The 56,678-nt window shown below is 56.4% G+C and carries 57 protein-coding genes and 2 pseudogenes (1 of these 59 only partly in view); 40 read left to right on the top strand and 19 right to left on the bottom strand.

Translation table 11 applies throughout. The features are described from left to right. From KCR01S_RS03905 to KCR01S_RS03865, 9 genes are all read left to right on the top strand, one after another. Positions 1-98 carry the 3' end of a phosphate propanoyltransferase gene (locus tag KCR01S_RS03905; protein WP_061279915.1) on the top strand. Its footprint begins 523 nt before the window's first position, so only the last 98 of its 621 coding nucleotides appear in the window; its start codon lies off the left edge, out of view; its stop codon occupies positions 96-98. A gap of 10 nt (positions 99-108) precedes the next feature. Beyond that, positions 109-792, top strand: a complete 684-nt coding sequence (locus tag KCR01S_RS03900; RefSeq protein ID WP_061279913.1) for a hypothetical protein — start codon at positions 109-111, stop codon at positions 790-792. A gap of 20 nt (positions 793-812) precedes the next feature. Beyond that, a complete protein-coding gene (locus KCR01S_RS03895) occupies positions 813-1,223 on the top strand; it encodes a DMT family transporter (protein ID WP_061279910.1) in 411 nt (136 codons plus the stop codon). 17 nt (positions 1,224-1,240) lie between these two features. After that, positions 1,241-1,570 carry a DMT family transporter gene (locus tag KCR01S_RS03890; RefSeq protein ID WP_061279908.1) on the top strand — a complete coding sequence of 110 codons (330 nt, stop codon included), beginning with the start codon at positions 1,241-1,243 and terminating at the stop codon, positions 1,568-1,570. A gap of 689 nt (positions 1,571-2,259) precedes the next feature. After that, positions 2,260-3,783 (top strand): sensor domain-containing diguanylate cyclase, encoded by a 1,524-nt coding sequence (locus KCR01S_RS03885; protein ID WP_061279906.1) that lies wholly within the window; start codon positions 2,260-2,262, stop codon positions 3,781-3,783. Between the two features lie 465 nt (positions 3,784-4,248). Beyond that, positions 4,249-5,226, top strand: a complete 978-nt coding sequence (locus tag KCR01S_RS03880; protein WP_061279904.1) for a TRAP transporter substrate-binding protein — start codon at positions 4,249-4,251, stop codon at positions 5,224-5,226. A 62-nt stretch (positions 5,227-5,288) separates the two neighbouring features. Continuing rightward, positions 5,289-5,798: a TRAP transporter small permease gene (locus tag KCR01S_RS03875; protein ID WP_061279900.1), complete on the top strand. Its 510-nt coding sequence runs from the start codon at positions 5,289-5,291 to the stop codon at positions 5,796-5,798. Between the two features lie 28 nt (positions 5,799-5,826). Then, complete coding sequence (locus tag KCR01S_RS03870; RefSeq protein WP_061279898.1) at positions 5,827-7,113, top strand: TRAP transporter large permease; 1,287 nt, start codon at positions 5,827-5,829, stop codon at positions 7,111-7,113. Between the two features lie 168 nt (positions 7,114-7,281). Beyond that, positions 7,282-9,369 (top strand): heparinase II/III domain-containing protein, encoded by a 2,088-nt coding sequence (locus tag KCR01S_RS03865; RefSeq protein ID WP_061279895.1) that lies wholly within the window; start codon positions 7,282-7,284, stop codon positions 9,367-9,369. Here the strand turns inward: KCR01S_RS03865 and KCR01S_RS03860 are convergent, their stop codons facing one another. After that, on the bottom strand, positions 9,370-10,065 hold the full coding sequence (locus KCR01S_RS03860; RefSeq protein WP_061279893.1) for a FadR/GntR family transcriptional regulator: 696 nt from the start codon (positions 10,063-10,065) through the stop codon (positions 9,370-9,372). A gap of 316 nt (positions 10,066-10,381) precedes the next feature. Here KCR01S_RS03860 and KCR01S_RS03855 point away from each other — a divergent pair, with 316 nt between their 5' ends. The 3 genes from KCR01S_RS03855 (at position 10,382) to KCR01S_RS03845 (ending at position 14,693) form a co-directional block, all read left to right on the top strand. After that, positions 10,382-12,166: a sodium:solute symporter family transporter gene (locus KCR01S_RS03855; protein ID WP_061279891.1), complete on the top strand. Its 1,785-nt coding sequence runs from the start codon at positions 10,382-10,384 to the stop codon at positions 12,164-12,166. Then, positions 12,144-12,920 carry an SDR family NAD(P)-dependent oxidoreductase gene (locus KCR01S_RS03850; RefSeq protein ID WP_061279889.1) on the top strand — a complete coding sequence of 259 codons (777 nt, stop codon included), beginning with the start codon at positions 12,144-12,146 and terminating at the stop codon, positions 12,918-12,920. Before KCR01S_RS03855 ends, KCR01S_RS03850 begins: the two co-directional genes overlap by 23 nt. Before the next feature lie 210 nt (positions 12,921-13,130). Then, positions 13,131-14,693, top strand: a complete 1,563-nt coding sequence (locus tag KCR01S_RS03845; protein ID WP_061279887.1) for an EAL domain-containing protein — start codon at positions 13,131-13,133, stop codon at positions 14,691-14,693. On the opposite strand, the gene KCR01S_RS03840 is transcribed toward KCR01S_RS03845, so the two are convergent. Next, positions 14,690-14,959, bottom strand: coding sequence for a hypothetical protein (locus KCR01S_RS03840; protein WP_233269637.1), 270 nt, complete (start codon positions 14,957-14,959; stop codon positions 14,690-14,692). The genes KCR01S_RS03845 and KCR01S_RS03840 overlap by 4 nt on opposite strands. Positions 14,960-15,640: 681 nt before the next feature. Between KCR01S_RS03840 and KCR01S_RS25055 the strand changes: the two genes are divergently transcribed. Next, positions 15,641-16,072, top strand: a complete 432-nt coding sequence (locus KCR01S_RS25055; RefSeq protein WP_156478738.1) for a hypothetical protein — start codon at positions 15,641-15,643, stop codon at positions 16,070-16,072. 38 nt (positions 16,073-16,110) lie between these two features. Here KCR01S_RS25055 and pgeF read toward each other — a convergent pair whose 3' ends face one another. The 5 genes from pgeF to KCR01S_RS03810 form a co-directional block, all read right to left on the bottom strand. After that, entirely contained in the window at positions 16,111-16,836 is a 726-nt protein-coding gene (gene pgeF, locus KCR01S_RS03830) for a peptidoglycan editing factor PgeF (protein ID WP_061279883.1), read from the bottom strand. 88 nt (positions 16,837-16,924) lie between these two features. Beyond that, on the bottom strand, positions 16,925-17,647 hold the full coding sequence (locus KCR01S_RS03825; RefSeq protein ID WP_061280019.1) for an amino acid ABC transporter ATP-binding protein: 723 nt from the start codon (positions 17,645-17,647) through the stop codon (positions 16,925-16,927). Next, positions 17,634-18,398 carry an amino acid ABC transporter permease gene (locus tag KCR01S_RS03820; RefSeq protein WP_061279881.1) on the bottom strand — a complete coding sequence of 255 codons (765 nt, stop codon included), beginning with the start codon at positions 18,396-18,398 and terminating at the stop codon, positions 17,634-17,636. The genes KCR01S_RS03825 and KCR01S_RS03820 overlap by 14 nt, the downstream gene beginning before the upstream one ends. A gap of 63 nt (positions 18,399-18,461) precedes the next feature. After that, positions 18,462-19,229, bottom strand: coding sequence for a basic amino acid ABC transporter substrate-binding protein (locus KCR01S_RS03815; RefSeq protein ID WP_061279879.1), 768 nt, complete (start codon positions 19,227-19,229; stop codon positions 18,462-18,464). A gap of 144 nt (positions 19,230-19,373) precedes the next feature. Next, positions 19,374-19,982: a class I SAM-dependent DNA methyltransferase gene (locus KCR01S_RS03810; RefSeq protein ID WP_061279877.1), complete on the bottom strand. Its 609-nt coding sequence runs from the start codon at positions 19,980-19,982 to the stop codon at positions 19,374-19,376. A gap of 194 nt (positions 19,983-20,176) precedes the next feature. On the opposite strand from KCR01S_RS03810, the gene KCR01S_RS03805 reads away from it, so the two are divergent. Next, a complete protein-coding gene (locus KCR01S_RS03805; protein ID WP_061279874.1) occupies positions 20,177-20,992 on the top strand; it encodes an SDR family NAD(P)-dependent oxidoreductase in 816 nt (271 codons plus the stop codon). Positions 20,993-21,010: 18 nt separating this feature from the next. On the opposite strand, the gene KCR01S_RS03800 is transcribed toward KCR01S_RS03805, so the two are convergent. The 4 genes from KCR01S_RS03800 to KCR01S_RS03785 form a co-directional block, all read right to left on the bottom strand. Beyond that, complete coding sequence (locus KCR01S_RS03800; RefSeq protein ID WP_061279872.1) at positions 21,011-21,910, bottom strand: helix-turn-helix domain-containing protein; 900 nt, start codon at positions 21,908-21,910, stop codon at positions 21,011-21,013. Between the two features lie 66 nt (positions 21,911-21,976). Next, entirely contained in the window at positions 21,977-22,291 is a 315-nt protein-coding gene (locus KCR01S_RS03795) for an NIPSNAP family protein (protein ID WP_061279870.1), read from the bottom strand. Beyond that, positions 22,288-23,406, bottom strand: a complete 1,119-nt coding sequence (locus tag KCR01S_RS03790; protein ID WP_061279868.1) for an NADH:flavin oxidoreductase/NADH oxidase — start codon at positions 23,404-23,406, stop codon at positions 22,288-22,290. The genes KCR01S_RS03795 and KCR01S_RS03790 overlap by 4 nt, the downstream gene beginning before the upstream one ends. Positions 23,407-23,420: 14 nt before the next feature. Next, positions 23,421-25,157: an FAD-dependent oxidoreductase gene (locus tag KCR01S_RS03785; RefSeq protein WP_061279866.1), complete on the bottom strand. Its 1,737-nt coding sequence runs from the start codon at positions 25,155-25,157 to the stop codon at positions 23,421-23,423. A 324-nt stretch (positions 25,158-25,481) separates the two neighbouring features. On the opposite strand from KCR01S_RS03785, the gene KCR01S_RS03780 reads away from it, so the two are divergent. Then, positions 25,482-26,399 carry a helix-turn-helix domain-containing protein gene (locus tag KCR01S_RS03780; RefSeq protein WP_061279864.1) on the top strand — a complete coding sequence of 306 codons (918 nt, stop codon included), beginning with the start codon at positions 25,482-25,484 and terminating at the stop codon, positions 26,397-26,399. Here KCR01S_RS03780 and KCR01S_RS25580 read toward each other — a convergent pair. The 3 genes and pseudogenes from KCR01S_RS25580 to KCR01S_RS03770 form a co-directional block, all read right to left on the bottom strand. After that, the gene (locus tag KCR01S_RS25580; RefSeq protein WP_244886187.1) at positions 26,396-28,084 is read right to left on the bottom strand and encodes a cytochrome P450; all 1,689 of its coding nucleotides are present in this window, start codon (positions 28,082-28,084) and stop codon (positions 26,396-26,398) included. The two genes, KCR01S_RS03780 and KCR01S_RS25580, sit on opposite strands and share 4 nt — an antisense overlap. Before the next feature lie 96 nt (positions 28,085-28,180). Beyond that, positions 28,181-29,188: pseudogene (gene benC, locus KCR01S_RS25575) on the bottom strand (benzoate 1,2-dioxygenase electron transfer component BenC); the annotation flags it as partial. Positions 29,189-29,323: 135 nt separating this feature from the next. Continuing rightward, positions 29,324-30,223, bottom strand: a complete 900-nt coding sequence (locus KCR01S_RS03770; protein ID WP_061279859.1) for a LysR family transcriptional regulator — start codon at positions 30,221-30,223, stop codon at positions 29,324-29,326. A gap of 152 nt (positions 30,224-30,375) precedes the next feature. Between KCR01S_RS03770 and KCR01S_RS03765 the strand changes: the two genes are divergently transcribed. The 24 genes from KCR01S_RS03765 (at position 30,376) to KCR01S_RS25770 (ending at position 50,518) form a co-directional block, all read left to right on the top strand. Beyond that, positions 30,376-31,182, top strand: coding sequence for an alpha/beta fold hydrolase (locus tag KCR01S_RS03765; protein ID WP_061279857.1), 807 nt, complete (start codon positions 30,376-30,378; stop codon positions 31,180-31,182). Next, positions 31,179-32,075 (top strand): DMT family transporter, encoded by an 897-nt coding sequence (locus KCR01S_RS03760; RefSeq protein WP_061279855.1) that lies wholly within the window; start codon positions 31,179-31,181, stop codon positions 32,073-32,075. The genes KCR01S_RS03765 and KCR01S_RS03760 overlap by 4 nt, the downstream gene beginning before the upstream one ends. Before the next feature lie 217 nt (positions 32,076-32,292). Then, positions 32,293-33,366, top strand: coding sequence for a FecCD family ABC transporter permease (locus KCR01S_RS03755; protein ID WP_061279853.1), 1,074 nt, complete (start codon positions 32,293-32,295; stop codon positions 33,364-33,366). Next, the gene (locus KCR01S_RS03750; RefSeq protein ID WP_061279851.1) at positions 33,366-34,136 is read left to right on the top strand and encodes an ABC transporter ATP-binding protein; all 771 of its coding nucleotides are present in this window, start codon (positions 33,366-33,368) and stop codon (positions 34,134-34,136) included. The genes KCR01S_RS03755 and KCR01S_RS03750 overlap by 1 nt, the downstream gene beginning before the upstream one ends. A 23-nt stretch (positions 34,137-34,159) precedes the next feature. Further along, entirely contained in the window at positions 34,160-35,287 is a 1,128-nt protein-coding gene (locus tag KCR01S_RS03745; RefSeq protein ID WP_061279850.1) for an ABC transporter substrate-binding protein, read from the top strand. 348 nt (positions 35,288-35,635) lie between these two features. Further along, a complete protein-coding gene (locus KCR01S_RS03740) occupies positions 35,636-36,361 on the top strand; it encodes a beta-ketoacyl synthase chain length factor (protein ID WP_061279847.1) in 726 nt (241 codons plus the stop codon). Continuing rightward, the gene (locus KCR01S_RS03735) at positions 36,358-37,173 is read left to right on the top strand and encodes a lysophospholipid acyltransferase family protein (RefSeq protein WP_061279844.1); all 816 of its coding nucleotides are present in this window, start codon (positions 36,358-36,360) and stop codon (positions 37,171-37,173) included. The genes KCR01S_RS03740 and KCR01S_RS03735 overlap by 4 nt, the downstream gene beginning before the upstream one ends. Continuing rightward, entirely contained in the window at positions 37,154-37,411 is a 258-nt protein-coding gene (locus KCR01S_RS03730; protein ID WP_061279841.1) for a phosphopantetheine-binding protein, read from the top strand. Before KCR01S_RS03735 ends, KCR01S_RS03730 begins: the two co-directional genes overlap by 20 nt. 11 nt (positions 37,412-37,422) lie before the next feature. Next, positions 37,423-37,674 carry an acyl carrier protein gene (locus tag KCR01S_RS03725; protein WP_061279839.1) on the top strand — a complete coding sequence of 84 codons (252 nt, stop codon included), beginning with the start codon at positions 37,423-37,425 and terminating at the stop codon, positions 37,672-37,674. Positions 37,675-37,680: 6 nt separating this feature from the next. Beyond that, positions 37,681-38,262: a COG4648 family protein gene (locus tag KCR01S_RS03720; RefSeq protein WP_061279838.1), complete on the top strand. Its 582-nt coding sequence runs from the start codon at positions 37,681-37,683 to the stop codon at positions 38,260-38,262. Next, the gene (locus KCR01S_RS03715; RefSeq protein ID WP_061279836.1) at positions 38,259-39,596 is read left to right on the top strand and encodes an AMP-binding protein; all 1,338 of its coding nucleotides are present in this window, start codon (positions 38,259-38,261) and stop codon (positions 39,594-39,596) included. The genes KCR01S_RS03720 and KCR01S_RS03715 overlap by 4 nt, the downstream gene beginning before the upstream one ends. Beyond that, positions 39,583-39,933 carry an ApeI family dehydratase gene (locus KCR01S_RS03710; protein ID WP_061279833.1) on the top strand — a complete coding sequence of 117 codons (351 nt, stop codon included), beginning with the start codon at positions 39,583-39,585 and terminating at the stop codon, positions 39,931-39,933. Before KCR01S_RS03715 ends, KCR01S_RS03710 begins: the two co-directional genes overlap by 14 nt. Then, the gene (locus tag KCR01S_RS03705; protein WP_061279831.1) at positions 39,924-41,615 is read left to right on the top strand and encodes a glycosyltransferase family 2 protein; all 1,692 of its coding nucleotides are present in this window, start codon (positions 39,924-39,926) and stop codon (positions 41,613-41,615) included. Before KCR01S_RS03710 ends, KCR01S_RS03705 begins: the two co-directional genes overlap by 10 nt. A gap of 3 nt (positions 41,616-41,618) precedes the next feature. Next, positions 41,619-42,041 carry an acyl-CoA thioesterase gene (locus tag KCR01S_RS03700; protein ID WP_061279829.1) on the top strand — a complete coding sequence of 141 codons (423 nt, stop codon included), beginning with the start codon at positions 41,619-41,621 and terminating at the stop codon, positions 42,039-42,041. Continuing rightward, positions 42,038-42,643 (top strand): outer membrane lipoprotein carrier protein LolA, encoded by a 606-nt coding sequence (locus tag KCR01S_RS03695; protein WP_061279827.1) that lies wholly within the window; start codon positions 42,038-42,040, stop codon positions 42,641-42,643. Before KCR01S_RS03700 ends, KCR01S_RS03695 begins: the two co-directional genes overlap by 4 nt. Further along, the gene (locus KCR01S_RS03690; RefSeq protein WP_061279825.1) at positions 42,612-44,936 is read left to right on the top strand and encodes an MMPL family transporter; all 2,325 of its coding nucleotides are present in this window, start codon (positions 42,612-42,614) and stop codon (positions 44,934-44,936) included. Before KCR01S_RS03695 ends, KCR01S_RS03690 begins: the two co-directional genes overlap by 32 nt. A 61-nt stretch (positions 44,937-44,997) precedes the next feature. After that, positions 44,998-45,552 (top strand): DUF3261 domain-containing protein, encoded by a 555-nt coding sequence (locus KCR01S_RS03685; RefSeq protein ID WP_156478739.1) that lies wholly within the window; start codon positions 44,998-45,000, stop codon positions 45,550-45,552. Between the two features lies 1 nt (position 45,553). Then, positions 45,554-46,720, top strand: a complete 1,167-nt coding sequence (locus KCR01S_RS03680) for a beta-ketoacyl-[acyl-carrier-protein] synthase family protein (RefSeq protein ID WP_061279821.1) — start codon at positions 45,554-45,556, stop codon at positions 46,718-46,720. After that, positions 46,720-47,196 (top strand): hotdog family protein, encoded by a 477-nt coding sequence (locus tag KCR01S_RS03675; RefSeq protein ID WP_061279818.1) that lies wholly within the window; start codon positions 46,720-46,722, stop codon positions 47,194-47,196. Before KCR01S_RS03680 ends, KCR01S_RS03675 begins: the two co-directional genes overlap by 1 nt. After that, positions 47,193-47,924, top strand: coding sequence for a 3-ketoacyl-ACP reductase FabG2 (locus tag KCR01S_RS03670; RefSeq protein ID WP_061279815.1), 732 nt, complete (start codon positions 47,193-47,195; stop codon positions 47,922-47,924). Before KCR01S_RS03675 ends, KCR01S_RS03670 begins: the two co-directional genes overlap by 4 nt. After that, positions 47,921-49,150, top strand: a complete 1,230-nt coding sequence (locus tag KCR01S_RS03665; RefSeq protein ID WP_061279811.1) for a beta-ketoacyl-ACP synthase — start codon at positions 47,921-47,923, stop codon at positions 49,148-49,150. The genes KCR01S_RS03670 and KCR01S_RS03665 overlap by 4 nt, the downstream gene beginning before the upstream one ends. A gap of 1 nt (position 49,151) precedes the next feature. Beyond that, on the top strand, positions 49,152-49,727 hold the full coding sequence (acpT, locus tag KCR01S_RS03660; protein ID WP_061279809.1) for a 4'-phosphopantetheinyl transferase AcpT: 576 nt from the start codon (positions 49,152-49,154) through the stop codon (positions 49,725-49,727). A gap of 378 nt (positions 49,728-50,105) precedes the next feature. After that, positions 50,106-50,345, top strand: coding sequence for a hypothetical protein (locus tag KCR01S_RS03655; RefSeq protein WP_061279806.1), 240 nt, complete (start codon positions 50,106-50,108; stop codon positions 50,343-50,345). Between the two features lie 44 nt (positions 50,346-50,389). Continuing rightward, positions 50,390-50,518, top strand: a complete 129-nt coding sequence (locus tag KCR01S_RS25770; protein WP_258527384.1) for a hypothetical protein — start codon at positions 50,390-50,392, stop codon at positions 50,516-50,518. Between the two features lie 111 nt (positions 50,519-50,629). Here the strand turns inward: KCR01S_RS25770 and dsbG are convergent, their stop codons facing one another. The 4 genes from dsbG to KCR01S_RS03635 are packed head-to-tail and all read right to left on the bottom strand — an operon-like array spanning position 50,630 to position 54,609. Then, entirely contained in the window at positions 50,630-51,388 is a 759-nt protein-coding gene (gene dsbG, locus KCR01S_RS03650) for a thiol:disulfide interchange protein DsbG (RefSeq protein WP_061279803.1), read from the bottom strand. Positions 51,389-51,433: 45 nt separating this feature from the next. Then, positions 51,434-52,156: a DsbA family protein gene (locus tag KCR01S_RS03645; RefSeq protein ID WP_061279801.1), complete on the bottom strand. Its 723-nt coding sequence runs from the start codon at positions 52,154-52,156 to the stop codon at positions 51,434-51,436. Positions 52,157-52,162: 6 nt separating this feature from the next. Continuing rightward, positions 52,163-54,199, bottom strand: a complete 2,037-nt coding sequence (locus KCR01S_RS03640) for a protein-disulfide reductase DsbD family protein (RefSeq protein ID WP_061279800.1) — start codon at positions 54,197-54,199, stop codon at positions 52,163-52,165. A 47-nt stretch (positions 54,200-54,246) separates the two neighbouring features. Next, a complete protein-coding gene (locus tag KCR01S_RS03635) occupies positions 54,247-54,609 on the bottom strand; it encodes a hypothetical protein (protein WP_061279798.1) in 363 nt (120 codons plus the stop codon). A gap of 191 nt (positions 54,610-54,800) precedes the next feature. On the opposite strand from KCR01S_RS03635, the pseudogene KCR01S_RS03630 reads away from it, so the two are divergent. Further along, positions 54,801-55,717 (top strand): annotated as a pseudogene (locus KCR01S_RS03630) (hypothetical protein). Positions 55,718-55,769: 52 nt separating this feature from the next. On the opposite strand, the gene surE reads toward KCR01S_RS03630, so the two are convergent. Beyond that, complete coding sequence (gene surE / locus KCR01S_RS03625) at positions 55,770-56,642, bottom strand: 5'/3'-nucleotidase SurE (RefSeq protein ID WP_061279795.1); 873 nt, start codon at positions 56,640-56,642, stop codon at positions 55,770-55,772. Positions 56,643-56,678 lie beyond the last annotated feature (36 nt).

Genomic DNA, 56,678 nt, shown 5'->3' with positions numbered 1-56,678 from the left:
GGGTACGCGATGATTTCGCGCTGGAATTCCACATCGATACCGAAGAAGCCAATGCCGCCGGATTGAAGAACGGCGTACAGGTAGCGCTGGTTCGCTAAGGAGGCCGTCATGACCGAGCAACAGATAGATCGTCTGGTCGCCCAAGTTCTCCAGCGCATTCAGCCGCCGGTGCTGGTGCTGGTGACTGCGGCCTGCGGCTATCGCGAGGAAATTCGTCAGCGGCTAGCGGGCTGCGGCGAACGGCTGCATCTGGCGCTGGACGGCGAGATGGATGACGCACAGCGCTGGCAGGAAATCGGTCAGTTCCTGCCCGCCGCCGCCTGGCAACAGGCGCGGCCCGGCGTGGCGTACAAAGCGCTATTGGTGCCGTTTCTCGACTACCCGCTGGCGGCAGATGTGGTCAGCGGACGGTTAGCGTCTCCGGCCGCGCGTCGGCTGCATGAGGCGCTGCTGACGGGGATTCCCGTGCTGGCCTTGAGCTATCACTGTAACCCTCACAGCGAGCTCAATCAGCTGCGTGGCTCGGCCGCCGACAGCGCCTATGCTGCGCACATTGAGGCAACCCTCAACCGGCTGGCGGCGTGCGGTGTGAACCTGTGTACGATGAACGAATTACTGGCAAAACTGGCTACCGGAGAAAGTACACCGGCCGCAAGCGCCACGGCGCGTCGTTATCTGACTGTCACAGATATCGTCAATAATCCTGCGTTGGCCGGGACGCCCAATGCCGTAATGACCGATGCCGCCGCTGATTTTATAAAAGCACAGAGAAAAAATACCTTACCTCGATAATAAACCCTGGAGTTTAGATTATGTCTTCGAAAACAAAATGCTGGCTATGGATGCTGCTGGTTATCGTGTCGGAAACCTCAGCTACCTCAACGCTTAAGATGTTTGATACCAGCGAGGGGACAACCAAAACCCTGCTGCTGGCGCTGATCGTCGTGCTGTACTGCGTGTGCTATTACTCGTTGTCGCGCGCGGTGAAAGATATTCCGGTTGGGCTGGCCTACGCCACGTGGTCCGGTACCGGTATTCTGGTGGTATCCACCCTCGGGATGGCGTTCTACGGCCAGCACCCGGATACGGCGGCCATCATCGGAATGGCGATTATCGCCAGCGGCATTGTGATCATGAACCTGTTCTCGAAGATGGGTCATGAAGAGGCGGAAGAGACGCCGCCGACGCCGGTTTCTACCCTCGATAAAAACGTTGCCAACTAATAGAAAAGGAATGACCTATGTTTAATCTCGGATTTTTATGGCTGGCACTGTCTATCGGTTCCGAAATCACCGGTACGTCGATGATCAAAAAGACCAACGGTTTTAGCAAACTGGCGCCATCGGTACTGGTGGTCTGCGCCTACGCGCTGTGCTACTTCGCGCTGACCCGTGCCATGAGTACCATTCCGGTGGGCGTCGCCTACTCGCTGTGGTGTGGCTTTGGTATCGTCGGGGTGACCATTTGCTCGATGATCCTCTATAAGCAAAAGCCTGACCTGCCCGCTATCTTCGCTATGCTACTGATTATCAGCGGCGGGATTATCATGAACGTCTTCTCCGGCATGTAAGTCTCTACGGACCTTCCGCTACGGCGGAGGGTCCACTTCCAGACAATATTCTGTTCCTTTCACTATTGCCGTCATAATTCGCTTTTCTTGATTGTATTCTTCCGCAAATTCGCAACCTTCTATAAATATATTTTATTCAATCGCATATCGATATTTCACGAGCTTATTACTGGAAGGTGTTATTCCCCATCCTGCGGAATATTCACTTCCGTTTTGACAAATACCTTCCGCCGTCACAAGGCGACTTTAAATACAATTCGAAAATACCATCAGTGATGAAAATTTTTTATTTATAACCGATTTTCGACAACTGATAGAAAGATGAATAAAGCAGCACAATCCAACTATTAAAGAACTGTTTTAAAAGGATTTAAGCGTCATCACCTCATTCAATAAAGATCGTTTTAACCAATCAATCATTGACTATCGATCGTTCTTACCTGGTTTATCATTAATATCATTTACGATCGGTTTGAACGATCGATATGAATCACTTCAATCGTCTTTGACAATGATATTTCCAGGTTGTAACATGCGCTCCCTTCAATAAACCGCAGTCTGGTTCACGCCAGAATAATGAGAATGGAAAAATCAGGAATTATTATTTCCTCTGTTACTCAATGCTGCCCGTACACGAAAAACTGTTCTTGCTCGAATGGATTTGTTGATTTTTGCTTCTGGAGAAAGCTGTGATTCGGAACCTTAACTTCCGCCGCCCGTTAAATATCTGTTTTCTGATCACGGCGATTGTCTTAACGCTTGCCTGTACCTCAATGCTGGCGATTCAGTGGCACGATGTTAAAAACGGCTACCAGCGGCAGAACCTTCGCTACGTGCAAAATCTGGCGGCCTATACCGCGAAATACCTCTCCGGGTACGAGAGCATGTTGGATGAAACGATTAGACAGGTCACCAGCAGCGGCATGGATAAAATCGAACAGGGTGATGAGTTACGTCACTGGCTATTCGAACGCTTTAATATCATGCCCGATGCCCGTTCGTTGATTTACGCTGACCGACAGGGCAACTTTATTCGTCTGCCTAACGCCATGCTCAACAACAGCACAAAAAGCGACACCGATCCGCGCAATAAAATTTGGTTCACCGAAGCCACCCGCGATGACTTTGACAGCGCGCACTACACCAGCAGTCGCGACATATTTGATAACGGCAGCAGCACGCTGACTATCTCAAAATCGCTGGCAAACAGCGTGGATGGAGAAAAAATTGGCGTGTTAGCAATACGCCTGAATGAAGAATCGACCTCCATGATCCTAAGCTCGGCTCGCCCGCCTCTTCCTGGTCAAAAATGGATTATGGACGGACATGGTCAGCAGGTGGCCAGTGAAAGAGGGAAAATCAGCCCGCTGGTGCTGTCTGAAGTGGCGTTAAGGCTCAGCAAACCAACACCGTATTTCTATTTGCCCGATAGCGACCGATGGTATTTCTTCAGCGCGATTGGCGATACCGACTGGTTGTTGGTACATGAAGTACGCAACGCTGATTTGACCGCGCTGGTGTATGACCGCTGTGCCCCCGTGCTCTACTGTCTGATATTCGCCCTGCTGGCGTTGTTTATCTGCTGGTGGATGGTACGCATTTCCTTAAACGCCCTATACATTCGCATCGCCAACGGCATCCGCAGCGGTTCAGTCGAGCAAAAAGCGGCAGAAGAACTGCTCTACGAGGAGATCCATAACACCTCCGTCCAGCAGGAAGTGAGCAAAAATGAGGCCCTCACCGACGGACTCACCGAACTCAAAAATCGCCGCGCCTTTGATAACGACATTGAATTCCATCAGCAGTCCAGCGATCTGTGCGTGGCTCTTATCGACATCGATAACTTCAAGTCGATTAATGACACCTACGGCCATGCCACCGGCGATATGGTGCTAAAGACCGTGTCAGATATTGGCCTGCGTCTGCGCGGTATGGAAAATATCACCCTCTATCGCTACGGCGGCGAAGAGATTGCCGTACTGTTCCAGGGGATAAATCTGGAAGAAGCGCAGGCCTTTCTCGATAGATGGCGTGAAACCTGCGCCCAGCGCCGGTTCCGTGAAGCGAAACTGCATGTTACGTTTAGCGGCGGCGTCAGTGCCAAAGGCAGTCTAAGCATGGAAGAGGCGCTGGGTCTGGCGGATAAACGACTTTATCAGGCCAAGCGAAGCGGTAAAAACCAGATCCTGAGCGGCCTTGCTGAGACGGCCTAACCCCATAATCCTACCGCTCAACGCGGGCGCGTAAGCCGCAATCATCAGGCGGCGGCGCGCCCTGCCACAAGGCGGCAGCTATCCGCCGCAGACGCCCCATTAACAGCAGAAATAAGAGGGCTATTATTCTGTTTTAAAACACGCCACTCTTATAAATAATAGATTAACCCTTTTATGTTTTATTTTTAATGAAACATAAATAGGTGACTACAATCACACAAGCCTTTCTTTAAACGCCCATTTTCTATCAATAACACGAACCCACCTGCAATTTTGAAACATCGTATCGATTTTTTCTCCATATAATGACTTTTTGTGAACGGCGTCGCCGCAATAAATTGTTACAGGTATTAATCTAGCCCCGTAACATCGTTAAAGTCATTATTCACCGTCTACTTAACCCAGACGGTCATCACTCTGTTTTTCCCCTATTAATGGATATTAATAAGTGTCTGGAGAAGGAAAATGAAGCTGACGAAAACCCTGTTAAATTTGTGCATTAGTTCAACGCTCTTATTCACCGCCAGTTCTGCTCTCGCCCAAACCCTACGCGCGGCAGACGTTCATCCAGCGGACTACCCCAACGTGGTCGCCGTCAAGCATATGGGGGAAAAACTCAGTGCGGCCACCGAGGGCCGTCTGGATATCAAAACCTTCCCCGGCGGCGTGCTGGGTGATGAAAAACAGATGATTGAGCAGGCACAGCTCGGCGCTATTGATATTATTCGCGTCTCTATGGCCCCGGTTGCCGCCATTTTACCGGAAATTAACGTCTTTACGCTGCCCTATATCTTCCGCGATGAAAACCACATGCACCAGGTGCTGGACGGGATGATTGGCAAAGAGATTGGCGACCGTCTCACCGCAAACAGCAAATCACGGCTGGTCTTTCTTGGCTGGATGGATGCCGGGACCCGTAACCTGATCACCAAAGAGCCGGTGGTCAAAGCAGATGACCTTAAGGGGATGAAGATTCGCGTACAAACCAGCCCAGTGGCGCTGGATACCCTGAAGGCGATGGGGGCAAATGCCGTGGCGATGGGCACCAGTGAAGTCTTCAGCGGCATGCAAACCGGCGTGATTGATGGCACTGAAAATAATCCGCCAACCTTTGTCGCCCACAACTATTTACCGGTGGCTAAAAACTACACCTGGAGTAAGCATTTTATTATTCCTGAACTGTTCTTATTTTCTAAATCAAAATGGGACAAGCTAAAAAAAGAAGACCAGCAGCTTATATTGCGACTCGCCAAAGAAGCTCAAACCGAGCAGCGCGAGCTATGGCAAGCCTATAATGAAAAATCGCTCGACACCATGAAAGCCAACGGTGTCCAGTTCCATAATATCGATACCGCATATTTTTATACTGCCACCCAGCCAGTGCGTGATAAATACGGTAAAGACCACCAGGAACTGATCCAGAAAATTCAGGACGTGAAGTAATACTTCGGGCGAGTGCTCTCCTTCACTCGCCCGAATCGGTGTATTAATTCGAGGTTACGCTTATGGATGAACGCTATTCATCAATCATGGATTTTATCTATCGTCTTTCCATGTGGGTTGCCGGGCTGGCGCTATTGCTTATGGTGGCTGTCATTCCTGTCGGTATTTTCGCTCGCTACGTCATGAACAGCGCGCTCTCCTGGCCTGAGCCGGTGGCGATTTTATGCATGGTGACCTTTACCTTTATCGGCGCAGCCGTCAGCTATCGCGCCGGTTCGCATATCGCGGTCAGTATGGTCACCGATCGCCTGAGTGAAGGCGCGCGTCGCGTCTGCCTGATTCTGGCGGATATCACCATGATGGCCATCAGTCTGTTTATTCTCTGGTATGGCAGCCTGCTGTGCTACGAGCTGTGGGAACAGCCGGTAGCGGAATTCCCGCTGCTTACCGCCGGTGAAAACTATCTGCCGCTGCCGATTGGATCCGCCATCACCCTGCTTTTCATCATCGAAAAACTCTGGCGCGGCCCGCAGTATCAACGCCCTATCGTCATCCAGGGTTCTAGCAGTTAATCCCCACTTGTTGAGAAAAGGAAAGCAGATGGATGCATTTATTCTCGTCTTTACGCTAGCTATCATGTTAGCCATTGGGGTGCCCGTAGCCTTCGCGGTGGGCATTAGCGCCATCGTTGGCGCGTGGTATATCGATATCCCGCTGGAAGCCGTGATGATTCAGTTGACCAATGGGGTCAATAAATTCTCACTACTGGCCATTCCGTTCTTCATTCTGGCCGGGGCGATTATGGCGGAGGGCGGCATTGCCCGCCGACTGGTTAACTTCGCCTATATCTTTGTTGGCTTTATTCGCGGTGGGCTGTCGCTGGTCAACATTGTGGCCTCAACTTTCTTCGGCGCGATTTCCGGCTCGTCGGTGGCGGATACCGCCTCCATTGGTTCCGTCATGATCCCGGAGATGGACAAAAAAGGCTACCCGCGCGATTTCGCCGCGGCGGTCACCGCCAGCGGTTCGGTGCAGGCGATCCTGACGCCGCCCAGCCATAACTCGGTCATCTATTCGCTAGCCACCGGCGGGACGGTTTCCATTGCCGCCCTGTTTATCGCCGGCATTCTGCCGGGCCTGCTGCTGAGCTTTACCCTGATGGTGATGTGCGTGGGCTTTGCCCATAAGCGCGGCTACCCGAAAGGCGAGCGCGTGCCGTTTCGCCAGGCGCTAAAGATTTTCGTCGATACCCTGTGGGGATTGATGACCGTAGTGATCATCATGGGCGGCATCCTCTCCGGCATTTTCACCGCCACCGAATCTGCGGCGATTGCCTGCCTGTGGTCGTTCTTTGTGACCATGTTTATCTACCGTGATTACAAATGGTCCGAACTGCCAAAACTGATGTACCGCACGGTAAAAACCGTCACTATCGTGATGATCCTTATCGGCTTTGCCGCTGCATTCGGTGCCATCATGACCTACATGCAGCTACCGATGCGCATCACCGAGGCCTTCACCAGCATCTCCGATAATAAGTACGTCATCCTGATGTGCATTAACATCATGCTGTTGCTTATCGGGACGCTGATGGATATGGCACCGCTGATTTTGATCCTTACCCCGGTACTGCTGCCGGTGACCAACGCCTTGGGTATCGACCCGGTACACTTCGGCATGATCATGCTGGTTAACCTGGGAATTGGCTTAATCACCCCGCCGGTCGGCTCGGTGCTGTTTGTCGCCAGCGCCGTCAGTAAGCAGAAGATTGAGCAGGTGGTGAAAGCAATGCTGCCCTTCTACGCCGTTCTGCTCCTGGTGCTGATGCTGGTGACCTATATCCCCGCTATCTCATTGTTCCTGCCTAAATTCTTCGGCGTACTGTAATTGCCAGGGGCTACTCACGGTAGCCCCTGTCGCTTCATATAGTATGACTAATAGTATTTATTTTGTGAACCAGCATGCAAGTAACGCCAAAAAAATGGCTGAAATCTAGACAGTCTGTTTATTATTTGATTTTAATAGTCATACTAATAAACATAGCGGAGATGTCTGATGACGCCCGATAGCTCGCTTTTCCTTTCGCACCAGGATATTGCCGACCTGCGTACCCACCTCAATCGTCGTACCCTGCCCGGCAATACGTTACACCGACAGCAACGCCAGCTAGAGGCGTGGTTGCAGCGGCCATTATGGATCCCAGGCCACGGCGAAGGAGGTGGCCCGGAGCATGCGCAGCATAAGCTGAATTATCAAATGATGGATTTAGCGGGCCTGCACTGGCTGCTAAACGGTGACGAGCGCTGCCGGGATGCCGTACTGGCGCTGCTCAGTGGCTATGCCGATATCTACCCCACCCTCGGCAACGCCACCAGCCGCGACAGCAACCCGCCGGGCAGACTGTTTCACCAGACGCTCAACGAAGATATGTTCTTACTCTATGCGGCCGCCGCCTGGCACTGTGTGAAAGGTTCGGCAAGCCCGGAAATGCGCGATCATATCGAATCCAATCTGCTCTGTTTGATGGTACAAGAGGCCTTAACCGTCCACAGCACCACCTTTGATATTGTCCATAACCACGGCATGTGGTCAGTCGCCGCCATTGCGATTTGCGGCTATGTAACCGGTCATCCGGAATGGGTGGAGGTGGCTTTGCATGGACGACTGCATGACGATATCAGCGGAGGATTCTACGCCCAGCTCGACCAGCTATTTTCCAGCGATGGCTACTATATTGAAGGGCTCTACTACCAGCGATTTGCGCTGCGCCCGCTGCTGCTGCTGGCCGCGGCTATCGACCGCTATCAGCCCGAGTTAAACATCTGGGACTATCGGGATCGCTTGATCCACAGAGCCTGCTTTACCCTGTTTGACATGGCCTTTCCCGATGGAACCTTGCCCGCGCTCAATGACGCCTCAAAAAGTATGAATTTGCGCGACGAGGGCGCGCTGATGGCAGTCAGCCTTTGCCGCCAGCACTACGGTGCTTCGCCGCAACTCTCGGTGCTGGCCCACTATCAGCAGCAATGCTGGCCGTGTCGGGGTGCGCTGGAATTGAGCAGCGATGAACATCACGCTGAGACAGCGCGCCGTTCGCAGCTCTTCCGCGATGGGGTTTTAGGCGAACGCGGCGCCGGCGGGATTCTGCGCACGCAGCCTGCCGGTCAACTCGAAAGTATGGCCATGATGTGGTGGGGAGGACACGGCAACATCGCCGGGATGCACAGCGCGCTCAACCACGGCCATTTTGACGGACTGCACTTAAGCTATTTCACCCGCGGTGTGGAAATCCTCCAGGACTACGGCTTTGCCCGCTGGGTCAACGTCGAACCGAAATTTGGTGGGCGCTATGTTCCTGAGAATAACAGCTATGCCAAACAGACGGTTGCCCACAATACGGTGGTTGTCGATGAAGGCTGTCAGAATCTGGGCGATAAAGAGCGAGCCGCGGCGCGCCATGGTAAAACGCAGATGTTTCGCGGCGATGGCCCGCATCAGGCCATGAGCGCCGTTATCGAGGACTACTGGCCCGGCGTGCATCAGCAGCGCACGGTGCTGCTGCTCGAACTGCCACAGTGCGAACAACCGCTGCTGGTCGATCTGTTCGCAGTCAACAGCGCTACCGCTCATCAGTATGACTATTGCCTGCATACGCTGGGGCAAATCATCCACAGTAGCCTACCGCTCGACACCCCATCCGCACGCGCGCCGCTGGGAGATTCTTCCGGTTATCAGCATCTGTGGCGCTGCGCGAGCGCACAGCTTCCAGCACAACAGAACATGCAGCTCAGTTGGCTGGCACACGACAGTTTTTATACCCTTACCAGCGTGCTGCCGCAGCAAGGCGAGCTGATTATCGCGCGAACCGGAGCCAGCGACCCGGCCTTCAATTTGCGTGAAGAGCCAGCATGGATTGTGCGTACTCGGGCACAAAGCACCCTTTTTGCCAGCATCCTTGAGTGTCACGGAGAATTTGATGAATCGCGGGAGATTTCGCGTCAGGCGCGAGGAAACGTGGACAAGATAGTGGTTGAGCAGCACTCGCCGGAACAGACCGTTCTGTGGATCCACTTCCATCAGGGCGAACCGTGCCGGGTGGCGGTCGATAACCGCCCCGGACACGGTGCCTTTCACGTTGCGTGATTAAAGGCGGTGCTTGCTGGCGTCCATCATACCGAGGGACGCCTGGTAGGCGCCTTCCGCATCGCCGGCCATAATGGCTTTGTAGATCCGTTCATGATCATCAAGACACATACCGCCCTCTTTCGAGGAGTGGCTGATAAACCATTTAAAGACCGTGGTCAGCACGTTACCAAACGGCTGATAGAAGCAGTTGCCGGACGACATAAAGATAATGCGATGAAAACGGGTGTCGGCATCGACCCATTTCTCCGCGTCAAAATCACGAGCGATACGGCACATCTCTTCCCAGGTCTGGGAAAGCGCAATACATTGCTCGCGAGTGGCGTTCATTGCCGCAAGCCTTGTGGCATGAGGCTCAATCACCCGCCGGAACTCAAGAAACTGCTGATACATCTCCAATGTACCTTCCATGCCGCTGAGCCATTCCAGCAGTTGGACATCGAGAATATTCCAGTCAGAACGCGCACGCACGCGGGTGCCTGTTTTCGGGCGGGATTCAAGCAGACCTTTAGATGAGACCAGCTTCAGGGCTTCTCGCAGCGCGGTGCGGCTGACCCCTAACTGTTCACACAGATCAACTTCCGCAGGCAGAACCGTACCCGGCGTTAACTGGCCGGAAAAGATCTTACGCGCGATGTCGCTGGCAATCAGGCCATCCAGGCCACGCTGTGTTGTCGTAATCGTTGTGAAGTTCATGCTTTTGTCATACCTGAACAAAAATTATGGGCCAGTGTACCATATCCCGGCGCGTCAATTGCCGCCTTCAGGGTAATTATATCGGATATTTCCGTACTTTTGCTCGCTACCAAGACCACAAATATCGCAATTAGTCATACTAATGGAGGCTATTTTTGCGACAAAATGTTCAAATTCTCAACGTGCATCACAAGTAATGGCACGCAACAGCTCAAAAATTGACACCGATCGCAAAACCTTATGCACGCATTTTATTAGTCATACTAAATGACAAATAATACATCGTCTCCTGATACTAATTGCGAGTGTGAACATAATGGATATCAACATTATTGTTATGGCGGTGTATTTCGTACTGATGATTGCCATCAGCTACGCCTTTAAGAAGATGGGTACCGGTTCGGCAAGCCACTACTTCCGCGGCGGCGGCAGGATGCTGTGGTGGATGGTTGGCGCCACCGCCTTTATGGCGCAGTTTAGCGCCTGGACCTTTACCGGCGCGGCGGGCCAGGCCTACCGCTACGGCTTTACCGCAATCGGCGTATTTGCCGGTAACGTCATTGGCTACATCGTCGGCTGGTGGTGGTTTGCAACCCGCTTTCGTCAGCTGCGCGTCGATACCCCAACGCAGGCGATTAGCCAGCGCTTTGGCCCTAAAAACGAACAGTTTTTTACCTGGATCCTGATCCCACTGAGCATTCTTAACGCCGGCGTGTGGCTTAACAGCCTCGCGGTATTTGCCAGCGCGGTCTTTAAGTATGACTTAACGCTGACGCTATGGATAACCGGGCTGGTGGTGCTGCTGATTTCTTTGCTCAGCGGCTCATGGGGCGTCGTCGCCAGCGACTTCGTGCAAACACTCATTGTGGCGATAATCTCGGTCGTGTGCGCGGTAGTCGCGCTGGTGAAAGTTGGCGGCCCGGTCAAAATGGTCAACGATTTCCCGTCAGGTTTCTTCACCGGGCCTGATACCGGGCCGCACTACATTCTGATCCTCTTGGTTTGCTTTGTGTTCTTCTTCGTCAAACAGGTACAGAGCTTTAATAACCTGCAGGACTCCTACCGCTATCTCAACGCGAAAGACAGTTTTAACGCCAAAAAGGCCGCGCTGTTTGCCCTGTTCCTGATGCTGTTTGGCACCCTGATTTGGTTTGTGCCGCCGTGGACGACGGCCATTCTGTATCCCGATATGGCGCTCTCACACCCGGAATTGGGTAAAAACGCCAGCGATGCGGCGTACCTGGTGTTTGCCGAACGGGCAATGCCGGAAGGCACCGTGGGGCTGTTGATGGCCGGGCTGTTTGCCGCCACCATGTCATCGATGGATACCGCGCTGAACCGAAATTCAGGGATCTTCGTGCGTAGCTTCTGGACGCCGGTGGTGAATCGCAATGAGGCGAAAAGCGAGCACTACTTACTGCGTGTGGGACAAACCGCCTGCATCGTCAATGGCGTACTGGTTATTCTGGTCGCTCAGTATATGCAGTCATTGCAGGAGCTGAGTTTGTTCGACTTGATGATTCAGGTCGGCACCCTGGCTTCAGCGCCAATCATCGTGCCGCTATTCTTTGGCATGTTTATTCGCAAAACACCGGACTGGTCTGGCTGGGGAACCGTAATATTCGGTCTGCTGGTCTCCTTTACCATTACCCACTGGGTGACGGTGAAAGATGTGGCGGATGCCATGGGGCTGACGCTGACCAACCGCGAACTTAAAGATCTCTCAGCCGTGTGGAATATCTTCTGTCATCTGGTGTTTACCGGCGGCTTCTTCTGCCTCTCTACGCTGTTCTGGCGTGAGCCCGGTCAGGCGCGCGAAACGGTGCTTAATACGTTCTTCACCAACATGGAGACTCCGGTCTACGCCGACCACGAGCAGGATAACTTCGACCGTATGCAGCGCAGCAAAATCGGCAAAATCTCGCTAGCAATGGGCCTGTGCATGCTGCTGATGATCCTTATTCCAAATCCATTGTGGGGACGTCTGCTGTTCCTGCTTAGCGCTGCCGCCATCATTTTATTTGGCTATGTCCTGTGGCGCAGCGCCTCTTCTACTACTTCAACACAAGGGAGCAACTATGTTTACCGACCTGAAAAATAAGCGCGTATTGATCACCGGTTCCACTGCCGGAATGGGATTGGCCGCCGCCCAAGCGTTCGCCAGGCAAGGGGCCAAAGTGGGAATTAATAGTCACGCGCCTTCGCCAGAGCTGGAAGAGACGTTAGCATTACTGCGGCAAAATGATGCCGAGGTCGAGTTTTTCGAGGCCGATATTACCCGTACCGATGAATGCCGTCGGCTGGTTGAAGACTTCGTCGCTCGCTTTGGCGGTTTGGATGTGCTGGTAAACAACGCAGGGGGGCTAGGTGGGCGCGCCAATCTGGAGGCCATTGATGACGCATTCTACGAACGCGTCATGGATCTTAACGCGCGGTCCGCGCTGATGATGACGAAATTTGCCATCCCGCATTTACGCGCCTCGGCGAAAGCACGTCAGGAGACCAGCTGCGTGATCAGCACGGGTTCCATCGCCGGGCGTGAAGGCGGCGGCGTCGGTGCCGGAATTTACGCAGCCTCTAAAGCGTGGCTGCATGACATTCACCGCAACTGGGTGAAAGAGTTTACGGCGGATGGAATACGCTTCAACATTGTATCGCCGGGCACTATCGACACCGCTTTCCATGATGGCAAAAGCGATGCGCTGCGGGAAAAGATTGCCGCCAGCATTCCAATGGGCCGCTTTGGCTACGCCGAAGAAGTCGCGCCGGCTTTCCTGTTCTTCGCCTCACATGCCTGCAGTGGTTATATCACAGGGCAAATTCTTGATGTTAACGGCGGCCAGATGGCACCGTAAACATCAGAATCGGCAGGGGGACAAAATGTCCCCCTCTCTTTAATTTGCCAACCAGGTTAATCCTTATGGAGTATTTTTAACCTGATTCCTATTTGAATAATCTGATAATAGGTACAATCTTTATATTGATATAGCCTCAATGGTTTCCCGGTTCTATAATCCACGCCCAATTCAGTCCCACACCTCTCGCTCGATCGTTAAGGATTATCGATGCCCACGCAGCGTCCGGTCAGACACATCACGAGCGTGCTGATCGTTTCTATTTTTTTACCTATTGCTATGAGCCTCTGGCTCGCGCATCGTCAGGCCCACGAACTGTTCAAGCAGGAAATGGACAGCTACAGCGAGAGCGTGCTGGAACGCACCCGTCTGGTGAAACAACAGGCGCGCACCGCACTCGCTGAAGCTAACGGTTTTCACGGCGTTCCCTGCAGCCCCGAGCATCTGCAGCAGATCCAAAAAGTGTCGTATATCCATCAGTACATTCAGAGCATTTTTTATCTGGAGAACACCGATCGCGACTGTACTATGCTCAGAAACAGCCTGTCAGAAAAAGTACCGGGATCGGAATACGTCACCCCTGCTGGCTATCACGTATGGCTGACCTCGCGCCACGACCTGAATACGGATGACAATATGGTCGCTATTAGCCGCGGAAAATACATGGCGATGATCGACCCCGATTCGCTTATCGATGTACTCCCGCATCCAAGATATCCAATCTATGCGGCGATCATCAGCACCCGCGGACAGCGAGTGATCGCCAGCAATCATCCGCTCGATCCGCATATCTGGCAAAACACCTTGCATACCTTCCAGCCGACGCTGGAAGTGAACGGCATGGTATATCGCCAACAGTTGCTACCGCCGGTCGGCGCCATTCTGCTGACCTGGGCCCCGACCGCGCCTATTGATGCCAACTTGATCCACCAGCTGCTGTTCTGGCTACCGGTTGGCCTGGTGCTTAGCGGCCTTGCGACCTTCATCGTGCTGCGCATTGTGCGACGCCTGCAATCCTCCCACTATCGTATTCTTGATGCGATTAAAGAGGGAGAATTCACCGTACATTATCAACCGATCGTCGAGCTAAAAAGCGGTCGGGTGATCGGTGCCGAGGCGCTGGCTCGCTGGCAGCAGCCGGAAGGCCGCTGGCTACCGCCGGATATTTTTATCGATCTTGCCGAACAAGCGGGCGTCATCCGGCCGTTGACCGAATACATCGTGCGCAGCGTCTTTAACGATATGGGCCGCTGGCTCGCCGAGCATCCGGATTTGTATATCTCAATAAATATCGCTGCGGCAGATTTGCATTCACCAACACTGCCCGCGCTGATTAATCAGCAGGTCAAACAGTGGCAGGTGTCGACTAAACAGATTGCTATTGAGTTAACAGAGCGAAATCTTGCCGACCCTGAAACGGCCATTCCCGTCCTTCAGGCCTACCGCGAACTTGGCCACACGGTGTATATCGACGATTTCGGCGTGGGGTATTCCAGCCTCAGCTACCTTCAGGATCTGGAGGTCGATACGCTAAAAATCGATAAATCCTTTATCGATACTCTCGAATCTAATCACGTGATTGGCCACATCATTGAGATGGCCAAATCACTCAATTTGTCGATGGTGGCTGAGGGTATTGAGTGCGCCCACCAGCGCGACTGGCTGGTTGCCCACGGGGTACGCTCTGGTCAGGGCTGGCTGTTTAGCAAACCGTTACCTAAAGACGCGTTTATTGATTGGGTCAACGATAACCTCAACCAGCCAATGGTTTAATGATGATAGGGTAAGGCCTTCGCCGTAAGTGGGCCTTCAGACAGCTTATGGCAGTGCTGAAGCGCCTTTTTCCCGGCATAGCGGAAGAGGAACTCACCGCTGCGAGGCTTATGAATAAACTGGTCACCGTTGGTAAATTTTACCAGATCGACTTCGTTATGCGTCCGGTGACCGGCTCCCACCTCGTAATGACCATTCCACAGCTCAGAAACGTGGCCATAGACGTGTAGCGTAATTTCGACCAGCCCGCGCGATGGGCAATTCAAACGTAAGATCGTAGACGTAAAATCCAAAGCCCAGACGGGGGCTGAAAGTAGAGCTAAAATTAACAACAGGTATTTCATCGTTTTAAGGTATGCCTCATGAGAGTGGCCGGCTACCATACAGGCTCAATGAATACGTAATTTGTTCTGGCGCAATAAAACTTGATAAATGAAATTTAGCTGCCAAAAACAAAACCTATCTCACATTATTTTCTGGACAGGCGGAAATACAACTTCCGCCTAATCATTACGCTGGGGATAATTATCCTTATGATTATTTTCAGGGGTATTTTTATTCATCAGCGAACAATAGTCTCTAAGAAACAGCTAACCGCTAACGATAAGCAGGTCAGAGGTTATAATCTGCACAGATTAAAAACCAACCTGAATTGCGTACAAAAATAAACAAAATGGCAGTTATTTAGAATATCACTTAATTTATTCTCACTATTCGCAACAGTGATAATCGAAGGCATCATCTTCCGCAACTCCATAGAGGGAAACAGCGGCGCATCCCTTGCCCTGTGGGCGTTATCCCCTCCCCCGCTGTATGGCAGTCATAGAAAAAACTTTTTTACAAAATAATGGCCGAAATAATAACTCCGGATGTAGACCTATTCTCTTTTTGATTAAAGCAAACCGGCTATTTAAGCTATACCCATTCTCTCAGCAATGGACTCTGTTATGAAAAGCTATACCGTTATCGCTCTCGCAATTGCAGGCAGCCTAACGATAGGTACTGCAACGGCAAATACGTTGGATAATATTCACCACAAGAACCAAAATGCGCGGCATTCTCGGCATCAGTCAGAAAGAAACCAAGTGCATGATATCAATAACCGGGTAAAAGACCGGCACAGCAACTTTCGTGATAATCAGGACCAGCGTCAGGATACGTTCCGTAAAAATCAGGATAATCGCCAGGACAGCTTTGGAGAAGGCCTTGATGCACATCGTGATGCTTTCAGGGAAAACCAGGATAACCGCCAGGATAGCTTCCGCGGCAATCAGGATAATCGGCAGGATAGTTTTGAGAATCTGCAGGATGACAGACAAAACTCTCGCAGCGATCGCGTGTCTGAAACCCGTGACCGCATCGATGACCGTCTGAATTGATCCCCTCTGGCGGGCATCCCTCCTCGGCCCGCTTTATCTCACCGTTGTTCTTTGATTATCCACGCTATCTGCTGCGATTTCGCGGCCGGAACGTGCGTTCTTCGTCGGTATGAGTCGAGAGCTTCCGCCGAGCAGTAGGTACACGTCTCCAGCACCTCGATATTTTTAGCCGGTACACCCGCACTCACCAGCTGCAATAAATTAAATCTCGGTAAATCAAACCACAGACCGTTTATTTCGCGCGCGGCCGCGCTATGAGCATTAGGCTTATGAGGAACGGAGGTAAACAATGATTGCCGGTTGGACTCAACGAGGCGTTTTGCCGGCGTCTGTAATAAAGCATCGTAAAACTCCGCCGACACTTCATAACAGCAGGCGCGGATATGCGGCCCGACGGCCACCACAAGCTCATCAGCCGCCACACCGAGCGATGCAAATTGCTCAACCGATTGCGCAATGATCCCCGCAGCCGTACCGCGCCACCCGGCATGTACGCTGGCAATATGCTGGCCATCGCGTGAGGCCATCAGCAGCGGCAGACAATCGGCGGTGACGACGCCGATGGGTACCCCCACGGTTGAGGTGACGACGCCATCAACTAAGGGCCGTTGCTCAGTGGGTTTGATAAAGTGAAGAATCTCTTTGCCGTGAACCTGTTTGATGTCGACAAGCCGTGACTTATCGAAAGCAGCGGACTCATGCGCATCGAGAAAGGCATGACGAACGCCGGGGATGTCCGCCAGTAAGTGAGAGAACCAGGCCATTTTTACCCATCACCGTTATCGTATCTTTGATAACGGTACTGCGGCGATGCCTGCCTGACAAGTCATGGGCATCGCCTACGATGATAAATTACAACACCTTGCTGAGAAATGCCGCCGTTCGTGGGTTTTGTGGCGCGCTGAAAATGATCTCCGGCGTACCCTGCTCCTGGATAATGCCCTGATCGATAAAAATAACCCGGTCGGCCACTTCCCGCGCAAAGCCCATTTCGTGGGTGACGATCACCATCGTCATCCCTTCCTGCGCCAGGTTTTTCATCACTTCCAGCACGTCGCCCACCAGCTCAGGATCGAGCGCCGACGTCGGTTCATCAAACAGCATAATGGACGGCTGCATCGCCAGCGCGCGGGCGATGGCCACGCGCTGCTGCTGCCCGCCGGAGAGGCTTGACGGCCAGGCGTCACGCTTATCGCTCAGCCCGACTTTTGCCAGCAGACTTTCGGCAAAGGCCACCGCATCGTGACGGCCCATGCCGCGCAGCGACATCGGCGCCATCAGTAAGTTTTCCAGCACGCTCATGTGTGGGAACAGATTGAAGCGCTGAAACACCATCCCAACGCTTTCGCGCATTTTATTGAGATCGGTTTTCTTATCGTGAACCGCGAAGCCATTGACCATGACCTCCCCTTCACTCACCGTCTCCAGCGCGTTCATGCAGCGCAGGAAGGTACTTTTACCCGAGCCGGACGGCCCAATCACGCACACCACTTCCTGCGGCTGGATGTCGCAGTCAATACCGCGCAGAACGTGGCTTTCACCAAAGTGTTTATGTAGATTTTTAATGTGAATCACTTTTGCCAAACCTCTTTTCCAGACGATTAACCAACTGCGCCAGCACGAACGTTATCACCCAATACACCAGCGAAATGGTCAGGTACGGCTCCCAATAGGTGGCATAGGCACCGGATACCGTGCGCGCGGCATAGGCCAAATCGGCAAGCCCAATGGCCGAGGCCAGCGAGGAATCTTTTACAATCGCAATCGCGTTATTGCCCAGCGGCGGCAGAATACGGCGAAACGCCTGCGGCAGGATGACCTTACGCATGGTTTTCCACCACGGTAAACCCAGCGCCCGCGCGGCTTCCATCTGCCCTTTATCGATAGACTGAATACCGGCACGGAAAATTTCGGAAACGTAGGCCCCGGCATTGAGCGTAATGGCGACAATACACGACAAAAATGCGCCGTAGTTTGACCGCAGTTCGCGGGCAAAATCGCTGCTCATCACTCCACTGGTGACCAGTAAACCATCACGCGGGTTAATGAATAACGGCACCAGCGCAAAGTGCACCACCATAATTTGCACAAACAGCGGCGTACCGCGAAAGGCGCTGACGTAAAAGCGGACCGGAAACTGCACCAGGTAACGCAAAACGTATTTCCACGGCCCATGTTCGGCCTTCGCCATCCGTCCCAGACCGAGCGTGAGCCCCCACAGCGTGCCGAGGATCACGCAGATAATGGTGCATTTGAGGGTCATTATCGCGCCGTCGACAAACAGCGGGCCGTACTCCTCGATAATTTCCCAACGGAATCCCGTCATAATTTATCCCTGAAAAAAACGGCGATCGGCCCTATAGGCGATCGCCGTAAAAAAGAAGAAGCGTTACTGCGCCGGTAATACAGGTACGTCGGCGTCAAACCAGGTCTGATAGATTTTGGCGTAGGTGCCGTCGGCAACGATTTTTTTCAGGCCCGCATTCAGCTTTTCCTGCAGTTCGGTATTGCCTTTGGCTACCGCAATACCAAAGTACTGGCGTTCAAATTTGGCATCCGGCACCAGCTTGAACTGTTTTTCCGGGTGCTGTTTGATGTAGTACTTCACCACGCCCACATCGCCCACCGCCGCGCTCACGCCGTCTTCAAACAGCTCATGCAGCATTAATGGGGTGTTGTCGAAACGCTTAATCGCCGTGCTGTTTTTACCCAGCACCTCAGAGACCACAATATCGCCGGTGCTGGAATTCACGACGCCAACTTTCTCATTTTTGAGCGCCGCGAGTGAATTCACATTGGAATCTTTGGCCACCACAATCGACTGTTCCGCAGGGAAATACGGCGCGGAGAAGTCCACCATTTGCTTACGCTTGTCGGTAATAGTGATACCGGAAATAATGATGTCACGATCGCCAGATCCCAGCGTCGCAAAAATGCCTTCCCACGGCGTATTAATCAGTTTGATATCAAAGTTTTCCGCCTTCGCAATCGCCTTAATAATATCGATATCAAAGCCTTCTAACTGCTTCTGATTGTTTTCGAATTCGAACGGACGATAGGTGCCACCGGCACCGACGACGTAGGTTTGGGCTGCCGCATATCCGCTGGCAACAAGTGCCGCCGTCAAACAGCAGGCTTTCATCCATTTGCTGATCATGAGATTACCTTTTTATGCAATTAATTTGCATAAAAATACATATCTTGGCCAGCAGATGCAATACGTCAAGAGCGTTATTGTCCCTAAAAGCAATAATTAAGCATTTTTATTGAATGAATAACGCCGATAACGGCCAGCGCGGTCTTAACCGGTCGCTTTTGCTAGCCAAATGGTGTGCCCGCCGCAGTCCGGGTCCTCCATCTTCATCTCCAGCACCGTAAAACCGATTTCCGCCAGCCTTTGTCGATACTCTTGTGGGGCAAGGCTGGCATGGAATAGCGGCTCGCCTTCAAACTGCCCCATCGCAATACCGTCGCCGGTGCCGCTGGTGAACATCAATACGCTACCGGGCTGACTGTGGCGCGCGAAGACGGAAAACATTTGCCGCTGATCGTCCTGGGTAAGATGGAAAAAGCTGTCCCAGGCCAGCAGACCGTCAAACGTTTCGCAAAGCGTCAGCGTGCGCATGTCATGCTGTAGCCAGCGCTGCGCGGGGAAACGGGCGCGAGCGCGGCTGAGCATCGCCTCGGCGCCATCGACGCCGGTCAACGCAACGCCCTGCTGAATAAAATAGTCGCCAATAGGCTGGCCGTTGCCGCAGCCGAGATCGAGCACTCGCCCCGGCCGCGCCATGGCGGCCAAAAACTTATCCAGCCACAATTGTTCAAATAACGACTGCGAACGCAGGCGAGCAAAGGCGGCAGCGTGGCGCTGGTAAAGCGGTACGATGTCGCGGGCGGCAGGATTATCCATAGGGCCTCGGTGTTAGGGGCTTTTGACGAAGAATGAATAGGTTAGAGTAAAAACCGCCCCACCGCTATTGCGCGCCACCGTAACGCCTAATCGCATGCAAAAGTCCCCGTCTGGTTATGGTTCGTGCATTCCTTTTGCCCTGTCAGCGTCTGACAATGCAATGGCTTCTGTACACAAATAATAAGGGGAAAACCATGACGCAATCACATCACCATGACGACTGGCTGGGGCTTACGGGAAAGGTGTTCGCCGTAACGGGTGCGGCAAGCGGCATTGGCGAAGCCATCGCCACATCGCTGGCGCAACAGGGTGCCGACGTGGCGCTGCTTGACCGCAATCCGCAGGGCTGTGAAGCGCTGCGCCTCAAGCTGGAGTGCTATCCCGGGCGGCGACTGGCGGTCGCCTGCGACGTCTCTCGTGAAGAACAGATTAAAGAAGCGGCGCACAGCGTCCGTTCGCAGCTGGGTGCCTGCTACGGGCTGGTCAACGCCGCCGGTATTTTGCGTCCAGCCGGGCTTGCTGAAATCAGCGTCGAACAGTGGCAAACTCAGCTTGACGTCAACCTTACCGGCTATCTGCTGTGCGCGCGCGAATTTGCCCGCGATATGCGCGACGCCAAACGCGGCAGCATCGTGCATATCGGCTCCATCTCCGGGCGCATTCCGCAGCCGTGGAGCGGTGCCTATAGCCCGGGTAAAGCGGCGGTGGGCCTGCTGTCGCAGCAAATGGCGGTAGAATGGGGTCAGGACGGTATTCGCAGTAACCTGGTGGCACCGGGAATGATTGAAACTGCGCTGACCGCCGAGTACTACGCCCAGCCGGGCGTACGCGAAAGCCGCGAAGCCTTCACCGCCAGCCAGCGCATCGGTAAGCCGGTTGATATTGCTAACGCGGTGCTGTTCCTGCTCAGCGATAAATCCGGCTATATCAACGGTGCGGAAATTGGCGTCGACGGCGGTCTGCCGACCATGCTGATGGGCAAACTGCCGCGACCGGGCTTCACGCGCTAAGAAGTTGAACCTGCCCAGCTACATCGCCTGGGCAGGTTGTCGATAGCTTTCACTGGTCTTCTCGCGGAAATCACGCGGCGAGAAACCGGTGGCTCGACGAAAGAAGCGGGAAAAATAGGTCGCGTCGCTAAAGCCAAGATAGTCAGAGATTTGGCTGACGGTCATGCTGGTGTACAGCAGGCTACGCTTGGCTTCCAGCAGCAATCGCTGATGCAGCACTCCGAGCGCGCTGCAGCCGTGAAACTCGCGGCACAGGGTGTTGAGGTGCACGCCGGACATGCCTATCTGGCTGGCGTAATGCGCCAGCGGAAAATGCTCGCGATAATGGTTTTCCACCAGCTGATTAAAACGACGCACCGCGGCGCGCTTACGCTCAACCTTATCGCTCACCTCAGCTTGCTGAGTCCCTTGCCGGTTTAGCCATACCATCAGGGCGGTGAGCTGGGAATGCAGCATCATCGCCCGCATCTCGCTATCCGCGGCATACTCTTGCTGTAGCGTTTGGAACAGTGCGTTGATTGCCCCCTGCGACTCGCCGACCGCAATGCGCGTCGGCTGATTCAGCACCTGCATTGCACGGCCAAACTGCTGTTCAAACTGGGCGATAAGCGGTGCGGCAAGCGACAGCGAAAAACCGTTGGTCCCCGTTGAAAAGCGAAATCCGTGCACGCACAGGGCGGGGATAATCTGTACGCAGGGCTGCGAGAACGGCAGGCTAACACCTTCAATTTCAATATCCCCCTCCCCCTGCTGGACGTAGAGAATTTGCACCAGATCGGTATGCTGATGGGCGCGAATGCTCCAGTCATACAGGCTGCTGCGGCTATGGATCGACTCGCAGTGCAGCAGGTCGGGCGTCGGCCAATGCCAGCTTTCGCCGTAGAGTTTGAATACCGGGATGCTCTTTGCCAGATTCATGGTGCCTCCGTTGAGAGAGTGCGCGTCCCCGGGTGCGCCTGCAGACACCCCGGGGAGGGCTTAAGGTCAGCGCATCGGGGCTGCGCGAATCAGTCGCGTCTCTTGAGCCACAATATACGGCTCCGATGCTTTTAGATAGGCGGCGAAATCCGGATGCGCGTCGCGCAGGCGACTGCGGCGTTCGTATTCATCGAGACTTTCGTATCCCCATAAATGCACAAACTGGTTCTGTGGCCCGACGAAGCTGGTATAAAAGCCCAGCGGATTGCCGAGCGTATCGATAAGCACCGGCATCGCCAGCTGTTCAAACACCGCGATAAACTCGTTCATTTTGCGCAGTCGAATGGTGTAAATCCGGTGATCAACAATCGGCAGCGTCATGATTTTACCTCCTGCGCACGGTGCGTCGGCCAGCCGAGCGGCCCAAAGCGGTCATACGGTTTCGGCCACGGAGCAGTTTCACCCAGCGCAATCGCCGCGTGAATCGGCCAGTTTGGATCGTCAAGCATCCCGCGGCCAATGGCCACCAGATCCGCCCGTTTTCCGGCAAGGATCGCTTCGGCCTGCGGTGCTTCATAAATCAGCCCCACGGTGATCACCACCGCCTCCGGCAGCGCCTGTTTTACCGCCTCAGCAAACGGCACCATATAGCCCGGCTGATCGGCAGGCGGCGTCTGGTCGTAAATGTTGTAGCCGCCGGAAACGTGCAGATAGTCATAGCCGATTGCATGCAGCTCGCGGGCAAACTGCACCGCTTCTTCCAGCGCCAGGCCGCCTTCGGCGAATTCGCCGCCGTTAAAACGCACGCCTAGCGCCCGCGAGGCCGGCCACACATTGCGCAGCGCGCGCGCCACCCGCAGCGGGAAGTGCATCCGGTTTTCCGGGCTACCGCCGTAGGCATCTTCGCGTTGATTACTCAGCGGCGAGAGGAACTGGTTCAGCAGGTAGCCATTCGCCGCGTGCAGCTCGATAAAATCGACGCCCGCATTCAGCGCCCGTTCGGCGGCGGCGACAAAACCGTCGATAATCCGCGTCATCCCGGCTTCGTCAAGTTCCTGCGGTACGCGCCAACCGGGCTTATAGGCCAGCGCTGACGGCGCTACCGTCGGCCACCCCCCTTCACTATCGGTCAGCGAGGCGCCCTGGTTGCGCCACGGCGCGTTGGTTCCCGCTTTGCGCCCGGCGTGGTTGAGCTGCACGCCGATGGGGGTATTGCTGTAGGTGCGAATATCGGCGATCAGCTTTTGCAACGCCTGCGCCTGCTCGCGATTCCACAAGCCAAGGCAGTGCGGCGTAATGCGGCCATCAGGCGTCACGCCGTTGGCCTCGCAAATCACCATCCCCGCCCCAGAGATAGCCAAACCGCCGATATGCTGGGCGTGCCACGGCGTGGCGATGCCGTCATCGGCGGCAGAATATTGCGACATCGGTGGCACAACAATACGGTTGGCCAGCGTCAGTGGCCCCATCGGTAACGGACTAAACAGTGTCGACATAACGTTCTCCTGATTCATGATGCGGCGCGCTGCGGCGCTGCGTCGGTTTCTCCACGCGCGGCCATACTGCGGGCGGCGATATAGCCAAAGGTGGCCGCCGGACCGATGGTGATACCGGCCCCGGGATAGCTCCCCCCCATAATGCTTGCCATTTCGTTGCCTGCCGCGTAGAGACCGGGGATCGGCAGCCCCTGATGGTCCAACACCCGCGCTTCACCGTCGGTTTTCAGGCCGTGAAAGGTGCCGAGGTCACCCATCAACAGTTTCACCGCATAGAACGGCCCCTGTTCAATAGGCGCAACGCACGGATTAGGCAGATGTGCAGCATCGCCGAGATAGCGGTTGTAGGCGGATTCCCCACGGCCAAACTGCGGATCGTTGCCCAGACGCGCATCGGTGTTGTATTCCTCGACGGTCCGTTCCAGCGCTTGCGCGGGAAGCCCCATTTTTTGCGCCAGTTCGGCCAGCGTTTTCCCTTTCACCAGGTAGCCGCTGTTGACGTACACCGACGCGGGAATGGGCGCAGGTTTGGCAAAGCCCATGCCATACTTACGCAGCGCGCGCTGATCGCAAATCTGCCAGGCGAAGGTCTCTGCGTCGTCGCGACAGGTTTCAATCATGGCGATGCCAACGTCGTGGTAGGAGTCGGCTTCGTTGCAAAAACGGCTGCCGTGGCGGTTGACCATGATGAACCCCGGTTTGTAGCGATCGACCAGATGCGGGAAAACGTACTGCTGGCGGCCAATCTGCACTTTTGAGGCGGGGATCCATGCCGCGCCGTGGGGATAGCTGTCATCAAAACGCGCACCGATGCGTTCCGCCATCGCAATGCCATCGCCGGTATCCGCACCCGGCGGCGTCGGCGATAGCTGAATGCCGCCGCGTCGCACGTGGGGATAGAGTTTTTTCAGGCGTTCGTCGTCACGGGCAAAGCCACCGGAGGCCAGCACCACGCCACGTCTGGCATACAGTTTGACCCGCTCACCGTTCACCTCAACAATCACGCCGCGTACCGCGCCCTGTTCGACAATCAGATCTTTTGCCGCCACGCGGGTATGAATGGGGATCCCCAGATCGAGCGCCGAGCAGGCCAATCTCGCCACAACCGCGTTACCGCCGTTGGCGGTGATACCCCGGCCATAGCGAGCAACCTCCAGCAGGTGGCGGCTCAGGCGCTTCACCACGTAGGCGAAAGATGTCAGCGACCGCGTCGCATTGAAGAAGTGCTTCAGATCGTTGTTGGAGGAGCTAAACATCATGCCCATAAAGGTGATGGTACGCAGCGGCTTACGCAGCCGTGACATGGCATCGCCCAGCGCACGGATATCAAAGGCTTGCGGCACCACCGAGCGACCACGCATCACTCCGCCGGGGGCATCCGGATGGTAATCGGGATACTGATACAAATTGCAGCGAAAGCGGGTGTTGTCCTCAAAAAAGCGCAGCATCGCCGGGCCGTTTTGCAAAAATGCATCCACAACGTCAGGCCGAAAACTTTCCCCGGCTTCACTTTGCAGATAGGTACGCGCGGCCTGCTGGCTATCCTCAATACCCTGCTGGCGCGCCAGATGGTTGTCGGGGATCCACAGCACGCCGCCGGAAAAAGCGGTGGTGCCGCCAAACACCGGCTCTTTTTCGATAACCTGGACATCTAGCCCATTGAGGCCGGCGGTGACCGCGGCGGATAAACCGCCGACGCCGCTGCCAATCACCAGCACATCGCACTCGCGGGCGGGAAGTTCTACAGCCATAGGGTACCTCGCAGATGAATGATCTTTATTGTTTTATTTTTGTTTTAAAATTGTTACACATGCATTTTTCACAGCTCACGAGGGAAAAAGAAGGCCACTTTCCAACCAAAACCTGCACTTTTCGACAATTGTGCCAAAGTGTGTGCTGACTCGACTTTTTCACTTCAGCGGCAATAGAGAAGCGTCATATCTGAAGCCCAACCCAGCTCACAAGATGAACAACTGTCGCTTGCCTGACATCGATTTTTATCGCCGAATTCAGGCTCCACTTCTTGCGGGAAATCACGACTATGCTGCGCCCATTAACAGGACAAAACCGGCATCATGCCAACTAATGGCCCGCCACGCAGGGCGCTGCCCAACTATGCGCTGTACGGTGCCGACGCCGGGCAGTCGGCGGTCGATATCGTGCATCATGAACGCATTCCGTCGCGCGCCAGCCGCTTTGGTTTTGACATCGAACCACACTTTCACGATGCGCTGATCCAACTGCTGCATATCACCCGCAGCGGCGGCGAAACCTCTATTGATGGCCAGGTCTGGCGCTTTAGCGCTCCATGCCTGTTGGTGATCCCCGCCCGGTCGGTGCATGGTTTTCGCTTTCGCGAGGACGTCGACGGCCACGTCATCACCACCGCACAATCGGCCCTTGAATCGGTGGCGATGACCGCCGCGCCCGATTTACTGGCTGTGGCGCGCACGCCTGCGGTGCTGCCCATTGATACCGCAACGTCTCCTGAGACCTCGCTGACCATGCTGTTTGACGCCATTGGCCGCGAGGCTGAGCACCCGGAGCGCTGGCAGTACACTGCCGGGCTGGCGTTGACCATCGCGTTACTGGTACAGGTGGCGCGACTCAGCGAACAGGTCCAGCGTGCGGATAGCCCCGCGCGCGCCGCCGTGGTCGCCCGTATTGAACGCTTTCGCACGCTGCTCGATGCCCGCTGCCGCACCCGCCAACCCGTCGCGAGCTACGCGGCGGCGATGGGTATCTCTGCCGGACAGCTCACCCGGATCTGTCGGCAAGCGTTCGGCATTTCGGCGATCGAAGCGATCGATCGCCGCGCCGTCCACGAGGCCAAGCGCCTATTGGGCTATTCGTCGTTCAGCATCAAGCAAATTGCCCGCGAACTGGGTTTTCGCGATGAAGCCTACTTTGGCCGTTTCTTCCGCAAACAAACCGGGATGCGCCCAACCGAATATCGTCAGCAGGAACAGGGCCGCCTGCGGCCCTCCCCTTAACCGCTCCGCCGGGTCATACGGACATACAGATGCTGCGGACCGGAGTTGGTGAGGTTGTTGCCACGAACGTACTCAATCGGTCGCGTCGGATCGAGGCTAATCTCGCCGACCTTTTGCGCCACGAGCTTCGCGGCAATCAGCGTTTCCAGCTTAGCCAGCGGTTGGCCCAGGCACTTATGCATACCGTTACCAAACCCCAGATGCCCGCTGGTATCGCGGTCGATGTCAAAGGTTTCGCCGTTGGTGAACCGGCGACTATCGCGATTCGCCGCCGACAGCAGCAGGCGTACCATCGCCCCTTTTGGAATGGTCACTCCGGAAACGGTGGTTGCTTCGGTTGTGATACGGCTGACGCGCTGAACGGTGCCGCGATAGCGCGCCACCTCTTCAACAAAGTTGTCGGCGTCGTCCAGATTGTGATGCAGACGCGCCACCAGCGCCGGCTGCTCAGCAAACATGCGAAACGCGTTAGCGACCAGAATGGTGGTGGTGTCGTGTCCGGCAATAAACACAAAGGCGCACAGCTCTTTGGCCTCTTTTTCCGACAGCAGCCCCTGCTTCCACATACGGGCAATATGGCCGCCGATGGACTGGCTGTTGCTCAGATAAAGCCGTTCCATCGCCTCTTTCAGGTACGCAAAGAAGGCCATCGCGCTTTGTTCATCGGTGCCGGTACCGGGGGCGTTACGCGCCAGGCGGCCGAAGTAGCTGAAGGTTTCATCCGACCAGAACTTCATCTTCTCTTCGTCTTCATCCGGCACGTCGATCATCGCCGAAATGGTGGCGATACTCAGCGGAATGGCGAAATCGTCGACCACATCGCCGCCGCCGTTGTCCAGCATCCGCTCCAGCAGCGCCTCGGCGCGCCGTTCGATTTGCGGAATAAACGGCTCCAGCGACAGCGGCATAAACGATGGCTGCGCCACCTTGCGCAGGCGGGTATGTCCCGGCGCATCAAACAGCGTCAGGAAGGTCAGCGGCGGCGGGCTAACCACCTCTGATGAAAACAGTTTCGGGTTGCGGATGGCCTGATATACATCGTCGTAACGCGAAAGGAACCAGACGTCGGTGGTCGCGGACTGGCAGCGCAGCACCGGCGCATGCTCGCGCATCCAGCGGTAGTGTTCGTATGGGTCGCCCTGTGAACCGTCATCAACCACTTTGAAAGGCTCAAGCTCCGGCGGCCAACTGAGTTCATGAGAATACGGTGGCAGCGCAGGCGGCATCATGGCGTGAAACGGGCAGCGAGAACGATCGTCCTCATCGTCCACGGCCATCGCACTAACGGTCGCCGCCGGCTCAACGACGACGGGCGTTGAAGCCTGTGCCAGCGCTCGGCTCATGGTGGTGCGCGAATGTTGGGCATGCTGAACCAGCACATCACGGGCGGTGTTCAGACAGCCATATTCAAACGCCGCCACCAGATCCCGATGCTGCTGGACGATATCACCAACGATTTCCACGCTGGCGGTCAGCGCGCGATGAATATACTCCTGCACCGCCAGCTTGCTGTAGAGCGCGATCATCTGGGCATTTTGGGTGGCTTCAATCAGGAACATATGGAAAGCGTGGTTAGCCTCGGCGTAACGCATCACATCCACAAAACGCCGCCCGGAGACAAATGCCGCTGTGGCCTCCGCCAGCCGGCGGAAAGTGGTCAACTGCTCGCCGGAAAGCCGCCCCATCGTCAGTTGGACCGCCCCAAGCTCCAAAGCCAGCCGCAGGTCGAATGCGTTGTCCACATCCAGCGGAGCCAGCGGCTTTTCGGCCGGCGAGGGAGGTGCAACGCTGCTGCCGGCAAATTTCTCATAGTAAAAATTGCGCGGCGTCAGCCCCTGCGCCTGAAGATAATCGCGCACCGCATCCACCATCGGCGGCGGGCCACAGAGATACACATCAACATCGCCGCCGTTAAGCTGGGCAGCATCAATATGCTGGGTCACGTAGCCCTTGTGCGGATAGACGCTCTGCGGGTCGGCTACGGTGCACAGATAGCGGAAATTCGGCAACCGGCGGGCGTAGTCGTCAAGCGTCTCTCGCGCCACGAGATCTTCATCGCGGGTCACGCCAAAGATAAGCTGGACCGGATGCGCGGGTCCCCCCGCTTCCGCGAGCGTATCCAGCATCGAGAGAAACGGTGCCAGACCGGTTCCACCGGCCAAAAACAGCGCCGGGCGTTCCAGCGGGCGCAGATAGAAGCTGCCCATTGGGCCACGCAAGCGAAGCGCATCCCCGACTTTGGCTTGCGTCGTTAAATAGCGAGACATCAGCCCCTGCGGCACATTGCGTACCACAAAGCTGACCCTGCGGGCCGATGGGCCGGAGCTAAACGAATAGGAGCGGGTTTCCTGCGTCCCCGGCACCTGCACGTTGACGTACTGACCAGGCAGAAAGGCCAGCGCATCCCGATCATCGAGCGCAATGGAGAACGTGAGGGTAGTCGGCGACAGCGCCCTGCTCTCGGTGAGCTGGCCATGATAGTCGCGGACGCTCGCGCCGGTTGACGCGGCGGCAATGTCCACCACGCAATCGCTGGATGGATGCATCTGGCAGGTCAGAACGCGCCCCGCCTCCGCCTCTTCGGGCGACAGCGCGTCATCCACATAGTCACCAAGCTGATAGTCTCCGGACCGACAGGTCGCTTTACAGGTGCCGCATACCCCGTCACGACAATCGAGCGGAATGGCAACTTTGGCCCGCAGCGCGGCACTGGCTACAGACTCACCGGCGCGGCAGTCTATCTGCTGCGTAACGCCGTCTTCAAAACGAAGGGTAATTTGATGGCTCATCTCTCACATCCTCCAGACAGTTGCACTCGGAAAATCCGAATGCCTCATATCAAGCTGGATGCGGCTGTGAATCAACGGACAGAGATGACATTAAACAGGACAAAACCGGCATCCCATCCTGTTTAGCGGGCGCGGTCACACTTGCGCAGACGGCGGAATCAGCGCAATAAACTTATCAACTAAAGGGTTATTACGCTGTAATGACCAGGCCGCTGCGGTGGTCACCACCTCAATGGGGTTATCAAGCGGGACGGTCACCACGTTGGCCGGCGAAAGGCGCTCTAGTGAGTCCGGCACCAGTGCAATGCCCTGGCCGCAGCCAACGAAAGCAATCTGCGACGCCACCGAGCGGGCGCTGTGAATAATGCGCGGCGAAAAGCCTTCGCTGCGGCAGGCGGCGGTAATGCTGTCGAAATAGACCGGGCTAAGGTGACGAGAAAACATCACCCACGCTTCGTGCATCAGCTCACGAATGGCAATACGTGAGGCACCGGCCAGCCGGTGATGCCGCGGCAACGCCACCACCAGCTCGGCGCTGGCAAGCGGCAGCAGCGCTATCCCCTCGCCCATCTCGCCGGTCAGGCGGGCAAAGGCGAGATCGATTTCGCCATTTTGCAGCGCCGGGATCGCCTCCGCGCTGTCGATCTCTTTAATCGATATCACAATCTCCGGGTACTGCGCCTTCATGCCATCGAGCAGCGGCGGCAAAACATCAAGCATTGCGGTGCTGATAGCCCCGATGGTCAGCATGCCGGTATGTCCGGCGACCGCTTCATTCACCGCCAGCTCCAGCCGCTCGACCTGTTCAGCAAAACGCTTAACGGCGGGCAAAATCGCCAGCCCCACCGGGGTGAGTTGAACATTACGCTTTGAACGATCAAAAAGCTGGACCTTGAGCGACTGCTCCAGCACCTGAATTTGCTGGGTCAGCGGCGGCTGAGTCATGCCAAGCTTTTTCGCCGCCCGGCCAAAGTGTTTCTCCTCCGCAACGGCGAGAAACAGCCACATGTGGCGAATAATACGGAAATTGATCATGGCCTTCGCGCCCTCTGAGTTAACCGATGCCGACGAGATCATAACGTCAATCGATATTAAAAATATATCAGACCGTTATCTTAATACGATTTTACATATCAAATAGGTCAGGCGAAGATCGCCGCTTCTGAGTCCATCGATTGAGTTTTTTTATGTCCTGCGAATTTCAGCGCCAGCACCTGGCCATTACGGTGCGGGGAACCGAGATTGAGGTTGCCGCCATTCATCGTACCGGTACGCGCGAGCCTATCGTTTTTCTCCACGGTTTCGGTTCCACCAAGGAGGACTACGCCGATATCGTGCGCCACGCTGCCTTCAATGACAGACCGTTCCTGGCCTACGATGCGCCGGGGTGCGGCGAAACCCGCTGTAATGATTTGAAGAAAATATCTATCCCGCTGCTGGTAGACACGGCGCTGGCGATGATCGATAAGCTCGGCTTCGCCCGTTTTCATCTGGTTGGCCATTCGATGGGCGGGCTCACCGCGCTGATGCTGGCGCACGCCCATCCCGAGCGGGTGCTGAGCTTTGTTGATATCGAAGGCAATATTGCGCCGGAAGACTGTTTTTTAAGCCGTCAGGCCATCAATTATCCCGATGGCGACGACGAACAGTTCTTTGCCGCGTTTATCGCCCGCACCCACCGTTCTCCGGCCTGGGCCAGCGCTCTGTACGCCGCCAGCCTGCGGCATAAAGTACGGGCAGCGGCGGTACGGCCGATTTTCACCTCGATGGTCGACTATTCCGATCGCGGCGAGCTGATGGCTAAATTCCTCAATCTGCCTTGCCCGACGATGTTTATGTACGGCGAGCAGAACAACACCCTGAGCTATCTGGCCGAGATTGAACGGCGCGGCGTGACATTGGCGGAGATCCCCCACTGCGGCCATTTCCCAATGTATTCAAACCCGCTGGCGATGTGGCAGAAAATCAACGAACTGCAGGCACGCGTGGCATGAGGCTCAAGCTCTCTTCGCAAATGGCGGGCTTTTCGCTGGCGGTGCTGGCTGCGTTTGGATTCTCGTTCAAAGCCATTTTCGTCAAGCTGGCCTATCAGGTGGCCCCGGTTGATCCGGTCACGCTGCTCATGCTGCGCATGTCGATGTCGCTACCGCTGATTGCGCTCACCGCGCTGCCGGTTTTGCGTCACGCCAGGGCACTGCACCGCCGCGACTATGGGCTGCTTATCGTCCTCGGCGTGGCGGGATATTACGCCTCGGCAATGCTCGATTTCATGGGCTTACAGTACATTACCGCCGGGCTGGAGCGGCTGATCCTGTTTACCTATCCGATGCTAACCATCCTGATTGGCGTCTTTTTCCTCGGCAAAGCGTTTGAGAAAAAACTGCTGCTGGCAATGCTGCTCTCCTACGGCGGGATCCTGATAGCTTTTGTGCACGATCTGGGCTTCACCACCGACACCCGCGCGGTGGTGCTCGGCGGTTCGCTGGTGTTTGGCTGTGCTATCACCTATGCCATTTACAGCGCCGGGGCAGAAGTGGCAATTGGCCGCATGGGTGCCATTCGCTTCTCTGTGCTGGCGCTGCTGGTATCGATTATCGCCACCCAGATCCACTTTTTCTCCACGCGACCGCTGACGGCACTGCATTTACCGTGGCAAATCTACGCCTACAGCGCTGGCATGGCGGTATTCTCCACGGTGATGCCGATTTTTTGGCTCTCTTCCGCCATTGCGCGCATCGGGGCGGCAAAGGCGGTGCTGATTGGCCTGATTGGGCCGATTCTGACCATCCTGTTTAGCTGGTGGCTGCTCAACGAACCGCTGTCGGTTGAGCAATTGCTGGGCACCGGGCTGGTAGTCTGCGGCCTGCTGGTGGTGATTCGACGATAGCGTCAAACGGCGGCGGACGGCGACTGCCTCTCGCCGCTGCCGTCAATGACTTAAACGAATAATCAATGGAACGCTAATAGTTCTAGTATTGAATTGATAAGCATTATCAATTTTTATATCGTCGCCAGCTCTCTCCAGGATATTGGATATCTTGCAGTTTTCGCCACGGGACGGGCGGGAGGTCTTTTGACTTTGCCGTGTTCCATAAGGTTATCCAATGAATTCCAGCCTTGCCGCCAGCGTTGAATCTGACGCCCAGGCGATTGCCCGCCGCTATCGCCGGGTCGTGATGCAACGTTATCTGCTCGCCGGTATTGTCCTGCTGTGCATTGTCTGCTCCCTGCTGCTTGATTTTACCCTCGGGCCCTCGGGTATTTCCGTCTCTACGCTATGGCAAACCCTGTTTCACGCCGATACCGCCGACGCCGGTATTCGGGTGATCGTCTGGGATTTACGGCTGCCCTTCGCGCTGATGGCCATTATGGTCGGCCTGGCGCTGGGCCTCGCGGGTGCCGAGATGCAGACCATCCTTAACAATCCGCTGGCCAGCCCGTTTACCCTCGGTGTCTCGTCTGCCGCCTCATTCGGCGCCGCGTTAGCCATCATTCTGGGTTTGGGTATTCCCGGCGTGCCGGACCAGTGGTTTATCTCAGTGAACGCCTTCATCTTTGCGCTGATGGCCTGTTTCATTCTCGACGGCATCAGCCGCTGGACGCGGGTCGCCACCTCCGGCGTGGTGCTGTTCGGTATTGCGCTGGTCTTTACCTTTAACGCCCTGATCTCCATTTTGCAGTTCGTCGCCAGCGAAGACACCCTTCAGGGTCTGGTGTTTTGGACCATGGGCAGCCTCGCGCGCGCCTCCTGGGACAAGCTGGCCATTCTGGCGCTAGCGCTGCTGATTATCGTGCCGCTGTCATTAAGAAGCGCGTGGAAGCTCACCGCGCTGCGCCTGGGCGAAGACCGTGCCGTCAGCTTTGGCATTAACGTACGCCAACTGCGCCTGGCCTCATTGCTGCGGATCAGCATTATATCCGCGCTCACCGTCGCCTTCGTCGGCCCTATCGGTTTTATCGGCCTCGTGGCGCCGCACATTTCTCGCATGATGTTCGGTGAAGATCACCGCTTTTATCTGCCGGGCAGCATGCTGATCGGCGCGCTGGTATTGTCGCTGGCATCGGTGGTGTCGAAAAATATCGTTCCCGGCGTGATCATTCCGGTTGGCATAGTGACCTCGCTGGTCGGCGTGCCGTTCTTCCTGAGCATTATTATTCGCCATCGGGGGACGCTGTAATGGACGGACTGATTATTGACGCGCTGCACACCGGCTATCGACACAAAAAGATTATCGCTGGCCTCACTACGCCAACGCTGCCGCGCGGGCAAATCACCGCGCTGCTGGGGCCAAACGGTTCCGGGAAGTCCACGCTGCTGCGGGCGCTGGCGGATCTTAACCCGGCGCAGGGGTCCATCCATCTCAACGGCGAAGAGCTGAGCGCCCTGCCGTCGGCCAGGCGGGCGCAAAAAGTGGTGTACCTGCCGCAGTCGCTGCCGGCGGGCGTTCATCTGCACGCGCTGGAATCGGTGGTGGTGGCGCGTCGCGCCAGCGGCCATAGCGGCGACAACGTCGAAGCTGAAGCCTACGCCATCCTTGAGAAACTCGGCGTCGCCCATCTGGCGATGCACTATCTCGACCAGCTTTCCGGCGGCCAAAAACAGTTGATTGGCCTGGCCCAATCGCTGATTCGCCAGCCGGCGCTGCTGCTGCTCGATGAACCGCTGAGCGCACTCGATCTCAACTACCAATTCCACGTGATGGATATCGTCGCCCGCGAAACCCGGCTGCGCAATATCGTCACCGTGGTGGTGATCCACGATATCAACATTGCGCTGCGGCACGCCCAGTACGCGGTGATGCTTAAAGACGGCGCGCTGGTGGCAAGCGGCGAACCGGGCACGGTGGTTTCACCGCAGAATCTGGCGACAGTCTACGGCGTACGCGGCCGGGTCGAACGCTGTTCACAAGGGCTGCCCCACGTGGTGGTCGATGGTTTAACGACATAACAATAAATGCAACACGGGGAAACATGACGATGAAAAAGGCAATACTGGGGGCTGCCCTGCTGCTCTCGCCGCTGCTGGCGCTGGCGCAAAACTGGCCGGTGACGGTAACGGATCTTGATAACCGTACGGTGACCATTGCGCAGGAACCGCAGCGCATCATTTTGCAGGATGGCCGCGATATTCTGACGCTGGCGGTGCTGGAGCGCGAAAATCCGTTCGCCAAAGTGGTGGCGTGGAACAATCTGCCGAAGAAGCAGGACAGCGAAACCTGGAACGTGCTGAAACGCAAATGGCCCGAAGCGGATAAGATCCTCGACATGAAGTTTTCCGATCAGGGCAACGTCGATCTGGAAACGATTCTCTCCCGCCATCCGGACCTGATGATTGCCCAACTGCGCGCCAAACCTTCGCTGACGCAAAGCGGCGTGTTAGCCAAGCTGGAAGCGCTGCATGTGCCGGTGGTGTTTGTCGATTATGAACTGCATCCGGTGGAAAATACCCGCCCAAGCATCGCGATGCTGGGGAAAGTGCTCGGACAGAGCGCACGCGCGCAGGCCTATCTCGATTTCTACCAGCAGCGCTTGGATTTGCTGCATCAACGCGTGGCTGAGGTGAAGAAAAAACCGCTGGTCTTTATTGAACCGATTGCCGGGGTCGCCGGGCTGGATAACGGCTGCTGCTTCACCCATGCTCGCAACGGTTGGGGCGGGCTGGTGGAAGCCGCAGGCGGCGAGAATATTGGCTCACAGCTGCTGCCAGGGGCGACCGGCAACGTGTCGGTGGAGAAGATCATCACCATGAATCCGGACTACTACCTGATGACCGGTTCAAAACGCCCGGGTAAAGGCACGGCGATTATTCCGTTCGGCTATAACGTTGACCAGGCTGATGTCGCGCAAGCCTTTAACGCCCTGCTGGCCCGTCAGGGCGTCAGCAGCATTCCGGCGGTAGTTGCCGGGCATACCGGCGCGCTGTATCACCATTTCTACAATAATCCGTACAATATTATCGCCATTGAAATGTTGAGTAAGATTTTCTACCCGACACAATTTAAAGACATCGATCCGCTGGCGGATTATCACACCCTGATCGCCCGTTTCACCGATATTCCGGATGATAAGGTGATCCTGAGCTACACCCCGGCAAAATAATTCAATGCCCTAACCGGGCCATCGCTGGCCCGGTGATTCCCTTCGCCTTCCCTCGTCATTCGCAGCCCTGACCACAACACGGTATGATGTACCGCTGAATATCGGATAACTGGCGATAGATCGCGGTCGATTTGCCGCTAAAATCGCTGCAGTACTCTAAAATTTTAGGCAATGGCTGCCACCGCACCGCTAAGGCCAGCATCAGGTAATAAGTTCATTCCTGGATAATTTCATTGCACTACGCCATAAGGTGAATATCCTGAGCGTACTTAATTGATATATCATAAGAAAAAATAAGAATTAGCGTATTAACGCCATCATTTACCCGTAGATGACTCACGCACATTGATGAAATTTGCCCTCAACATTCTCGACTGGCAGGCAATGGCCCCAGGATTAAGCGACACGGCGCAGTGGCTGGCATGGTCACGGCAGCCGCACGCCATCGATCCCCTCGCGCCGCAAGCGACGCTTTGCGAATTGCCGATGATGACCGCCCGCCGCCTGAGCTCCGGCAGCAAGCTGGCGGTGGAGTGTGGAATGGCTATGCTGCGCCGTCATCAGATTGATGCGGTCCTCTATACCAGCCGCCACGGCGAGCTGGAGCGTAATTACCGTATTCTGCATGCGCTGGCAACCGGGCAGGCGCTCTCCCCCACTGATTTTGCCCTGTCGGTACATAATTCTGCGGTCGGTAATCTAACCATTGCGACCCGCCAGCCGATCGTGTCCTCTTCGCTGTCCGCCGGTCAGGAGACGTTTCAGCAAGGGCTGTGCGAGGTGATGTGCCTGCTCCAGGCCGGTTACCAGCGGATACTGATGGTGGATTTCGACGGTGCGCTACCCGCGTTTTACCAGCCATATCTGCCCCCCACGATGCCCACCTGGGCCTATGCCGTGGCGCTGGTGATTGAAGCCGGCCATGACCTGCGGTGCGAAACCCAGCCGCAGGCGGCTCGCTCCCCCGACGCGGCGCTGCCGCAAAGTCTGCAATTCTTACAGCACTACCTTCAGGATGCGCCGGACTTTACCCTTGCCGGCGAGCGACTCGCCTGGCGCTGGCAGCGGACATGACGGGTTTCTTTACCCAAGTAAATCGCCTGTGGCGCGCGGCGATGACCGGCGTTTGCTTTGCGCTGTTTGGCCTTGGCGGGCTGCTGCTGTCCGTGGTGTGGTTTAATCTGCTGCTGGTCGCGGTACGCAACAAACAGCGTCGCCGCAAACTGGCCAGGCGCTCCATCTCCGCCAGCTTCCGCCTTTTTTTGGCGGTAGTGAAAGGCGTCGGCGTGCTTGATTACCGTATTGAAGGTCAGGCGATTTTAGGCCAGGAGCGCGGATGTCTGGTGGTTGCCAACCATCCCAGCCTGATTGATTACGTGATGCTGGCATCGGTAATGCCGGAAACCGACTGCATGGTGAAAAGCGCACTCCTGCGCAATCCGTTCCTCAGCGGCGTTATCCGCTCAGCGGACTATCTGATTAACGATCAGGCGGAAAAACTGCTGCCCGCCTGCCGTCAGCGCCTGCAGCAGGGCGATACGATTTTGATTTTTCCCGAAGGGACCCGTACCCTTCCCGGGGAAAAAATGACGCTACAGCGCGGTGCGGCCAATATTGCCGTGCGCTGCGGTAGTGATTTACGACTGGTGGTCATCCGCTGTACCGAACATATGCTGGGTAAACAGAGCAATTGGTACAACGCGCCACCAACCAAGCCTCGCTTTACCGTCACGGTAGGCGAGCGGGTGAAGATTGACCAATTTTACGATGCAAAAACACAGGAACCGGCGCTGGCGGCAAGGCAGCTTAACCGGCATCTTTTGCATCAATTACAATCAGGTACTACGCCTGGCACAGGAATAAATGATGCAAGCGCTCTATCTTGAAATAAAAAATCTCATCATCACCACGTTGAATCTGGATGAAATGTCCGCCGACGATATCGATACCGACGCGCCGCTGTTTGGCGACGGTCTGGGGCTTGACTCTATCGATGCGCTGGAGCTGGGGCTGGCGGTGAAAAACCGCTACGGCATCGTACTGTCGTCCGAGAGCGAAGAGATGCGTCAGCACTTCTTCTCTGTCGCCACACTCGCTGCCTATATTCACGCACAGCAAGCCTGAGGAGCGCTATCATGACCGATAAAAACGCCATTTATGAAGAAGTCTCTACGCTGCTGGTCAAGCTGTTTGAACTCGACCCAGAGGATATTCGCCCCGACGCGCGTCTGTATGAAGACCTGGAGCTGGACAGCATCGATGCCATCGACATGATTGTCCATCTGCAAAAGAAAACCGGTAATAAAATCAAACCGGAAGAGTTTAAGGCCGTGCGCACCGTGCAAGACGTGGTGGATGCGGTCGAACGTCTGTTTAAAGAAGGCTAACCCACCGTGTCGAGCGTACGCTCGCGACCGCTGTTATCGCTGCTGACAGGATTACTGCTGCTGGCCTGGCCATTTGTCATCTGGTTTGGGCTGGCGCATAACGGCCTGCGCTGGCTGCTGCCGCTGATAGCGCTGCTGCTGTTAGGGCGTCTGGTGCAGGCTCGCCGTCAGAGCGGGCCGCTGCGCGGGGTGATACAGCTTGTGGCGGCAATCGGGTTAACGCTGTGCGCCGCCAGCGCCCTGCTGAAAACGCACCAACTGCTGTTGTTCTATCCGGTGGCGGTCAACGCGGTCATGCTGGCGGCCTTTGGCGGCTCGCTGTGGTCCGCCATGCCGCTGGTTGAACGCATCGCGCGCCTGCGTGAACCAGCGCTATCGCCTGCGGGCGTGCGCTACACTCGCCGCGTCACCCAGGTCTGGTGCCTGTTTTTCATTATCAACGGCAGCATTGCGCTATTGACCGCGCTGCACGGGGATATGGCGCTGTGGACCGCGTGGAATGGCATGATTGCTTATCTGCTGATGGGCAGCTTAATGGCCGGTGAGTGGCTGGTGCGCCAGCGGATGAAAAAACGGGAGGTTCCATGACGCCGCCGCTGAGGCTCGCCGAGTGGCTCACCGCCCCGCGCCCCGCCGACACGCCGATTGCATGGCTCGCCGACCAGCGCTGGACGCTAGGCCAGCTACGTCACGATGTCGCGGCGCTGCTTCCCTACCTGCAACGGCAACAGGGGGAGCGCTGGGCGCTGTGCATTGACAACAGCTATCGGTTTATTGTCGCGCTGTTAGCCACGCTGCATGCTGGTAAAACGCCGGTACTGCCCGGACACAGCCGCGCAGCGTTATTAATTGAACAGCAGACGCTATTCGACGGCATATTAAACGATGACGCGCTGGCAAAGTTTGGGCCAGAGACAACCGTCGATTCGCTCGCGGCCCCCCGCGACGTTCCGCCGCTACGGCCCAATGCCACCGTTGAGCTCTATACCTCAGGCTCCACCGGTGCACCAAAGCGGGTGATTAAAACGCTGGCCCAGCTCGACGATGAAGCGGCGCTGCTGGCCATGCATTTTGCCGAGCGCCTACGCGGCTGCCGGGTGGTCGGTTCCGTCACCCATCAACATCTGTATGGCCTGACGTTTCGCATTATGCTGCCGATGGCGCTAGGGCTACCGCTGCACGCCGATGTCATTGGGTTTGCCGAGCAGCTCAGTGCGCTTGACCACCGGCATCGCTATGCGTTTATCAGCAGCCCGGCGTTTTTAAAACGCCTTGATAATCGCCTCACGCCGCCGCCCATTGCCGCCATCATTAGCGCCGGTGGCGCACTGGATGACCCGCTTGCTGCGCAGGCCGCCGCAGGATTACGGGTGTGGCCGGACGAGATCTACGGCAGTAGCGAAACCGGAGTGATCGCCTGGCGTTCGCATTCACAGCAGGATGCGGCATGGCAACCGTTCCCCGACGTTACGCTCTGCCGGGAGGATCGAGAATGTCGTCTGTTTTCGCCGTTGATTACCGATAATGGCGGCCTGTTGCTCGAAGATAATCTCGATATCCTCACCAATGGCCAGTTCAGATTATTGGGGCGCCGCGACCGCATCGTCAAAATAGAAGAAAAACGCGTCTCGCTGTGCGAAGTGGAGCAACGACTACTGAGGCTTGAAGGCGTACGTGAGGCAGCGGCGCTGCCCATTATCCGCAGCGGCCGTCAAAGCGTAGGCGTGGTGCTGGTACTGGACGATAGCCACCGTGAACGCTGGGGAAAAGGACAGGAACTGGCGTGGCGTAAGGCGCTGCGCGCGTGGCTGGAGCCGGTCGCGGTCCCCCGCTACTGGCGCGTGGTGGATGCAATCCCGGTGAACGGTATGAATAAGCGCGTTAATGCGCAATTACAGGAGTTGTTTGATGAAACCCGCTGAACTTGAGCGCCGCCAAACGTCACCGCAGCAACTCGAGGTGGTCCTGCATCTCGATCCTGCTCTGCCGTGGTTTCGCGGGCATTTCGCCGTGCAACCGCTGCTGCCCGGCGTAGCGCAGATCGACTGGGTCATGCACTATGCCAGCATCCTCGCCCCCGGCTGGCGGTTTGTCAGCCTGAAAAACGTCAAGTTTCAGTCTCCGCTGCTGCCGGGCGCTGTCATCACGCTCAGTCTGGAGTGGCAGGAAACCCGGCAACAGCTGAGCTTTAGCTACCAGCGCCACGACGGCGATGTGCGACACGTCGCCAGCAGCGGTAAGATTGCCCTATGTCGCTGACCTTTTACCCCTGCGTACTGATCCCCTGCTATAACCACGGCGCAATGATGGCGGACGTGCTCGCTCGTCTGCGCCCTTTTCATCTGCCCTGTATCGTGGTTGACGATGGCAGCGATGCCGACACCCAGCAAACCCTCGCCCGACTGGCGGCAGAAAACGCCCACCTGACCTTAATTCGCCTGCCGGAGAACGCCGGCAAAGGGGCCGCCGTGGTTTGCGGATTACGGGCGGCGGCAGAGGCCGGTTTCAGCCACGCCGTGCAGGTGGACGCCGATGGCCAGCACGCAATTGAAGATATCCCCAAACTGCTGGCCGAGGCGAAGCGACACCCGACGGCGTTAATTTCGGGACAACCTATTTATGATGATTCGATTCCCCGCGCTCGCTTATACGGACGCTGGGTCACCCACATTTGGGTGTGGATTGAAACGCTGTCGCTGACGCTTAAAGACAGCATGTGCGGTTTTCGCGTCTATCCGCTGGCACCAACGCTGGCGCTGGCCGAGCAGGTCCCGCTGGGGAAACGCATGGACTTTGACACCGAAGTCATGGTGCGTCTCTACTGGCAGGGTAACGACAGCTACTTTATCCCAACCCGCGTCACCTACCCAGCGGATGGGCTGTCGCATTTCGATGCGCTCAAAGACAACCTGCGCATCTCCTGGATGCACACCCGGCTGTTTTTCGGCATGCTGCCGCGCGTGCCCCAACTGCTGTTCCGACGCTCCGCCACGCATTGGGCGCGCCAGCATGAGGTCAAAGGGCTGTGGGGCATGCGTTTAATGCTCTGGGTCTGGCGCATGCTGGGCCGACGAGCCTTTTCCGCGCTGCTTTATCCGGTGATTGCCGTGTATTGGCTGACGGCGTCCGACGCGCGTCGGGCGTCGCAGAACTGGATAGCCCGCGTGCGCACCGAGCTTTTGGCGCACCAGCAACCGATCCCGGCGAACCTCTCCAGCTATCGCCATTTCCTGCGATTTGGCGAGGCGATGCTCGATAAAATTGCCGGCTGGCGCGGTGAGCTACAGTTTGGCCGCGATGTTGTCTTTGCGCCTGACGCCGAAGCGGCGCTCGACGTGGCGTCTCCGCGTGGCAAACTGCTGTTGGTTTCGCACCTCGGCGATGTCGAAGTATGCCGTGCGCTGGCCCAGCGTGCGGGCAGCAAAACCATCAACGCCCTGGTGTTTAGCGATAACGCCCAACGTTTTAAGCACATCATGCAGGAGATGGCACCGCAGGCTGGGCTCAATCTGCTGCCGGTCACCGACATCGGCCCGGATACCGCCATTTTGCTTAAAGAGAAAATCGACCGCGGCGAGTGGATTGCCATCGTCGGCGACCGTATCGCCGTCAACCCGCAGCGCGGCGGCGAATGGCGCGTCTGCTGGAGCCGCTTTATGGGCCAGGACGCCCCTTTCCCGCAGGGGCCGTTTATTCTCGCCTCGCTGCTACGCTGCCCGGTGGATCTGCTGTTTGCGCTCCGCCAGCAGGGAAAATTACGGATTTACTGCGAGCCCTTTGCCGATCCGCTGCTGCTCCCGCGCGCCGACCGGCAGCAGACGCTACAGCAGACCATCGATCGCTATGCCGAACGCCTTGAGCATTACGCCCTGCGTTCGCCGCTCGACTGGTTTAACTTTTTCGATTTCTGGCGGCTGCCGGATACCAAAGACAAGGAGTAGAGGGTGCTTAACGATCCCCGTTTTACGGCTGAAATCGAGCTGTCTATCGCCTTCCACGACATCGATATGATGGGCGTGGTGTGGCACGGCAACTATTTCCGCTATTTCGAGATTGCCCGCGAAGCGCTGCTCAATCAGTTTGACTACGGCTATCGTCAGATGAATGCCTCCGGCTATTTGTGGCCGGTGGTCGATACCCGGGTGAAATATCGCCATGCACTGACCTTTGAACAACGCATCCGCGTACGTGCCAGGGTGGAAGAATATGAAAACCGTCTGCGTATCGGCTATGAAATATTTGATGTCGAAAGCGGCCAGCGCACCACCACCGGCTACACCATTCAGGTGGCGGTCGAAGAACACAGTCACGAACTGTGCTTCGTCAGCCCGCCGGTGCTGTTTGAACGTATGGGAGTCACACCATGAAATTCCTGCCGCTACTGGCGCTGCTGATAAGCCCTCTGGTCAACGCCCTGACGCTGGATGCTCTGCAACAGCGCTTTGCCGAACAGCCGGTGGTGCGCGCGCACTTCACGCAAACCCGCACGATAAAAGATCTGCCGCAGCCGCTGCGTTCTGAGGGCAATATGCTGATCGCCCGCGATCGGGGGCTGCTGTGGGATCAAACGTCGCCATTCCCGATGCAACTGCTGCTCGATGATAAGCGTATGGTGCAGGCCATTAACGGCCAGCCGCCGCAAATCATCACAGCTGAAAATAACCCGCAGATGTTCCAGTTTAACCATCTGCTGCGCGCGCTGTTTCAGGCCGACCGCAAAGTGCTGGAAGAAAACTTCCGCGTCGAGTTTGCCGACCTCGACGCAGGCCGCTGGACGCTACGCCTGACGCCTATCACTACGCCGCTGGATAAGATTTTTGCCACCATTGATTTAGCCGGGGGCACCTATCTCGACGCTATCCAGCTCAATGACAAACAGGGCGATCGCACCGATATTGCGCTTTCCCAACACCAATTGACGCCCACACAGTTGACCGATGACGAACGCCAACGTTTTGCCGCCCCGTAAACGCCCCGCACTGCTATGGGGAGCCGTCTGTCTGCTGCTGCTGGGCATGTTGCTGACGCTGCTGCCGCAGGCGCGGCTCAACAGCAGCGTGCTGGCGATGCTGCCCAAACAGACGCTGGGCGCCATTCCGCCCGCGCTCAACGATGGCTTTATGCAGCGGCTCGACCGGCAGTTGGTGTGGCTGGTCAGTCCCGGTAAAAAAGCCGATCCCGCCGTCGCCCGCGCCTGGCTCACGCAACTCCAGAATTCAACACTGTTGGCGGAAGTGAAAGGGCCAATGGATGCCGAAAGCCAACAGGCGTGGGGTACCTTCTTCTGGCAGCACCGTAACGGCCTTATCGATAACGATACCCGCGCACGGCTTGAGCATGGCGGCGAGGCGCAGGCGCAGTGGGTCCTTTCCCAGCTCTATTCGGCCTTCTCCGGCGTAAGCGGCAAAGAGCTGCAAAACGATCCGCTGATGCTGACGCGCGGCGCACAGTTGGCGATGGCGAAAAGCGGCCAGCGTCTGCGGCTGATGGACGGCTGGCTGGTGACGCAGGATGCCGAGGGCAACTACTGGTATCTGATCCACGGCGAGCTGGCCGGGCAGTCGTTTGATATGCAGCAAACGCACCGGCTGGTGACCACGCTCGGTACGCTGGAAAATGAGTTAAAAGCTCGCTTTCCGCAGGCGCAGCTACTCTCCCGCGGCACGACGTTTTATAGCGACTACGCCAGCCAACAGGCGAAAAAAGACATCTCCACCCTCGGCGCGGTGACCGTGCTGGGCGTACTGCTGCTGATTGTTGCCGTATTTCGCTCGCTTCGACCGCTGCTGCTCTGCCTGATGTCCATCGGCGTCGGCGCGCTGGCGGGCACCGTGGTCACCCTGCTGGTGTTCGGCGAACTGCATCTGATGACGCTGGTCATGAGCATGAGCATTATCGGCATCTCCGCCGACTACACGCTTTATTATCTGACCGAGCGGATGGTGCACGGCGGTGAAAGCAGCCCGTGGCAAAGCCTCGCCAAAGTCCGCCACGCACTGCTGCTGGCGCTATTAACCACCGTAGTCGCTTACCTGTTGTTAATGCTCGCCCCCTTCCCCAGTATTCGGCAGATGGCGCTGTTCGCCGCAGTGGGCCTTAGCGCCTCCTGCCTGACGGTGATTTTCTGGCATCCATGGCTGTGCCGCGGTCTGCCGGTGCGTCCGGTGCCGGCGTTGGGGCTAATGCTGCGCTGGCTGGCGGCATGGCGGCGCAATAAAAAGCTGTCGATTGGCCTACCGGTGGCGCTGGCGCTGTTTTCACTGGCGGGTGTGATGACGCTGCGGGTTGATGACGATATCGCTCAGCTACAGGCGCTACCGCAGGATATTCTGGCCCAGGAGAAGGCGATTACTGCCCTCACCGGACAGAGTGTCGATCAGAAGTGGTTTGTGGTTTATGGTCAATCGCCGCAGCAGACGCTTGAAAGACTGGAGCAGTTTGTTCCAGCGCTGGCACAGGCGAAAGCCAACGGATGGATTGCCGACTACCGCACCCTGCCGCTCAATTCGCTTGCCCGCCAGCGGCAGGATTTAGCGCTGCTACAAAAGGCCACCCCCACGGTGATCAACGCACTCCAGCGTGCGGGAGTGACGACGGCTAACGCCGATCTTAACGCCATGCCGGTCACGGTCGATGAGTGGCTCGCCAGCCCGGTCAGCGAAGGCTGGCGGCTAATGTGGCTCACCCAGGCCAACGGCGAAAGCGCAGTTCTCGTGCCGGTAAGCGGCGTACAAAACAGCGCGGCGCTCGGTACGTTGAGCCTGCGCCATTCCGCCGGCATCGCCTGGGTTGACAGAAAAAGTAGCTTCAATGCCCTGTTTGCCCTCTATCGCCACCTGCTGACCGGGCTGCTGGGCGTGGCGCTGGCGGTGATTGCCTGCGGCGCCATCGTCCGGCTCGGCTGGCGTGACGGATTGAGGAGTCTGGTGCCGTCGATACTGTCGCTCGGCTGCGGTCTGGCGACGCTGACGCTCAGCGGCCATACGGTCAATCTGTTCTCGCTGCTGGCGCTGGTGCTGGTATTGGGGATCGGCATTAACTACACGCTATTCTTCAGTAATCCTCGCGGCACGCCGATAACGTCAATGCTGGCGATTACGCTGGCCATGCTGACCACTCTGTTGACCCTTGGGATGCTGGTCTTCAGCGCCACGCAGGCCATCAGCAGCTTTGGCATCGTACTGGTGAGCGGTATTTTTACCGCTTTCCTGCTGTCGCCGCTGGCAATGCCCGGTAAAAAGAGAAAACAACGCCATGATTAAACTGATTTCCCGGCTGCTGAAAACGCATTTCATCGGTGACCCTCTGCGATCCAAAGCGGCCATGATCGCTCTGACGCTGTTCCTGGCTGGGTGCAGCCACCCGCAGCCGGACAGCGACGCCCGCCCGCAGGCGTGGCTGGAGCCGGGTACCCAGGTTACCTTACCCGCTCCAGGCATTTCGCCGGCCTTCCGTTCGCAGCAGCTCCTCACCGGCCGCTTTAACGGCAATACCCAGTCACTGTTAGTGATGCTCAATGCCGATAGCCAGAAAGTCACCCTCGCTGGGCTGTCGTCGGTCGGGATTCGTCTGTTTCTCGTCACCTATGACGACAACGGCCTGCACAGCGAGCAATCCGTTATCATGCCGCAGCTACCGCCGGCAAGCCAGGTGCTAGCCGATGTCATGCTGAGCCGCTGGCCGATCGACGCCTGGCAACCGCAGTTGCCGAAAGGCTGGACGCTGACCGACATCGGCGATAAGCGGGAACTGCGTAATCCCCGTGGCAAACTGGTCACAGAGATAAGCTACCTGAACCGCCACGGCCAGCGCCTGCCTATCGCCATCGCGCAGCAGGTCTTTAAATACCACATTACCATTCAATATCTGGGTGACTGAGATGATCTACATTTCCGCCGTCGGTCTGATTAACGCCCTGGGTAACGGTGCCGACGAGATCGCCGCCAATCTGGCGCGCGGTATCGCCCCGGGTATGCGCCCGCGCGAAGGTTGGTTACAGGGACAGCCGCAGGCGACATTTGGCGGCGTGGACGCCGATCTGCCGCCGATTCCTGAGGCGTTTAGCGCCCATCGTTCGCGCAATAATCAGCTACTGATGGTCGCGTTGGCCCAAATACAGCCGCAGGTGGATGACGCGATTGCGCGCTTTGGCCGCGATCGCGTGGCGGTAGTGCTCGGCACCAGTACCTCCGGGCTGGACGAAGGCGATAAGCACGTAAACCTGACGCTAAATGGCCACCCAAGTATCGACTGGCGCTATCCGCAGCAGGAGCTGGGCGACCCATCGCGTTTTCTCAGCCAATGGCTGGCGCTGGACGGCCCGGCATTTACCCTATCCACCGCCTGTTCTTCCAGCGCGCGGGCAATCATCAGCGGCCGTCGTTTGATTGAGGCGGGGCTGGCGGACGTGGCGATTGTCGGCGGTGCCGATACGCTGAGCCGAATGCCGATTAATGGCTTCCACAGCCTGGAATCGCTCTCCCCCACGCTATGCCAGCCGTTTGCCCGCGACCGCCGGGGGATCACCATCGGTGAGGCGGCGGGGCTGATGCTATTGACCCGTGAACCCCAGCCCATTGCGCTGCTGGGCGTTGGTGAGTCGAGCGATGCTTACCATATCTCCGCGCCGCATCCGCAGGGCGAAGGCGCCATCCGCGCCATTGAACAAGCGCTGCGCGATGCGGACATAGCTCCGCAGCAGGTGGGCTATATTAATCTGCACGGCACCGCCACATCGCTCAACGACCAGATTGAGTCCGCCGTGGTGCACGCGCTGTTTGGCGAAACGGTGCCGTGCAGCTCAACCAAACATCTGACCGGCCACACGCTGGGAGCCGCCGGCATTACCGAGGCGGCCCTCAGTATGCTGATCCTGCAACGCCATCTGCCGCTACCACCGCAGGAGTTCAGCCAGTCGCCGTGGGATGAGACGCTGCCGCGCTGTGGGATTCTGACCACGCCGCAGCCGCTAGCCCGTCCGGTGATCCTATCCAATTCATTTGCTTTTGGCGGCAACAACGCCAGCATTTTGCTCGGGAGAGTGTGATGAAATCCTATTTACCGCCCGGCGACTATCTGCCGCACGATGCACCAATGATGCTGCTGGATGAGGTGGTTGAGGTGAGCGATGAGGCCGCCACCTGTCGGGTGACGGTATCGGCAAACGGCGTGCTGGCGCCCTTCCTCAACGCCCAGGGCAACCTGCCCGGCTGGTTTGCGCTGGAAGTGATGGCGCAGACCGTTGGCGTTTGGTCCGGCTGGCACCGCCATCAGCGTGGTGAAACGCACATCGCCTTAGGCATGGTGCTAAGCGCGCGCGATCTGCACTGTGAAGCCGGCCATTTTGCCGCCGGATCAACACTCACCATCACGACCCAGCGGCTGATGCAGGATGCGCGCTTCGGCAGCTTTGAATGTACGATCGAGTCGGGCCAAACGCCGCTCGCCAGCGGGCGCATCAATACTTTCCAGCCCACCCCAGAAGAACTTCATACTCTATTTCAACAAGGAGTGTCTGCATGAGTCGTTCAGTTTTGGTGACCGGCGCCAGTAAAGGCATTGGTCGCGCTATCGCCCTGCAATTGGCAGCGGACGGCTTTACGGTCGGCGTACATTACCACCGCGATGCGCAAGGCGCGCAGCAGACGCTGGACGCCATTATTGCCGCCGGCGGCGCAGGCCGTCTGCTGGCCTTTGACGTGGCCAATCGCGCGCAGTGTCGCGAGGTTCTGGACAACGATCTTGCCGAACATGGTGCCTGGTACGGTGTAGTCAGTAACGCCGGGATCGCCCGCGATGCGGCCTTTCCTGCGCTCAGCGACGATGACTGGGATGCGGTGATCCATACCAACCTCGACAGCTTCTATAACGTGATTCAACCGTGCATGATGCCGATGATTAGCGCCCGGCGGGGAGGACGTATTATCACTCTGTCCTCCGTGTCGGGAGTGATGGGTAACCGCGGCCAGGTGAACTACAGCGCCGCGAAAGCCGGGATTATCGGCGCAACTAAAGCATTGGCCATCGAGCTGGCAAAACGCAAAATTACCGTCAACTGTATCGCTCCAGGGCTGATTGATACCGGCATGATTGAGATGGAAGAGACTGCGTTCAAAGAAGCGATGTCGATGATCCCGATGAAGCGCATGGGCCAAGCGCAAGAGGTCGCCGGGCTTGCCAGCTATTTGATGTCGGATATCGCGGGATACGTCACGCGTCAGGTGATCTCCATCAATGGAGGGATGCTATGACGTGCCGCGTGGTGATTACCGGCATGGGTGGCGTAACCGCTTTTGGCAACGGCTGGCAGGAAGTCTCGTCCAAACTGTTGCAGTACGAAAATGCGGTGCGCGCGATGCCGGAATGGCAAATCTATGATGGGTTACAGACCCTGCTCGCCGCACCGATTGATGACTTCACTCTGCCGGTTCACTACACCCGTAAGCGCATTCGCGCGATGGGCCGCGTGTCACGTCTTGCTACCCGCGCAACCGAGCTGGCGCTTGAGCAGGCCGGGCTGATTGACGATCCGGTGCTGACCGGCGGCGAGACCGGCATTGCCTACGGCTCCTCTACCGGCAGTACCGATTCGGTCAGCGAGTTCGCCACCATGCTGACCGAAAAACACACCCGCAATATTACCGGCACCACCTACGTGCAGATGATGCCGCACACCGCGGCGGTGAATACCGGGCTGTTTTTTGGGCTACGCGGACGGGTGATCCCCACCTCCAGCGCCTGCACTTCCGGTAGCCAGGCCATTGGTTACGCCTGGGAAGCTATCCGCCACGGCTATCAAACGGTAATGGTCGCCGGTGGTGCAGAAGAGCTGTGCCCTTCGGAAGCGGCGGTATTTGATACTCTGTTCGCCACCAGCCAGCGCAACGACGCACCAAAAACCACGCCGGCCCCGTTCGATGTCCAGCGCGACGGCTTGGTGATTGGCGAGGGCGCAGGCACGCTGATTCTCGAAGAACTGGAGCACGCCAAAGCGCGCGGTGCGACCATTTACGGCGAGATTATTGGTTTTGCCACCAACTGCGACGCCGCGCATATTACCCAGCCGCAGCGTGAAACGATGCAGATTTGTATGGAACAGTCGTTAAAAATGGCGGGCTTGAGCGCGCGGGATATTGGTTATATTTCGGCGCACGGTACGGCAACCGATCGCGGTGATATCGCTGAAAGTCAGGCTACGGCGGCCATTTACGGCGAAAACGTGCCTATCTCATCGCTGAAAAGCTACTTTGGCCACACCCTGGGGGCCTGCGGTGCGCTGGAGGCATGGATGAGTTTGCAGATGATGCGTGAAGGCTGGTTTGCCCCCACGCTCAATTTACGCCAGCCGGATGCGCAGTGCGGTGTGCTGGATTACATCATAGGCGAAGCGCGCCAGCTTGAGTGCGAGTTCCTGCAAAGCAACAACTTTGCTTTCGGTGGCATCAACACCTCGCTCGTCATTCGACGTTGGCCGTAGCATGTACCAGCTTTTCCTCGGCTACGTATCGCAGCTAAGCGGCGCTGAGCTGCCGCCTGCTGTCGCCAGGCGCGCACCAACCGGCCCCAACCGTGCGAATTGGCTGGCCGGACGCGTGATGCTGCACCAGGTGATTTCACCGCTGCCGGACATGGTCTACGGCGCGCAGGGTAAACCGGCCTTCACGGCGGGCACGCCGCTGTGGTTTAACCTCAGCCATAGCGGCGATAATATTGCGCTATTCCTCAGCGATGAAGGGGATGTCGGTTGCGATATTGAAGTCATCCGCCCCCGAAAAAACTGGCCTGCGCTGGTAGAGACACTTTTCAGCCCTACTGAGCAACGGCAAGTTGCCAGCGCGCCAGCGGAGCACCAACTGGCCCTTTTCTGGCAAATCTGGACCCGGAAAGAGGCTATCATCAAACAGCGCGGTGACAGCGTCTGGCAGATGGCCCACGTCGACAGCAACCGTTGCGAGGGCCCGTTTGTTGCCGACCGACAATTAGACGGTTTAAGCATCGCCGTGTGCACCCCAACGCCTTTCCAACCGCAGATTATTATTCGGCTACCAGGATGAATGGTTAATATAATTTTTCACGTGATTATTTAGTCCCTCACAATAACCTGATAAAATACGCTGAGTCATCATTCATAAAAAATACGTTAGGATGTTTCTGAGTTCATGGTGTTATTAAGTTAGTCATTTATATTAACGACACGAAGTGTTAAAGCATAAAAAACAAAATATCGACGGGTTAACCGTATTTATGCCAATTTGATTTAAGTCATTTTTTAACTTATTTCCCATCCTCACCAGTAATATTGATTTTGGTCAACACTGTGCGGTTATTTAAATAGCACTTTATGCAGCCATAATATTCACAGGGTGAATCAATCATTGGTTTTAAGACTTGAACAAATGTTCTCCAGGCCGTCCAGCCTGTGGGGGTGGTTGATGTGCAATGCGCTCAACGGTATCGCCATCGTACTGTGCTTTGGCGCGATCAGCGCGCTGATTGGCATCAGAGAACATGTGTGGCATCTGGTCGTCACCCTATCGATAATTGCCTCAACATTTTATAGCGCCAACTATTATTCCGCTCTCGAATCGCGAAACGATAAGCGCCGATATCTTCTTCTGGCATGGGTCATTTTCTCCATTGGCTTAAATTTCGTTCATGTCTGGGGTAATTAATCCCGCTAATGCCTATCATTACTCATTACAGGAGGAGGAATAAATTGACTCTGCCGATGATACTTAACAACATCAACAACCATAAATTACTTTCGGCGATACTGCTGGCCGTCTTCGTCACGCTGGTGATGGTATTAACGCCGGTGATCAATAAGTTACTAGGAAAATCCTAAGACTTCGAATTATAGAGGTGTTGCCGGAAATGCCTCGCCGGCAGCACCTCACTTATCGTCAAGCGGCGCCTACGCTAATATTTCCTGACGCCTGTCGCCTCATACATGCACTCAGGGCCGAGGTCCAAACATCTCCACCAGTTGTTTTTCATCCGGCATTCCCACCACCTGCTGCAGCTCATTGTTGGCGTTCATGTAGTAGATTGCCGGCGTTGCATTGGCGCCTAAATCATCCATCAGCTTTTGATGATGCTGGAGCTGATTAAAGGTCGCACGCGGCGTGGCGCCTTCAAAATGCGGCAGTTTCTTGCCACCGGACAGCTCATAGTCGCGCCAGGCCGCAACCGGATCCGGCGCATTGAGGATAGCCGTGGCGTAGCGCCCGCTTTTTGGATTTAAAAATGCCACCATCAGCGTATTGAGCTGCACTTTCCCCGCGGCGACCCAAGGCTGAGCGGCGGACCAGAACACTTTACAGTAAGGACAGAACGGTTCGGCGAACACAAACACTTTTCTGGCGGCGGTATCCGGCCCCTCTTTCAGCGGCTGCGTCGCATTGAGGGTTTTCCACATCTCCCGGCCGAGCGGAATATAGATCTGCTCTTTGAAATATCCCTCGCTGAGATTTTTCCCCTGCGCATCATATAGGTAGCCGGAAATCACATGTTGGCCGTCGGGCGTCAAAAAGAGATTGACCCCCATGTCCTGATATTGTCCAACCCAGCTTTTGACGCCACCGGGCGCATCGACGGCTTTCACATCAGTAATATTCTGCTGTTCGCTAAAGCGCTTAATGATATCGGGGACGGCATTCTGCGCACAGGCCAGCATCGGGGCCATCAAGAACGCGGTTAAGATCATACGTTTCATCATCACACCTCATAAAACGGGGGCAACCTCCCCCCGCATACGGATTTACTGTTTTTTCAGCGCATCGCTGACCATAGCATCAAACTGTTCGAAGGGAACCCAGCCTGAAAGCAGTTCATTTCCTATCAGCGTCGCGGGCGTCCCCTGAATTCCCAGCTGTTGCGCCAACGCGAGACTTTTCTTAATCGTTTCGAAGCTTTGGCTGTCCGGTTCATCAACCACCACGCCCGCTTTCTTTTTCGCCGCCGTTATGCTGGCATCATCGTGATAGCCTTTTTTAGTCATCAGGATGTCGTTGAACTTAATAAACTGCTGCGGATGCGATCGCCATACGGTTAGCGCATCGCGCGCGGCGGTTACCGAACTTTCCGAGCGATAAGGCAGGAATTTAAATATCACCGCGACGTCAGGGTATTTGGCGACAATCTGTTCCAGATACGGGTCGAATTTCTTGCAATAGGGACAGTTGTAGTCGGTAAAAACCACCAGCGTCAGCCGGGGATGCTCCGCGCCGATACGCGGTGAATTGGCATCACGGAACAGGAAATCGCTGTTATCGGCAATCACCTTATTCACGATTTGCTGATTGGCCTGTGCGTCCTGCTGGTCGAGCTTTTCTGCCGCCGCGGCCAGAATCTCCGGATGCTTGAGCAAGGTTTCCTGCACCAGTTCTTGTACCCGAGCCTCCTGGGCGGCCGTCAGCACGGGCGCCGCCAATGTTGGCAGTGATACGGCAAGCAGAAACAGTGAGAGAAGCGTTTTTTTCATGGTTAATTAACCTTTTGCATTCTTGAGGGTGTTTAGGACGGTGTGCTTATCGATCAGCGGCGGCAGAATTTCGCCGTCCGTCAGTCCTGGCCCATAAATTTGATTGAAGGGGATTGCATAGCGGTTTCTTTGTTGCAGAAACGACGTAATCAGCCCGGAAGGCTGGCTCCAGTCGCCGCGCAGTGCCACCACGTCCGGCTGGTTTAGCGCCGCGATAATCTCCGGCTGATTGAGCACCCGGTGTTCATTCACTTTGCAGGTCACGCACCAGTCGGCGGAGATATCCACAAACACGCGTTTCCCTTCGGCCTGCGCGCGCGTAATTGCCGTTTCACTGAGCGGCTGCCAGGCAATTTGTTCACCGGGCGCAGCGGCGGAAGTGCCAACATCGTCCTGCCACAGCCCGCGTAGCTGATAGCCACCAAAGGCGGCCAGCACAATCACCACCAGCCAGAAGAGCGGCGCGGTGCGCTTTACGCTGAAGATGAAGGCCAAAAGCGCTGCTACCGTCAGAATGAAGGTAATCATGCCGCTGATAAGGCTTCCCAAATGCCCGGCCAGCAGCGAGGAGAGCCATAGGCTTGAGGCCAACATCATCAGCGCGAGCAGAATTTTGAGGCTTTTCATCCACGGGCCGGGACGCGGCAGCAGCAGCGCGGTTTTCGGCACCAGTGCGACAAACAGCCACGGTAGCGCCATCCCCAATCCCAGCAGCATGAACACCAGCCACAGATCCAGCAGCGGTGCTGCCAGCGCGAACGCCACGGCGGTGCCGAGGAACGGCGCGGAGCACGGCGTCGCCAGCAGCGTGGCGAAAATCCCTTCGCAGAAGCTGCCCACCACGCCGTTGCCCCCGGCGGTGGCCATCCGCCCGCTTATCGACGATGGCAGCAGCATCTCAAACAGGCCAAACAGATTGATGGCAAAGATAAAGGTGACTGCCGCCATCAGGCCAATAAACCACGGGTTCTGGAATTGGATCCCCCACCCCAGCGCGGCGCCGGTGAGCTTAAGCCCGGTGACCATCGCCGCCAGCAGCGCGAATGAAGTCAGAATGCCGGCGCTGGTCGCCAGAAAACGCAGGCGGATCCGCCGTTTATCCGTTCCGCACTGGAGCACCGAGTTGAGTTTCATCCCCATCACCGGCAGGACACACGGCATTAGATTCAGGATAAGCCCACCGAGTAGCGCAAACAGCAGAATCTGCACAAGGTTTGTCGGCATTGCGTCAAGCGCGCCAGAAGCCACTTGATCCGCCCCCACCGTCAGGAATACCTGCTGCGCTTTTCCCTGATTACTGAGGACAAAGGAGAGCGATTTCCCCGCCAGCGTCGTCGCGTTATCGCCCCACTCATCGGTGATCGGCGCAGTCACCACCAGCTCCGCCCCGCGGCTTTTCAGCGTCGGGTCACCGGGGATGAAACCGCCCTCTAGCGGATCGAAATAAATTTGCGGGTCGCGCCATTCACCGTCAGTCGTGCCGGTGATCACCAGATGACTGCCCGCCAGATGAGCGCTGAGATCGCTTGAGATCCCGCTCTCGGCAGGGATGGTGCGCATCGCCTGTTCGAAGGCGTCCTGGAAATGGGCATCCACCGGCTGATTGAAATCCAGCCGCAGCGGATAATCCGTTAGCAGGCAGACGTTACTGCAGGTGGACAGCGTCAGCGTCCCCGTCAGCACATCGCTTTGCCCGCCGGTGATAATCATCGGGATCGTCACCTGCTTGTGGTAGCCCTGCGTGGTCAACCCGGAGATGTCAAACCGTGAAGGCACCGGCCAGTACCACTGCGCCTTTTCGCCATTCTGCCAGTGAATTTCCGGCGCAACGCCGCCCTCTCCCGGCGAACGCCAATAGGTTTTCCATCCCGATTGCAGCTCGACGGTTAGCAATCCGTACAGTTGGTTGTCGCTTCTTTCCGCCTGGAAACGTACCCGGGCGTGATCATTTTGCGGTGACGTTAGCCACCCGGTATCTGCCGCATGGGCCGCGCCCATACACGACAGCAACAGGAGGACGAATCCCCTGAAGATATTCAGCATCAGTTTTCTCCGTAAATTGAATAAAAAATCGCGTTAACGACGGTTATTCATTCACGGAAGACGCAGTGTTTAATATGAATTCGGAGCGTAGGCGGCCGGACGGGGATGTCTCGAAAGACGAACGCCCGTGGCTGAGTTAACAGCTGAAGCAAGGCCAGGAAGAGAATGACGGCAGGCAGTGCGCCATCAAAGAAGACGGGTTGAGTACAAAGCAGCGAGCTGGCGCTAAGCTGGCACGGTGAAGGGCCGGCGGAGGCGTCATCCGGCGCAGGGGCCGAGAGCATCTGTACCGGGTTAGCGGCTTGCTGTAAAAAATGGTGCAGATAGACCGCCCGCTGAACCATACAAATTAGCATGGCAAGGCAGGTCAATATCAAAAACCATTTCGCAAGGCGCTGACGATTACGCATAATTTTCCAGACGGTTCACAACAGCCGAATCATAAACAATAGAAATCTATGTGCAAGGTGTTCCTTGTAAGGTTTTGTCTGCTTTTGCCGTGTGGAGAGAGCGCCAGCTTGATTCTATAGTTAGAATCATCTCCCACTTAGAGGCGGCACCACTGATGAACTCAGCACTCCCTCGCCTCGCCCTGCTACTGATGACCGCCTTCACCTTTAGCCTTGACGCGCAAGCGGCAGACGGTCATCGCATCAAACAGCGCGCCGATGCGGTGCTGACATTGATGAGCTTTATGATTGTGCCGGATATTACCGCCAGCGATCTCAATATCGGCTCCGGATCGGACGACAAAAGTGAGCTGGCCATTACCCAGTTTGGCGGCGGTGCCACGATGGGAGAGTCCTTCCCGCTGTATCTCGAAGGGGCGTTGGGTTACAGCCGATACGACCCGCAGTTCGTCATTAGCGACGGGAGCCAAAGCCGGCGCATTCCCACCAAATGGAACAGTCTCACCACCACCGGCGGTATCGGCTGGGATTTTAGCCTGTACCGTGACCGTTGGGGCGGCAATCTGGTGCTTCGCCCTATCGCTAACGTCATGCTCGGCACCATGGCCAGCGATCTGCGGGTCGGTGCCTGGGCGCTGGAACGGCATCAAAATGCCGATTACGACTTTCTCGACGGCGGCAGGCTTAACGCCTATGGGCTGGGGGGTCTCTAATGCTCGACTATGAACTTCTCTCGGCTAAGCAGGATATTGATATTGAGCTGCGCTATACCGGGATGAGTCTACAAACCTTCGGCAATACCTCCAGCGCGGTGAGCGGTAGCGCCAGCGCGCAAAACCTCGGGCTGTATGTGCGTCGCCGTGCGCCGATTTTCGACTGGACGCTACTGAAAAGTCCGGTGCGCTACGTGCTCGAAGGGGCACATACCGAATACCTTGGCGAGCAGCGAGGAAAACTCGGCTTTGATAGCCTGAGTTCGGTGGGCGTGGGGATTGAGATGGACAGCAGTCAATATCCGGTGTTTATCACCCGTACCCGACTGGTGGCGCGCTATATGTTTGGCAACGGCACCAGCGGTTACGGGGTGGGACTGGCGATGAGCTTTTAGTCATCGCCCTGCGCGGCCGGAATGTCTGAGGGGGCCGGCGGGGCGACAACGATCAGTTCAGCAACTGGCGGTACTGAGTTTCATACTGCGGCGCATTCCACATGCCATCAAACACGGTGTAAGTGATGTAGCCTTTGTTGAGCCAGCCGGAGTCGGTATCGTCAAGCACTGGCTTAAGCGCCTCAGGATTCATCGTCTGTTTAGCGGTCCCATCTTTTTGCAGTTCGTAGCCAATCTGTGGGACCGGGAAAGGCTCATTCTCGATATAATGCACCCCTTTGATCTCAGCCGCAGCCAGCGCCGGATAGTTAATGCTGAGCCCGCTGCCCGCAGGCAACAGCGGCTTGTCGGCTACGCGTTTGGCATTAAGTTTATCCACTACGCCCACCACATAGTCGACCGATTCCGGCCAGTATTTGTGCGTACTTGGCCAGTGGTTTTTCATCTCCTCTTCGCTGAACACATAGCCGATGCTAGCCGCGATGGCCGGCACACCGTAACGAACCGCGCGGGCGGCAGCGCTGACGGTACCGGAGTTCACCTGCGCCATCCCGGTATTGGGGCCGTCGTTCACCCCGGAAATAACCAGATCGGGAGCGGCATCCTTCAATAATCCACGCAGCCCGAAGTCCACGGAGTCAGCCGGCGTGCCGGGGAAGCAGTAACGCTTTTCGGCGACCTTTTTCACATCAAAAGTTTTCCCCGTTTTAAAGGTAATTGCAGAGCCGATGCCGCTCTGGTTGGTCGCCGGCGCGACCATCCACACGTCATAACCTTTGGCTGTCAGCTTATCCTGCAGCGAAGTGCTGCCCGGTGATTCGCAGCCGTCGTCATTGACGATCAGTATTTTCAGCGGCGCGTGACTGGCCTGTACGGAAAACGCGAATAATGCAAAAAGTGAGGCGATAATTTTGAAGAACGTCATTGTTATTCCTTCTGTGCTATTTTTGAACAGTTTTAA

It is taken from the genome of Kluyvera cryocrescens NBRC 102467 (genome assembly GCF_001571285.1).
Taxonomy (GTDB): Bacteria; Pseudomonadota; Gammaproteobacteria; order Enterobacterales; family Enterobacteriaceae; genus Kluyvera; species Kluyvera cryocrescens.
Note: the sequence above shows the minus strand (reverse complement) of the source record. Positions and strands in the feature narration are given on the sequence as shown.

Excerpts from the sequence above, each read along its gene's own strand:
- KCR01S_RS03900 (WP_061279913.1), top strand. The coding sequence starts at position 109 with ATGACCGAGCAACAGATAGATCGTCTGGTCGCCCAAGTTCTCCAGCGC.
- KCR01S_RS25580 (WP_244886187.1), bottom strand. The coding sequence starts at position 28,084 with ATGGGGCGGCTTTCCGGCGAGCAGTTGACCACTTTCCGCCGGCTGGCG.
- KCR01S_RS03740 (WP_061279847.1), top strand. The coding sequence starts at position 35,636 with ATGAAATTTGCCCTCAACATTCTCGACTGGCAGGCAATGGCCCCAGGA.
- KCR01S_RS03690 (WP_061279825.1), top strand. The coding sequence starts at position 42,612 with ATGACGAACGCCAACGTTTTGCCGCCCCGTAAACGCCCCGCACTGCTA.
- KCR01S_RS03760 (WP_061279855.1), top strand. The coding sequence starts at position 31,179 with ATGAGGCTCAAGCTCTCTTCGCAAATGGCGGGCTTTTCGCTGGCGGTG.
- KCR01S_RS03750 (WP_061279851.1), top strand. The coding sequence starts at position 33,366 with ATGGACGGACTGATTATTGACGCGCTGCACACCGGCTATCGACACAAA.
- KCR01S_RS03695 (WP_061279827.1), top strand. The coding sequence starts at position 42,038 with ATGAAATTCCTGCCGCTACTGGCGCTGCTGATAAGCCCTCTGGTCAAC.
- KCR01S_RS03765 (WP_061279857.1), top strand. The coding sequence starts at position 30,376 with ATGTCCTGCGAATTTCAGCGCCAGCACCTGGCCATTACGGTGCGGGGA.
- KCR01S_RS03770 (WP_061279859.1), bottom strand. The coding sequence starts at position 30,223 with ATGATCAATTTCCGTATTATTCGCCACATGTGGCTGTTTCTCGCCGTT.
- surE (WP_061279795.1), bottom strand. The coding sequence starts at position 56,642 with ATGACGTTCTTCAAAATTATCGCCTCACTTTTTGCATTATTCGCGTTT.
- acpT (WP_061279809.1), top strand. The coding sequence starts at position 49,152 with ATGTACCAGCTTTTCCTCGGCTACGTATCGCAGCTAAGCGGCGCTGAG.
- KCR01S_RS03795 (WP_061279870.1), bottom strand. The coding sequence starts at position 22,291 with ATGACGCTGCCGATTGTTGATCACCGGATTTACACCATTCGACTGCGC.
- KCR01S_RS03850 (WP_061279889.1), top strand. The coding sequence starts at position 12,144 with ATGTTTACCGACCTGAAAAATAAGCGCGTATTGATCACCGGTTCCACT.
- KCR01S_RS03725 (WP_061279839.1), top strand. The coding sequence starts at position 37,423 with ATGACCGATAAAAACGCCATTTATGAAGAAGTCTCTACGCTGCTGGTC.
- KCR01S_RS03860 (WP_061279893.1), bottom strand. The coding sequence starts at position 10,065 with ATGAACTTCACAACGATTACGACAACACAGCGTGGCCTGGATGGCCTG.
- KCR01S_RS03810 (WP_061279877.1), bottom strand. The coding sequence starts at position 19,982 with ATGGATAATCCTGCCGCCCGCGACATCGTACCGCTTTACCAGCGCCAC.
- KCR01S_RS03675 (WP_061279818.1), top strand. The coding sequence starts at position 46,720 with ATGAAATCCTATTTACCGCCCGGCGACTATCTGCCGCACGATGCACCA.
- KCR01S_RS03655 (WP_061279806.1), top strand. The coding sequence starts at position 50,106 with ATGTGCAATGCGCTCAACGGTATCGCCATCGTACTGTGCTTTGGCGCG.
- KCR01S_RS03735 (WP_061279844.1), top strand. The coding sequence starts at position 36,358 with ATGACGGGTTTCTTTACCCAAGTAAATCGCCTGTGGCGCGCGGCGATG.
- KCR01S_RS03715 (WP_061279836.1), top strand. The coding sequence starts at position 38,259 with ATGACGCCGCCGCTGAGGCTCGCCGAGTGGCTCACCGCCCCGCGCCCC.
- KCR01S_RS03865 (WP_061279895.1), top strand. The coding sequence starts at position 7,282 with ATGACGCCCGATAGCTCGCTTTTCCTTTCGCACCAGGATATTGCCGAC.
- KCR01S_RS03680 (WP_061279821.1), top strand. The coding sequence starts at position 45,554 with ATGATCTACATTTCCGCCGTCGGTCTGATTAACGCCCTGGGTAACGGT.
- KCR01S_RS03710 (WP_061279833.1), top strand. The coding sequence starts at position 39,583 with ATGAAACCCGCTGAACTTGAGCGCCGCCAAACGTCACCGCAGCAACTC.
- KCR01S_RS03640 (WP_061279800.1), bottom strand. The coding sequence starts at position 54,199 with ATGCTGAATATCTTCAGGGGATTCGTCCTCCTGTTGCTGTCGTGTATG.
- KCR01S_RS03875 (WP_061279900.1), top strand. The coding sequence starts at position 5,289 with ATGGATGAACGCTATTCATCAATCATGGATTTTATCTATCGTCTTTCC.
- KCR01S_RS03665 (WP_061279811.1), top strand. The coding sequence starts at position 47,921 with ATGACGTGCCGCGTGGTGATTACCGGCATGGGTGGCGTAACCGCTTTT.
- KCR01S_RS03705 (WP_061279831.1), top strand. The coding sequence starts at position 39,924 with ATGTCGCTGACCTTTTACCCCTGCGTACTGATCCCCTGCTATAACCAC.
- KCR01S_RS03645 (WP_061279801.1), bottom strand. The coding sequence starts at position 52,156 with ATGAAAAAAACGCTTCTCTCACTGTTTCTGCTTGCCGTATCACTGCCA.
- KCR01S_RS03890 (WP_061279908.1), top strand. The coding sequence starts at position 1,241 with ATGTTTAATCTCGGATTTTTATGGCTGGCACTGTCTATCGGTTCCGAA.
- KCR01S_RS03745 (WP_061279850.1), top strand. The coding sequence starts at position 34,160 with ATGACGATGAAAAAGGCAATACTGGGGGCTGCCCTGCTGCTCTCGCCG.
- KCR01S_RS03820 (WP_061279881.1), bottom strand. The coding sequence starts at position 18,398 with ATGACGGGATTCCGTTGGGAAATTATCGAGGAGTACGGCCCGCTGTTT.
- KCR01S_RS03815 (WP_061279879.1), bottom strand. The coding sequence starts at position 19,229 with ATGATCAGCAAATGGATGAAAGCCTGCTGTTTGACGGCGGCACTTGTT.
- KCR01S_RS03785 (WP_061279866.1), bottom strand. The coding sequence starts at position 25,157 with ATGGCTGTAGAACTTCCCGCCCGCGAGTGCGATGTGCTGGTGATTGGC.
- KCR01S_RS03635 (WP_061279798.1), bottom strand. The coding sequence starts at position 54,609 with ATGCGTAATCGTCAGCGCCTTGCGAAATGGTTTTTGATATTGACCTGC.
- dsbG (WP_061279803.1), bottom strand. The coding sequence starts at position 51,388 with ATGAAACGTATGATCTTAACCGCGTTCTTGATGGCCCCGATGCTGGCC.
- KCR01S_RS03845 (WP_061279887.1), top strand. The coding sequence starts at position 13,131 with ATGCCCACGCAGCGTCCGGTCAGACACATCACGAGCGTGCTGATCGTT.
- KCR01S_RS03780 (WP_061279864.1), top strand. The coding sequence starts at position 25,482 with ATGCCAACTAATGGCCCGCCACGCAGGGCGCTGCCCAACTATGCGCTG.
- KCR01S_RS03685 (WP_156478739.1), top strand. The coding sequence starts at position 44,998 with ATGATCGCTCTGACGCTGTTCCTGGCTGGGTGCAGCCACCCGCAGCCG.
- KCR01S_RS03895 (WP_061279910.1), top strand. The coding sequence starts at position 813 with ATGTCTTCGAAAACAAAATGCTGGCTATGGATGCTGCTGGTTATCGTG.
- KCR01S_RS03855 (WP_061279891.1), top strand. The coding sequence starts at position 10,382 with ATGGATATCAACATTATTGTTATGGCGGTGTATTTCGTACTGATGATT.
- KCR01S_RS25055 (WP_156478738.1), top strand. The coding sequence starts at position 15,641 with ATGAAAAGCTATACCGTTATCGCTCTCGCAATTGCAGGCAGCCTAACG.
- KCR01S_RS03805 (WP_061279874.1), top strand. The coding sequence starts at position 20,177 with ATGACGCAATCACATCACCATGACGACTGGCTGGGGCTTACGGGAAAG.
- KCR01S_RS03790 (WP_061279868.1), bottom strand. The coding sequence starts at position 23,406 with ATGTCGACACTGTTTAGTCCGTTACCGATGGGGCCACTGACGCTGGCC.
- pgeF (WP_061279883.1), bottom strand. The coding sequence starts at position 16,836 with ATGGCCTGGTTCTCTCACTTACTGGCGGACATCCCCGGCGTTCGTCAT.
- KCR01S_RS03800 (WP_061279872.1), bottom strand. The coding sequence starts at position 21,910 with ATGAATCTGGCAAAGAGCATCCCGGTATTCAAACTCTACGGCGAAAGC.
- KCR01S_RS03870 (WP_061279898.1), top strand. The coding sequence starts at position 5,827 with ATGGATGCATTTATTCTCGTCTTTACGCTAGCTATCATGTTAGCCATT.
- KCR01S_RS03730 (WP_061279841.1), top strand. The coding sequence starts at position 37,154 with ATGCAAGCGCTCTATCTTGAAATAAAAAATCTCATCATCACCACGTTG.
- KCR01S_RS03755 (WP_061279853.1), top strand. The coding sequence starts at position 32,293 with ATGAATTCCAGCCTTGCCGCCAGCGTTGAATCTGACGCCCAGGCGATT.
- KCR01S_RS03880 (WP_061279904.1), top strand. The coding sequence starts at position 4,249 with ATGAAGCTGACGAAAACCCTGTTAAATTTGTGCATTAGTTCAACGCTC.
- KCR01S_RS03670 (WP_061279815.1), top strand. The coding sequence starts at position 47,193 with ATGAGTCGTTCAGTTTTGGTGACCGGCGCCAGTAAAGGCATTGGTCGC.